A 56653-nucleotide genomic window follows, 5' to 3' on the forward strand; every position below is an offset into this window, starting at 1 on the left:
CGAAGGGGCGCAAAGCGGCCCCAACAGCCGAGAATGAGCCGAATCACCAGGCCCTCAGACAAACAGACTTTTCCTACATATCAAACCCTCGATTCGAGCTATCAATGTCCCCGTTTAGGCCTACGGAAAAGTGATGGTGGGTCGCCAGCTATCGCCGACCCTGCCCTCCCCGGTCATCTGAGCAGTCTCTGTCCGCAACGCGTCCAGGCCTCACGCGTCTTTGTCCCAAGCGGCGTCGAATCAGGAGAACCCCCATGCCCCAAGCCAACGCCAAGCAACGTGTAGCCTGCTATCAGTTCGCCCCCAAAATCGCCGACCCAAGCTTCAACCTTGAGCAATCGCTCAAGGCAATGGCAGAAGCTGCCGAGCGTCAGGCGAAATTGCTGGTGTTGCCGGAGTTGGCCTTGAGCGGTAATGCGTTACGCGACCGGGAAGAAGCCTTCGTCTGCTCGATGTCACGCGACGGCACTCGCCTAAACGCACTGGCAGAGCAGGCTCGAGCGCTTGATCTGATCGTGATAGTAGGATTTTGCGAACGCCTGGAAGCCGGCCATGTGGCCAATACCTCGGTGATGATTCAGCCAAACGGCCAGCGCACCTTCTACCGCAAAGCACACCTGTGGAACCGAGAAACGCTGATCTTTACCCCGGGCGACTGCGCCCCGCCCGTGGTTCAGACGAGCTTAGGACGGCTGGCGATGATGCTCAGTTACGATTTGGAATTCCCCGAGTGGGTTCGCCTGGCTGCGCTCGGCGGCACACAACTGCTGTGCGCGCCGGTCAATTGGCCCGCAGCGCCTCGACCGAAACTGCAGCGCCCAGTTGAAGTGACCCGGGTACAAGCCAATGCAGCGGTCAATCACATGTTCATCCTGGCCTGCGACCGCTGCGGCCATGAGCGCGGCATGGACTGGGTTGCAGGCTCCACCCTGGTCGGTGCCGACGGCTATCTGCTGGCCGGCGGGATCAGCCTGGATCGGCCCCAATTACTGGTGGCCGACATCAAATTGCGCACAGCCTCAGACAAGCGCATTCCGCCCTACAACGACATCCTCGCCGACCGCCGCCCCCAGCTCTACGGCAAGCTCTGCCAAGCCTAGTAGTCGATACGCACATCACCCTTGGGCACACTGCAGCACGACAGGATGTAACCCTCGGCTTCATCTTCCTCGGTGATGCCGCCGTTGTGCTCCATCTCCACGTCGCCACCGAGCTTGAGCACCTTGCAGGTGCCGCAGATGCCCATGCCGCAGGCCTTGGGAATCATCAAGCCAACCTTGGCCGCTGCCGCATGCACGGTTTCGCCGGGGGCTACGCGAATGCTCTTGTCGCTGCCGACGAACTCCACCAGGTTCAGATCCGACAGGTCCAGTTCCGGGGCGTCGGCGGCCTGTTCGGCATGCTCGACCGCGTCGGCCTTGGCTTCTGCTGGCGTCGCGCCGAACGATTCCTCGTGGTAGTTCTTCATGTCGAAACCAACCGCTTCGAGCATGCGCTTGACCGCCGTCATGTACGGCGTCGGCCCGCAGCAGAACACCGTGCGCTCCATGTAGTCGGGGGCGATCAGCTCCATCAGCCGCTGGTTCAGGTAACCGCGATAACCCGCCCACGGCTCGCCCAAGCCATGCTTCTCGCAAATGATGTGCAGGCTGAAATTGGGAATGCGCGAAGCCATCTGCTCCAGCTCGCGATGGTAGATGATGTCTTTCGGTGAGCGGGCGCTGTGCACGAAGACCATGTCGACATTGGCATTGGTGTCATAGAACCAGCGGGCCATCGACATCACCGGGGTGATGCCCACGCCACCGCTCAGGTACAGCACCTTGCCGGCCGGAAAATCAATCGCGTTGAACAGCCCCACCGGCCCGTGCACCGGCAGCTCGGCGCCCTCGTGCATGGTGTCGTGCAGGTAGTTGGAAACATGCCCGCCCGGCACCCGCTTGACCGTGATCGAGAAGCTGTACGGCACCGATGGGGAGCTGGAGATGGTGTACGAACGCATCACCTGCTTGCCTTCGATCTCAAGCTCCAAGGTGACGAACTGACCCGGCTTGAAGAAGAACATGATTGGCTGGTCGGCCATGAAGCAGAAGGTGCGCACATCCCAGGTTTCCTGGATGACCTTGACGCAGCGCACGATGTGGCGGCCGTTGGCCCAGGTCTGGGTAGTGACCGGGTTGAGGAAGGTATCGGACATGGTGTTCTCCAGCGGCCGACTACCGGCCTTTTATGGCTCCGATAATGCTCAAGGCGCAGGCGGCGTACATTCCTGCCAGCGACATCGGCGTGCTTATCGCGACCAGCCCCGACCTACAAGGGTTTACGCGTCGGAATTCGAATCGGCCATGTCGCCCATGGATACGGCTCAAGGCGTATCTGATCGCACACTCCACGGCAAATAGACCTGATGTTTTTTGCAAGCAGCCTTGCGGCACCACAATAACGATTAGCCACCTTTCGCCGGCCCTTATCGGCCTTGAGGATAAAACGATGGACGTCACCGCAACCCTGAGCCTGGGCGATCCACTGGAAGCAGCACGCAAGGCCACCGCCGAGATGCTGCAGACCCGCGAGCGCACCTACTCGCTGCCCCAGCCGTTCTACACCGACGAGCGTCTGTTTCAGATCGACATGCAGGAGATCTTCCACAAGGAGTGGCTGATCGCTGGCATGACTTGCGAGATCCCGACCAAGGGTAACTTCCTCACCCTGCAGATCGGCAAGAACCCGGTCATCGTGATCCGCGGCGCCGAAGGCAAGGTGCATGCCTTCCACAACGTCTGCCGCCATCGCGGCTCACGGCTGTGCACCAGCGACAAGGGCAAGGTGGCCAAGCTGGTCTGCCCGTACCACCAGTGGACCTACGAGCTCGACGGCCGCCTGCTGTTCGCCGGCACCGAGATGGGCGCCGACTTCGACATGAAGCAGTACGGCCTCAAGCCGATCAACGTCAAAACCGCAGGCGGCTACATCTTCATCAGCCTGGCCGAGAACCCTCCGGCCATCGACGAGTTCCTCGAAACCCTCGAGCACTACATGGAACCGTACGACATGGAGAACACCAAGGTGGCGGTGCAAACCACCTTGATGGAAAAGGCCAACTGGAAGCTGGTGCTGGAAAACAACCGCGAGTGCTACCACTGCAACGGCTCGCATCCAGAGTTGCTGAAAACCCTGCTGGAATGGGACGACACCGAAGACCCCCGCGCCGACCAGGCCTTCAAGGACCACGTCGCCGCCTCGGCCGCTGCCTGGGAAGCCGAGAAGATTCCTTATCTGCACAAAAGCCACGGCCTGCGTAACCGCATCGTACGCATGCCGCTGCTCAAGGGCACTGTGTCGATGACCATGGACGGCAAGCAGGCCTGCCAGAAGCTGATGGGCCGGATCAAGAACCCCGACCTCGGCTCGATGCGCATCCTGCACCTGCCGCACTCGTGGAACCACTGCATGGGCGATCACATCATCGTCTTCACCGTGTGGCCGATCAGCGCGCAAGAGACCATGGTCACCACCAAGTGGTTGGTGCACAAGGATGCGGTGGAGGGAGTGGATTACAACCCCGATGACATGCGCAAGGTGTGGGATGCCACCAACGATCAGGATCGGCGCTTGGCGGAGGAGAATCAGCGGGGGATCAACTCTACCGCATATCAGCCGGGGCCTTATTCGAAGACTTACGAATTCGGCGTTGTAAACTTCATTGATTGGTACAGCCAGCGGGTACTGGAGAATCTGGGGGCTGAGCCAGCCACCTATCTCAAAGAGGTGACCGCTCAATAATAATTTTACTGACTGCCTTTACAAACCTCGCGAGGCAGTGAGGGCAGTCAGGCACCGCTACAGAGAAACCGAATCAACCCGATTCATCTAAACGATCTAGGTCAATTCTTGAGCTAGAGCCTCGTCTTATAGTTGCCATATTTTGAGGGTTAAGGTGGATAAGCTCACCTCTCTCCGTACGATTAGGCATGTCATTTGCGAAAAAGACATGCGGTGGGTTAGGATCCACGGGCGTAAAAAGCCTTGTGAGGGACTCTAAGCTCCGCCACAATCCGTTAGTTTGCCCCCCCTGAAGACCAGCCCGCCGGTCGCGACTCGCGCGATAGGCTGCACCCACCTTCTGCCCTAACTTATAGGTCAAATTTGTTCCCAACCACGCCGCGGTTGCAATTGTTAAAGCATTAGCAAAACCGTCCGCACCTTTTTGTCCCTTGCCTTGTTCCACTGCAGTTGCTGCGCCGACCAATCCAAACAAAACTTCCCCAACCGTGAACACCCCATCCGTCGTAGTGCCTTGCTTTGGATCGCGTATCATACTGTAAAAATTGACTCCAGCTGCGAGTGTTGATACGCCCGCTGACGCTGCGGTAGGTGTCCATGATGGGATATCGTCTAGGTTAAAAAATGACATCTTTCTAACTGCTTCCCCGAATTTTCCAGAAGGATCCCTGAAACCGACGGGGTCTCCCTCACAGTAGGCATAAGCATTGATTCCACCTCTACCGAAAGGACTATATCGATCAGGCGAATGAAAACGCATCAACACCGGATTGTAGGCGCGGTAGCCATTACCAAGCAGATACCAACCCAGCTCCCGCTCGTGCAGCTGCCCGGTAAACCCTAGCAAGGGGGATGGGGATTGTGCAGGGCGGTATCCGTAGGGGGTGTAGGCACTCCGCAACTGGCCGCCTGTACCCAGCAGCGAGAGCGGGGTTTGGAGTTGGTCTGTTGCCAGAATGTTCAGTGTCGACATACCACCCTCCTAATCGTGTAGACCCCTGTCCCGACAATGCTCAAACTTCAGTTTCCGCAATTGAAAGGAATGACTCGCTACGGGTTAGTGTATTAACCTGAGCCACGCTATAAGTCGAGTCAACACCAGATGAACTATCAGACTGTGGGATAACAGCTTCAGGAACAGTCTGTTGCGCGGCAGGCCTGCCATCACTTCCAAATGCAGAAAGCGGCAACCCCGTATTCGGGCCCATGGGGGTCATATTTTGTGCAATGCTCAAAGCCCTAGAGGATTGCTCACTCAAATTTCGACTTTGATAGCTGGTGGCTTCTGAAACAGCTACAGTGACGGAGTTGACAGCCGCTAAAGAAACCGGTTGATCGTCAATTCCCAGCCCAGTAACCCCCATCACAAGCGTAGCAAAGCTACTTAACCAAGATGCCCCTGCAGACGAAAACTGAGTGGCGTTAAATTTTGCTGGCAACTCATTAGCTGATACACCGCGGCTTCTGGCTTTGTTGATTTGCAAATTGCTTCTGATCATCCGATACAGTGTCTTCGTATCCTCCACTACGCGCGCCCCTGCAAGCATGCCCACACCTGCAGTTACATCTCTCCACATTATCTGATTAACAATGCTCTCTCCACTACGATCATGAAAATTAATAGGGTCTCCATGGCAATATGCGTAAGCGTTAAATCCACCTGCACCAAACGGACTTAACCGATCCGCAGAATGAAAACGCATCAGCACTGGATTGTAAGTTCGGTGACCGTTGCCAAGCAGATACCACCCTAATTCACGCTCAGGCAGTTGCCCGGTAAACCCCAAAGAAGGAGCGGTATCTTGCGCAGGTCGATAGCCGTATGGGGTGTAAGCATTCCTGGAACGGCCGCTTGCACCAAGCGCCATAAGCGGGCTTAGAAGGCGATCTGTCGCTAGCAGCTGCTGGGTAGCCATTCTGGAATCTCCAGGTTCGGAATCTTGCCAGTAGGCTATCAGTGCAATGTAGTTGGCGAACCTATCAAAAATGCCAGGTCGATGGACCGGGCCGGAGTGGGCGGCGCTATCAAAAAGCGCCCAGTTCAACATTGAAGGCGCTGGTTAAAAAACAGACAAAACCCTCTAGCCCATGAACGGCACTGGCTCCAGCACTAACCCAACACCTTATCCACAGAGCAACCAACAGAGTTTGTAGACAACTGTTGCCACGACCAAACGGTGCTGTGGATAACAGGGATAAGCACCTATTTCCTATTGGTATCCAGCCCGTTAGATAGCGACTGATCAATTAATGAGCAATCACGCGCACACGCTGATAGCCGGGGGCTGTAGGGATCATCGAACAGTTTATCCACAAGGGCGCTAACAGTGTTTGTGGGTAATTTCAGGCGAACGCAGTTGAGCGCAAAAAACTAGGGCGGGTAACTGGGGCTGCTTTGCAGCCCAATCGCAGGCTGCGCCAGCTCCTACAGAACGCTGGGTCAACCACACGAAAGGGGTATGCAGAAACCTGTGGGAGCTGGCGCAGCCTGCGATGGGCCGCGCAGCGGACCCATTGGCCGTAACTGACAGGCCTTATTTGATCATTTTTTGATCAATCCCCTGAAGGCCCCATGCTCAGAGGGTTTGAGCAATGCGCAAACATTTTATCCACAGAGGGGCCAACAGGCTTTGTGCACAACCCTTCAGCGTAAGACCCCCTCCTCCACCAGCAGCTTGAGAATAGCCTCGGCCCCTTCCTGTGGAGAAACATCCTTGAGCACCTTGCCGCCGCCACCACTGGCCTTGGCTGTGGCGGCCTTCATGCGGTCTGCACCGCTCTTGGCCTTGATCACCTTGAGCCGCTTGGGCCGAGGTCTAGCGGGCTGCAGCTCGGCATCGGTTAGCAGCTCATCCTCGACCACAGCCACGTTACGCGCAGCCAGCACACCCCGTCGCGCCGGGCCAAAAGCACTCTGTCGCGGCTTTGGCGCAGCGTTATCCACAGTTGCCAGCAACGGCAGGCGCACTTTCAGACGACGGCGTTGGCCCCGCGGCAAGGCTTGCAGCACCTGCGCGGTGCCATTGTCGATCGACTCTACTTCTGCCAGACCCACGATCAGCGGCCAACCGAGCTTCTCCGCCAACAAGAACGGCAACATCCCCGAGCCTTCGCCGGTTTCCGCCTGGCTGCCGGTGAGCACTAACTGGGCGCCAGCATCACGCAGGTAATCCCCGAGCACGCCCAGCACATCGGCCCCAGCGGGTTGCTCCAGCACATCCAAGTGGTCCAACCCCATGCCCAGATAGGCGCGCAGTGCCTCTTCCCGAGGGTCGCCGGCATGCACGACCTGCAAGTTATCCCCAGCCAGTTGCAACCCCAGCTCCACGGCACGCGCGTCCTGTTCGGCGCGGCGGGTGCGGCCGGAGCTTGGGTGGGCGCCGATGGAGACCAGGCTGATGACTTTCGTACTCATGCTCATGCCCTTATGCCGCGTCGCGCTGGCCGGTGCTGCGGAAGTTGTCCACAGCCTCGATCAGTGCCTGAAGAATCGCCGCGCTGTCGCCAATTACCGACAGGTCAGCCCGTTTGATCATGTCACAGCCGGGGTCCATGTTGATCGCCACCACCTTGTCGCAGGCGCCGATGCCCTGCAGGTGCTGGATCGCGCCAGAGATACCCACAGCCACGTAGACCCGCGCAGTAACCCAGGTACCGGTAGCACCGACCTGGCGGTTACGCGGCATGAAGCCGTCGTCGACCGCCACCCGCGAGGCGCCTTCGGTGGCGCCGAGGGCGGCTGTGGCCCTGTGGAAAAGCGCCCAATCCTTGACGCCGTTGCCGCCAGAGACGATGAACTCGGATTCGGCCATGGCGATCGCAGCAGGGTCGACCGCCACCGGGCCAAGGTCTTCGATACGCGACAGACTCCGCGCAACGCTTGTGGACAACTCGACCGGCAGGGCTTCGTGGCGGGTGTCGTTGACCGGTTCGGCGCATTCGGCGCCAGCCAGGATCAAGCGGGCGATGCCGCGTTGCAGGTCCTGCTGGCCGGAGCCGGCGCGGCCGATGCACTGGCCATCCTTGACCTGCCAAACCCGCGTCGCCGGGCGCTCGCCCAGGGCCGCGCCGAGGCGCCGACCCAATTCGCCGCCACCGGTACGGCTGTCGGGCAGCAGCCAATGGCGCGGGGTGAACTGGTTATCCACAGCGCGCAGGCCTTGCACCAGTTGCTCAGGGGCATAGCCCTGGAACGCTTCACCGTCGATGACCAGCAGACGATCAACCCCGGCTGTGGAAAAGTTGTTTTCCTTGTGTTCGCCAAAGACGATGGCCAGCACCGCCCCCTCGCTGCCCGCCAGGCTGTGGGCTAAGCCCAGCAAGTCGCGGTCGTGGCTGCCGAGGCGACCACCGACCATGTCCGGCACTACGGCGATGTAGAAGGCAGGGTCGGCCACCTGATGCAGCGGCAGCTGCACTTCGGCCGCCGCGCTGCGCCGCCCGCCCACACCTGTGCCCTGCTGGGCACCGCTGCGGTCGAGCCGCTTGAGGCCGCTGGGGCCGATGAACCCTGCGGCAATCGCGTGAGGGTTCTTGCGCAGGATGCCGTTAGGCCCCATCCAGCTGGTCGGTTGCGTCTGCATCGCCGCATGCAGCGGGTGCAGGCGGTTGCGGGCGATCCACTCAGCGCGTGGGTCGCGGCGGATGATGTCGCTCATCAGTGCACCTCCGCAGGTTCACGTTTGGCTACTGGGGGCTTTGCGGCGGGGTCGTCGTCTTCGATCAGCACGTCAGCCACCAATTCGGCGAGATCCTTGATTTGTGGACGCGGCTCGACCACGCCTTCGAGCATTGCCGTGCACTGTGGACAACCCACGGCCACCAGCTCCGCCTCGGTCTCGCGGATATCGTCCATGCGCATGTCTGGGATCCGTTGCTTGCCCGGAATGTCAGTGATCGGCGCGCCGCCGCCACCGCCACAGCAGCGTGAACGGAAGCCCGAGCGTTGCATCTCGCGCACCTCGATGCCGAGCGCCTTGAGCACTGCGCGGGGTGCTTCGTACTCGCCGTTGTAGCGGCCCAGGTAGCACGGGTCGTGATAGGTCACGCTTCCGCCTTTGTGCTGACCGAGATTGAGTTTGTTGGCGGCAATCAACTCGGCGATATAGGTGCTGTGGTGCTGCACCTGGTAGTCACCACCAAGGGCGCCGTACTCGTTTTTCAGCACATGGAAGCTGTGCGGGTCGCAAGTGACGATGCGCTGGAAGCGGTACTTGGCAAGCGTCTGGATATTGCGCTTGGCCAGCAGCTGGAAGGTTGCTTCATCGCCCAGACGACGGGCCACATCGCCACTGTCGCGCTCTTCCAGGCCGAGCACGGCAAAGTCCACACCGGAGGCCTTGAGTACTTTGACGAAGGCGCGCAGGGTGCGTTGATTGCGCATGTCGAAGGCGCCATCGCCAACCCAGAACAGCACGTCGGTACTCTGCACATCCGACAGCAATTGCATGTTCAGGTCGGCGGCCCAGTTCATCCGCCCGCCCGGGTTGAAGCCGCCAGGGTTGTCGGTGGCGATCAGGTTGTCGAGCACCTCGGCGCCTTTGTTCGGGGTCGCGCCCTTCTCCAGGGTCAGGTGACGACGCATGTCGACGATGGCATCGACGTGCTCGATCATCATCGGGCACTCCTCGACGCAGGCACGGCAGGTGGTGCACGACCACAGGGTTTCGGCGTCGACCAGGCCATTGACGATCGGCTGGTGCGGATGGCCGCCATGCTCGCCAATGGGCTTGCCTGGATACGGGCTGCCCGCGAACGTGGCATCGGTGCCGCCGGCCAGGCCAATGACCATGTCCTGGATGAGTTTTTTCGGGTTCAGCGGCTGGCCTGCGGCAAACGCCGGGCACATGGCCTCACACTTACCGCACTGCACGCAAGCGTCGAAACCGAGCAGTTGGTTCCAGGTGAAATCGACTGGTTTTTCGACCCCCAGCGGTGCGTTGGGGTCTTCCAGATCGAGCGGCTTCAGGCCAGTGGAACGGCCACCGCCGAAACGCTCGGCGCGCCGGTGCCAGGCCAGGTGCAGGGCGCCAGCGAAGGCGTGCTTCATCGGCCCGCCCCAGGTCATGCCGAAAAACAGCTCCGACACACCCCACAGCACACCCAGGCCAAGCACGCCGACCATCACCCAGCCGCCGGTGCCGGCAGGCAGGATGCCGGCAACCGGCAAGGTGGCGATGAAGAAGCTGGCGGCGAACACCAGCAGGCTCTTGGGCAAGCGCATCCACGGGCCCTTGGACAGGCGCGCAGGTGGATTGAGACGACGTTTGAAGACGAAGATGGCGCCAGTGAACATGATTACCGTGGCCACCAGCAGCCCGTAGCCGAGGATCTTGCTCTGCAGGCCAAAGCCGTGCACCAGGATCGCCAACGCCGCCGACAGGACAAAGCCGCCGGCCGTGGCCACGTGGGTCTTGGACATGTACTTGTCGCGCTCGACCACGTGGTGCAAATCGACCAGGTAACGGCGCGGCATGGCCAGCAACCCGCCGAGCAGGTTGACCTTGGACGGTCGCCCGCGGCGCCACATGCGCACTCGGCGCACGGCGCCGAGCACCGCCAGCGCAAGGGCAGCGAACAGCAGGATGGGTAGAAGGGTGTTCAACATGGGAGGCTCCCACAACAGCTGAATGCTTGCGCCAATTCTCATGATGGGCGCGGACCCTGTGGGAGCGGGCTTGCCCGCGAATGCGTCAGATCAGACAACACTGTTGTTCATGCTGACGCTTTCGCGGGCAAGCCCGCTCCCACAGGGGGCCAGTCCCGCCCCGACAGGAGCGGTGTTCATGCCGCCAGGATCAGAAATCCTTGCACAGGCGCAAGGCGTCGTAGATCGCCGCATGCACGTTGCGTTGGGCCACGCAGTCGCCGATGCGGTACAGCAAGTAGCCTTCGCCCGGCTGGCTGAGGATCGGCTGCGGCTTGATGGCGAACAGCGCCTCCACGTCGATCTGGCCCTTGTTGCGCGAGTCTTCCTTGAGCGCGTAGTACAGCGCCTCGTCAGGCCGCACGCCGTTCTCGATCACGACCTGGTCGACCACCCGCTCCTCTTTGGCGCCGGTGTACTCGTTCTCCAGCACTGCCACCAGCTTGTCGCCCTCGCGGTAGACCTTGTCCAGCATCAGGTCGCCGGTCATGATCACTTCCTTGGGGTACATGCTGCGGTAGTAGGTCGGGAAGCTGGTGCCGCCGATGGCCACGCCCGGCTTGATGTCGTCGGTGACGATCTCGACCTGAGAACCTTTGTCCGCCAGGAAGTCCGCTGTCGACATACCGGTGAATTCGCAGATGGTGTCGTACACCAGCACGTTCTTGCCCGGCGCAACCTTGCCGTCGAGCACGTCCCAACTGCTGACCACCAGCCCTTCGGCAGCGCCCCAGTGCTCGTTCTGCTCGACGAACGGATGACCGCCCACCGCCAACACGATCACATCCGGACGCAGGTCCTGGATAGCCGCCACGTCTGCTGCCGTGCCCAAGCGCAGGTCGATCTTCAAGCGGGCGAACTCCAGCTGATACCAGCGGGTGATACCGGCGATCTGATCGCGCTGCGGAGCCTTGGCGGCAATGGTGATCTGCCCGCCGATCTGTTCTTTCTTCTCGAACACGGTGACGTCATGTCCACGCTCGGCAGCCACCCTTGCGGCCTCCATACCCGCAGGACCGGCGCCAACCACCACCACCTTGCGTTTAGGCCCGGTGGATTTTTCGATAATGTGCGGCACGCCCATGTATTCACGGGAGGTCGCGGCGTTCTGGATGCACAGCACATCCAGGCCTTGGTACTGCCGGTCGATGCAGTAGTTGGCACCGACGCACTGCTTGATCTGGTCGACCTGCCCCATCTTGATCTTGGCGATCAGGTGCGGGTCGGCGATGTGCGCACGGGTCATGCCGACCATGTCGACATAGCCGCCTTCGAGGATGCGCGTTGCCTGGTTGGGGTCCTTGATATTCTGCGCGTGCAGTACCGGGACCTTGACCACCTCTTTGATGCCAGCCGCAAGGTGCAGGAACGGCTCCGGCGGATAGCTCATGTTGGGGATGACGTTGGCCAGGGTGTTGTGGGTGTCGCAGCCCGAACCGATCACGCCGAAGAAGTCGAGCATGCCGGTGGCGTCGTAATACGCGGCGATCTGCTTCATGTCCTCGTGGCTGAGGCCATCGGGGTGGAACTCGTCACCGCAGATACGCATACCCACGCAGAAGTCGTCACCAACCTCGGCGCGCACCGCCTTGAGCACTTCCAGGCCAAATTTCATCCGGCCTTCGAAGCTGCCGCCCCATTCGTCGGTACGCTTGTTGACCCGTGGGCTCCAGAACTGGTCGATCATGTGCTGGTGCACGGCCGACAGTTCAACGCCATCCAGGCCGCCTTCTTTGGCACGACGCGCAGCTTGCGCGTAGTTGCCGATCACCCGCCAGATCTCTTCCGGTTCGATGGTCTTGCAGGTGGCGCGGTGTACCGGTTCACGGATGCCCGACGGCGACATCAGGGTCGGCCAGTTGAAGCCATCCCAGCGCGAGCGACGGCCCATGTGGGTAATCTGGATCATGATCTTGGCGCCATGCTTGTGCATGGCGTCGGCCAGGTTCTGGAAGTGCGGAATAATGCGGTCGGTCGACAGGTTGACCGATGACCACCATTCTTGTGGGCTGTCGATGGCCACCACCGACGAGCCGCCGCAGATGGCCAGGCCGATGCCGCCCTTGGCCTTCTCTTCGTAGTATTTGACGTAGCGGTCGGTGGTCATGCCACCATCAGTGGCATACACCTCGGCGTGCGCGGTGCTCAGCACACGGTTGCGGATGGTCAGTTTGCCGATCTGGATCGGCTGGAACATTGCTTCGAAGGCCATGACGCTCTCTCCGGCTTACAACGGTCTTGTAACGAACAGGCCATCTTCGTGGCCCTCTTCCGAACCGCCATAGACCTGCTCGGCCACAGTGCGGATCGAGCTGCCGCGGGCAGCGAGAATCTGGTCCATGGCGCCGGCAAACCAGCCAGTGAACATGTAGTCGACCTTGCGCCCGACCTTGCCGTACACGTAGACGAACGCCGAGTGCTTGAGCTTGACGCTGCAGGTGCCCTTGTCCAGGTCGATGTCCTGGATCTCGAACAGGCCCCAGCCGCGTTGCGACAGACGCTTCATGTAGTGCTCGAACACCGCCACACCTTCCAGGCCATGGCATTCGGCTTCCTTTTCACACCAGTGCCAGGCCGACTTGTAGCCCGCCTTGTAGAGGATCTCGGCGTAGGCGTCGGCGCCCAGCACTTCCTCGATGCCCATATGGTTGTTGACGAAGAAATGCCGTGGCACGTACAGCATCGGCAGGGCGTCGCTGGTCCAGACACCGGTCTCGCTGTCGACTTCGATAGGCAATTGCGGGGCGATCTTAGCCATGGAAACTTAACTCCATAAAAAATGTTCGATTCGATCAAAAGCCGCGTTGGCTCTTGCTTTTATAAACAGCCGCTGTGAGTGCTGCTGGGTCGCAGCGATCGGCGCGCGCAGTAGGCCCCAGCAGTGCTCACTCGCCCCAGACGTCCTTGAGGACATTGACCCAGTTCTCGCCCATGATCTTGCGCACCACGCGCTCGGGGTGGCCGCGCTTGAGCAAGGTCTCGGTGAGGTTGGGGAACTCGCCCACAGTGCGAATGCCCAGCGGGTTGATGATCTTGCCGAAGTTGGTCAGGCGACGGGCGTAGCCCTTGTCGTGGGTCAGGTACTCGAAGAAGTCCTGGCCGTGACCCTGGGTGAAGTCGGTGCCAATGCCGATGGCGTCTTCACCGACGATGTTCATGGTGTACTCGATGGCCTCGGCGTAGTCGTCGATGGTCGAATCGATGCCCTTGGCCAGGAACGGCGCGAACATGGTCACGCCAACGAAGCCGCCGTGGTCGGCGATGAACTTCAGTTCTTCATCGGACTTGTTGCGCGGGTGTTCTTTGAGGCCCGAAGGCAGGCAGTGCGAGTAGCAGACGGGCTTTTTCGATTCGAGGATGACCTCTTCAGAGGTCTTGGAACCGACGTGGGACAGGTCGCACATGATGCCGACGCGGTTCATCTCAGCGACGATCTCGCGGCCAAAGCCCGACAGGCCGCCATCGCGTTCGTAGCAACCGGTGCCGACCAGGTTCTGGGTGTTGTAGCACATCTGCACGATGCCCACGCCCAGCTGCTTGAACACGTCGACGTAGGCGATCTGGTCTTCGAAAGCGTGGGCGTTCTGGAAGCCGAAGAGGATGCCGGTCTTGCCCAGCTCCTTGGCCTTGCGGATGTCGGCGGTGGTGCGTACTGGCATCACCAGGTCGCTGTTGTCGCGAATCAGCTTCTGACTGGAGGCGATGTTGTCGACGGTGGCCTTGAACCCTTCCCAAACCGACACCGTGCAGTTGGCTGCGGTCAGGCCGCCTTTGCGCATGTCTTCGAACAGCTCGCGGTTCCACTTGGCGATGATCAGGCCATCGATGACGATGCTGTCGGCGTGTAATTCGGCTGGGCTCATCAGGCTGTCCCCTTTTATTGACTTGGTCTGCGCCGAACGTTGTGTCGGCGCTTTGGGGCCAGCATATGCCTGCACGACCGGGGAGCCGGATGCAAAAACGACAGGGGGTTTGCCGAAAGCGTCAATCCGCGACAAGTGCCCTGCGCCGCACCCTGCGGTGTTGAGAGCGACTCTCGATAAGGGCATTTTCTGAACTTGATGAACATTTCGTCAGAGAGCTATCGTCCGCGGCCGGGCTGAGCGAGAATCAGCCCCGATTGCTCAGCCGGGTGAGGAGAAAACCGATGAAATCAATGGCATGGCTGGTTCTGACGGCCGTTGCGCTGGGCGCCCACGCCGGCGAGGAAGAAAGCACACCTTGCGATAATGTCGACAGCGACCAGCAAGGTTATGCCTGTGCGGCCTATAACAAGCAGACCGCCGAGCGTGAACTGAAAGCGGCGTTCGACGATTTGATCCAGCGCATTCGCGACCAGTATCCAGATGAAGGCGAGAAGGTCGAGGCGTTGTCGGCCCGTTTCCAAGCTGCCGAGACCCTGTGGACGCAAGTGCGTGATGCCGACTGCAAGGTCGAGACCTATGCCGAGAAACAGGGCACCAAGGCATTCCAGGCGGCTTGGGATACCTGTGTGGCGCAGCGTAGCGATGATCGCTCCGAGTATCTGCAGTCTATTGGTCAGCAGTAGGCTGCGCTGACGCTATCGCGGGGCAAGCCCGCTCCCACGTACTACCGACCCTGCGTGGGAGCGGGCTTGCCCCGCGATAGCGTCAGTGCAGACCACGGGTATCTCATGACACCGCACTGAGCTGCCGATCCTCGCGCGGACAGCGGGCAAACCTGGCCCGATAACAACGGGTGAAATACGACGCCGATTCAAACCCACAGGCAATGCTCACCTCCAGCACGCTCATGTCGGTCTGGCGCAACAACTGCCTGGCCTTGTCCAAGCGCAGGCGCAGGTAAAACCCGCTCGGGGTGTCTTCCAGGTGCAGCTTGAACAACCGCTCCAACTGGCGCCGGGTAATCTGCACCGCATCGGCCAGCACCTGGGTATTGAGCGGCTGCTCGGTATTGCGCTCCATCTCGCCAATCACCTTGACCAGCTTCTTGTTGCTGATCCCATAGCGTGAGGCGATCTGCATGCGCTGGTGATCCTGACGCGGGCGAATCCGCCCAAGCACGAACTGCTCGGACACCTGTACCGCTAATTCACTGCCATGGGCCTGGGCGATCAGGTCGAGCATCAGGTCAATCGAGGCGGTGCCGCCGGCACAGGTAATCCGCCGCCTATCTATTTCGAACAGCTCCTGCGTTGCCTGCAAACGCGGATAGCGTTCCTTGAACGCCTCCAACGCCTCCCAATGCAAGGTGGCTCGGTGGCCATCGAGCAAGCCCGCCTCCGCCAGCAGCATGGCCCCGGTATCGATCCCGCCCAGAATCACCCCGTCATGATCGAAGCGGCGCAAGCCTTGTTGCAGCCCAGGCCCAAAATGCGCCAATGGATCGAAGCCCGCCACCACCAGCAGCATCCGCCCCGGCGCCTCTTGCGCCAGCGCCGCATCGGCATTTACCGACATGCCATTGCTGGCCTGCACTGCACCGCCGTCTAAGCTGAGCACGCGCCAGTGGTACAGCGGCCCACGAAAGCGATTGGCCACGCGCAACGGTTCCACGGCGCTGATAAAGCCCATCGCCGAAAAGCCCGGCAGCAACAGAAAGTGGATGGTGTCCGGCATCGAATGCTCCACAGCAAAAGGTGGTCGCTTGGGTGCAAGTGTTGGTCGCCAGGGTGCGAATTTCCACCCTGTACGCCGCGTAGCTTATTCACACGGTCCGCAGAGGCCGCCCACCATAACAATATGCACTGCCGATGGAGAGCCACCATGCACAGCTTGATCCGCCGCAGCCTGTTATCCCTCGCCCTCACCAGCACCTTGGCAAGCCCAGTATTCGCCGCCGAGCCTGCGGCCTGTCAGAAGGTACGCCTGGGCGTGGTCAACTGGACCGACGTCATCGCCACCAGCGCCATGGCCCAGGTGCTGCTCGATGGCCTGGGTTACCAGACCAAGCAGACCAGCGCCTCGCAGCAGATCATCTTTGCCGGTATCCGCGACAAGCGCCTGGACATGTTCCTCGGCTACTGGAACCCGATCATGAACCAGACCATCACCCCATTCGTCGAGGCCAAGCAGGTCAAGGTGCTGGCCGAGCCGAGCCTGAGCGATGCGCGGGCGACCCTGGCGGTGCCCAAGTACCTGGCCGACAAAGGCCTGAAGCGCTTTGCCGACATTCACAAGTTCGACAAAGAGCTGGGCGGCAAGATCTACGGCATCGAGCCAGGCTCGGGGGCCAATACCCAGATCAAGGCGATGATCGCCAAGAATCAGTTCAATCTCGGCAAGTTCCAACTGGTCGAGTCCAGCGAGGCCGGCATGCTCGCTGCCGTCGACCGCGCTGTGCGGCGCAAGGAAGCGGTGGTGTTCTTCGGTTGGGCGCCGCACCCGATGAACGTCAACATCGACCTGGTCTACCTGGGCGACAGCCAGGATGCCCTGGGCCCGGACGAAGGCCGCGCCACGGTGTGGACGGTCACTGCGCCGGACTACGCCGAACGCTGCCCGAACGCCAGCCGGCTGCTGGCCAACCTGACCTTCAGCGCCGAGGACGAGAGCCGCATGATGCAGCCGCTGCTCGACCACAAGGACGCCCTGGAGTCGGCCCGCCAGTGGCTCAAAGACCACCCCGAAGACAAGGCGCGCTGGCTCGAAGGCGTGACCACCTTCGACGGCAAGCCTGCGGCGGACAACCTCAAGCTCACTGCCAACTGACCGTTCGCCATCGCGGGTCAAGCCCGCTCCCACGAGCGAACCCCAGGGTGACGCTCACACAGCGACCGCGTGGGAGCGGGCTTGCCCCGCGATGAGGCCACTACTGACACCCCCATTTACTCGTCGCCCGGCAGCCACGAAATGCCCCGACACGCCTGAAGGAAGCCAACATGAACCACGACATCATCATTACCTGCGCCCTCACCGGCGCCGGCGACACGGTAGCCAAAAGCCACCTGGTCCCGGTCACGCCCAAACAGATCGCCGAAGCTGCCGTCGAAGCCGCCAAGGCTGGCGCCACCGTGGTCCACTGCCACGTCCGCGACCCGCAAACCGGCCGCTTCAGCCGTGATGTCAACCTGTACCGCGAAGTCATGGAGCGCATCCGCGAAGCCGACATCGACATCATCGTCAACCTCACCGCCGGCATGGGCGGCGACCTGGAAATCGACCCCGGCGAACGCCCCATGGAATTCGGCCCAGGCACCGACCTGATCGGCCCACTGGAGCGCCTGGCCCACGTCGAAGCGCTACTGCCGGAAATCTGCACCCTCGACTGCGGCACGCTCAACTTCGGCGATGGCAATGCCATTTATGTCTCCACCCCCGCGCAACTGCGCGCCGGCGCCAAGCGCATCACCGAACTGGGGGTCAAAGCCGAGCTGGAAATCTTCGACACCGGCCATCTGTGGTTCGCCAAGCAGATGATCAAGGAAGGCCTGCTCGACGACCCGCTGTTCCAGCTGTGCCTGGGCATCCCCTGGGGCGCGCCGGCCGACACCACCACCATGAAGGCCATGGTCGACAACTTGCCACAAGGCGCGACCTGGGCCGGTTTCGGCATCGGCCGCATGCAGATGCCGATGGCCGCCCAGGCGGTGCTGCTCGGCGGTAACGTGCGGGTCGGGCTGGAAGACAACCTGTACTTGGACAAGGGCGTACTGGCCAGCAACGGCCAGCTGGTCGAGCGCGCGGTGGAGATCGTCAGCCGACTCGGTGCCCGCGTCCTGACCCCGGCAGAAGGTCGGGAAAAAATGAACCTCAAGCGCCGTTGATGCCATTGGCAGCAGGCCTGCCCTTGCGACAGACAGCGCGCAGATGGCACCGGCTGCGCCGGTGTTCGCGGGCAAGCCCGCTCCCACAGGATTAGCGTCAAGCCAATTTTCTCTGTTTACCCTGAGGACTCGACATGCCTTTCATCACCGAGATCAAAACCTTCGCTGCGCTGGGCAGTGGCGTCATCGGCAGTGGCTGGGTTGCCCGGGCGCTTGCCCACGGCCTGGACGTGATCGCCTGGGACCCGGCGCCCGGCGCCGAAGCGGCCCTGCGCCAGCGCATCGCCAATGCTTGGCCGGCACTGGAGAAACAAGGCCTGGCCCCCGGCGCAGCGCAGCAGCGCCTACGTTTTGTGCCCACCATCGAGGAATGCGTGCGCGATGCTGATTTCATCCAGGAAAGCGCCCCAGAGCGGTTGGAGCTGAAACTGGAACTGCATGCCAAGATCAGCGCCGCAGCCAAGCCCAATGCGATCATTGGTTCGAGCACTTCGGGACTGCTGCCGAGCGAATTCTACGAGTCCGCGACTCACCCCGAGCGCTGCGTGGTTGGCCATCCGTTCAACCCGGTGTACCTGTTGCCGCTGGTCGAAATCGTTGGCGGCCGCAACACCGCACCCCAAGCCATCGAGGCGGCGAAAACCATCTACACCGCGCTGGGCATGCGCCCGCTGCATGTGCGCAAGGAAGTCCCTGGTTTTATCGCCGACCGCCTGCTCGAAGCGCTCTGGCGCGAGGCCTTGCACCTGGTTAACGATGGCGTGGCGAGCACCGGTGAAATCGACGACGCGATCCGCTTCGGCGCGGGCCTGCGCTGGTCGTTCATGGGCACCTTCCTGACCTACACCCTGGCAGGCGGCGACGCCGGGATGCGTCATTTCATGGCCCAGTTCGGCCCTGCCCTGCAGCTGCCTTGGACCTACCTCCCAGCGCCACAGCTGACCGACCAACTGATCGACGATGTGGTCGATGGCACCGCCGAGCAACAAGGCGAACGCAGCATCGCTGCACTTGAGCGCTATCGTGATGACTGCCTGCTGGCGGTGCTCGATGCGGTCAGGACCACCAAGGCCCGGCACGGCATGGCCTTCGGCGAGTGAGGAGATAACGATGCCGGCACTGATCACCTATCGCACCCCAGTGTTGCAGGACTGGGTCGACTACAACGGCCACCTGCGCGACGCCTATTACCTGCTGATCTTCAGCTACGCCACCGATGCGCTGATGGAGCGCATCGGCCTGGACGCCGACAGCCGTGGTCAGAGCGGGCACTCGCTGTTCACCCTGGAGGCGCATATCAACTACCTGCATGAGGTGAAGCTCGCCAGCGAGGTGTGGGTACAGACGCAGGTTATCGGGTTCGATCGCAAGCGCCTGCACCTGTATCACAGCCTGCACCGGGCCGGCTTCGACGAGGCCCTGGCGGCCAGCGAGCAGATGCTGCTGCATGTGGACCTGGCAGGGCCGAAGTCGGCGCCGTTCGCTGAGCTCAGCCTGGCACGGTTGCAAGCGCTAGTAGACGAACAGCAGGACCTGCCCGCTGCACAATTCGCCGGCCGGGTGATAAAACTCCCAAGCTAAAACATTCACCTGCCCCAAAAAATAACCCCGCAAAGCCGTGAGCTAGCGGGGCCAAGAGCGAGCAACATCCACCGTGACGTGCGAGGGTGACCAAACCCTGCGTTGCCGTGAATGACCCCAGTGTGCTGACTTCCCAGGCAATTGATTTAGCCGGGAACGACCTGTTCTTAGCCAAAGCAGTCATTGCGACATTCTGTCCTTGCCGGTACGCGGGGTTGGTCACAGAATCGACTGACAATCACAGCAGCACTCTCTTAGCGATAAAAGGGACAACAGCCATGATGCATGCGGATTTGATTGATCAGGACGACCTGTTGGGCCACCTGCGCGCGCGGGGCTTCGACATTCCGGCCGGGGCCAGTGCCGAACAGGCCTGCGAAGCGGTGGTGCGCGGGCTGACCGAGCCTAATGCGCGAGCGCTCAAGGGCATGGTCGAGCAGATGTATACCGGTAGCGCGACGATTCTGCCGGCGGTACGCCAAGCAATCGAGCAGCAGCTGCTGCCAGCGCTGGCGCAGTACAGCAAGCGCGCTTGAGGATTTGCGAGGGCTGCGCCCTCGTTCGCGGGCAAGCCCGCTCCCACAGGGTGTGCGCAGATCTGAAGCCTGCGCAATTTCTGTAGGAGCGGCGGTTGGTGTTATTGACTACAAACCCTGAAACCGCCTCCGGCTCCTGTGGGAGCGGGCGTGCCCGCGAAAGGCACGACGCGCAGTCAGAGCCTCACACTGGCAAACGTCGACTCGTTACGCGCCTGGCTAAGTGCCGCCAACGGCCCGCTGTGCGGCGACAGCGCCATGGCCTGTGGGATCGGCATCATCGCCACCTGCTGGGCGGTGTTGGAGCCAACACGCTCATCGCGCGGCGGAATGCCGAAGTACTCGCGGTAGCACTTGGAGAAGTGCGGCGTGGAGACGAAGCCACACACCGAGGCCACTTCGATGATCGACATCGGAGTCTGCTTGAGCAGCTGACGGGCGCGGATCAGTCGCAGCTTGAGGTAGTAGCGCGATGGCGAGCAGTGCAGATATTTCTGGAACAACCGCTCGAGCTGCCGGCGCGATACCGCCACATACACCGCGAGCTCGTCGAGATCGATCGGCTCCTCAAGGTTAGCCTCCATCAGCGCCACGATCTCCTGCAACTTCGGCTGATTGGTGCCGAGCATGTGCTTGAGCGGTACGCGCTGGTGATCTTGCTCGTTGCGGATGCGCTCGTAGACGAACATCTCGGAGATGGCTGCCGACAGTTCGCGACCATGATCGCGGCTGATCAGGTGCAGCATCATGTCCAGCGGCGCAGTGCCGCCAGAGCTGGTGAAGCGGTTGCGGTCGAGGGTGAACAGGCGGGTGCTCATGTTGACCCGCGGGAAGGCTTCCTGCATCGATGCCAGGCATTCCCAGTGCACGCTGCAATCAAAGCCATCGAGCAGACCGGCACAGGCCAGCGCCCAACTGCCGGTACACACCGCACCCAAGCGGCGCGACTGGCGGGCCTGGGCTTGCAGCCAGGTGACATGCTCGCGGGTGACGGTGCGCTGGATACCCACGCCGCCGCAGACGATCACAGTATCGATCGGCGGCGCGCTGTGCATCGCTGCATCCGGGGTGATCTGCAGACCGTCACTGGCCCAGACCTGGCCACCATCGACCGTCAGGGTGTGCCAGCGATACAGCTCGCGACCGGAGAGTTGGTTGGCCATGCGCAGCGGCTCGACAGCCGATGCCAAGGAGATCAGAGTGAAGTTGTCCAGCAGGAGAAATCCGATGGACTGGGGAGCTGTGCGGTTCTGGGTTTGGGTCCCGGAGGTGTACGACGTCATCGCGATTTCTCCTCACACAAATGCAGGGTGTGCCTCAGGCGGGCACTGTTCTTGTAATGGCCCCAGTTCGTTTGCGGGGGCTTTGCCAATTCCAACGCAAATGGCATGCCTGAAATTGAACGCGCATCCAACAAAATCCAAAAACGACCTTCAAGGCCTGTGGATCCAGAGTTTTCCTACAGCGCTGTAAGATGCTCAAACTTGCGTTGTAGGGCTTTTCCTTCGTAACAGTGAGCATTTCGGTAGCAGTGCCTGGGTACATATCAGTGAGCGACATGTGGCCCTGTCACCGCATCAGTATCAGCCTGCTGCACAGTTAAGTTGAAAATGCTGATGACCGGCGCACCAAATTGAGGCGGGTTGATTTCAGCGTGTAACCCAATCGCGGGCAAGCCCACTCCTACAGGGGTTACACCGAACCCTGCAGGAGCGGGCTTGCCCGCGAATCGCAAGCGCGACATGGTCGTAGATCAACACTCGATCGCACTGACGGCGAGGCCGCCGCGCGAGGTTTCCTTGTACTTGTCGTGCATGTCGGCGCCGGTATCGCGCATGGTGCGGATGACCTGGTCGAGCGAAATGAAGTGCTCGCCGTCTCCGCGCAGGGCCATCTGCACGGCGTTGATCGCCTTGACTGCGGCAATCGCGTTGCGCTCGATACACGGCACCTGAACCAACCCGCCAACCGGGTCGCAGGTCAGCCCCAGGTTGTGCTCCAAGGCGATTTCAGCGGCGTTCTCCAATTGCCCCGGCGTGGCGCCGAGCACCTGGGCCAAGCCTGCGGCAGCCATCGCGCAGGCCGAACCGACCTCCCCCTGACAGCCCACTTCAGCACCGGATATCGAAGCGTTCTTCTTGCACAAGATGCCCACCGCTGCGGCGCCGAGGAAGAAGTCCACCACGTTGCTGTCATCGACCACGTCGGAGAAGCGCATGTAGTAGTGCAGCACCGCCGGGATAATCCCCGCCGCACCGTTGGTGGGCGCGGTGACCATGCGCCCGCCTGCGGCGTTTTCTTCGTTGACCGCCAGGGCGAACAGGTTGACCCACTCCATCGCGCTCATGGTCGAGCCGATCACGTTGGGTTTGCCGATCTCTTGCAGGCTGCGGTGCAGCTTGGCCGCACGCCGGCGCACATTGAGCCCGCCGGGCAGCAGGCCCTCGTGCTTGAGGCCGTTGGTCACGCACTCCTGCATGGCCTCCCAGAGCGTGAGCAGGCCGGCGCGGATCTCGGCTTCGCTGCGCCACACCCGCTCGTTGGCCATCATCAATTGCGACACGCTGAGGTCGTTTTGCTTGCACAGGCGCAGCAGCTCGGCGGCGCTGTTGAAATCGTAGGGCAGCACCGTCTGGTCGGCATCCAGCACGCCGCTGGCGGCTTGCGCGGCATCGACCACGAAGCCGCCGCCGACCGAGTAGTAGGTGTCCTGGTGCAGCTCGCCGTGCTCCCCCTCGGCGATCAAGGTCATGGCGTTGGGGTGATACGGCAGGTTCTGCTCAAGCAGTTGCATGTCGCGGGCCCAGATGAACTCGATGGGCAGGCGATTATCCAGCTTGAGGATATTGGTTTCGCGCAGGTCGGCGATGCGCGGGACGATCTGGCTCGGGTCGATGGCATCCGGCCATTCGCCCATCAGGCCCATGATGGTGGCGTTGTCGGTGCCATGACCGACCCCGGTGGCGGACAACGAGCCATACAGGCGCACCTCGATACGTCGCACCTGCTCCAGCTCGCCACGCTCACGCAGGCCCTGGACGAACAGCGCGCCGGCGCGCATGGGGCCGACGGTGTGTGAGCTGGAAGGCCCGACACCGATCTTGAACAGGTCGAACACGCTGATGGCCATTGTCGAATCACCTCTTGATGGGCTTGTCTGACCGCGCCATGTGGGCGGCCCCGCAGCTGCTAGTCTGAAACCGGCGAGCTGCCGCTAATGCACGCATCATCGGGCTTTTACCTTCCCCTTCGCCGTCTGCAACCGACGTACTTTTGTCCGACCGCGCCGCACTGATCCGGGCCTGTTTGCGCCGCTTTCGGGCGATCGAATGACGTAAAAACGCGGCCGTAGGGGTGGAAAAATCCATATGCGACATCGCCCGTACTGGAAGCGACCCATCCTGTACTGGTTACGACCCTACCAGTAGGCGATTGCCCAACGCTGGAGGATTATCGAAAGCGACTCGTATTGCACGGCCTCGCATCCTGCCCTCTGCAGGCCTGGTTGACCGGACCCTGAGAAAGCCCGGCAACCCTCGCGAACCCGAAGAAAAAACTACAGGAGTCCATCCATGAAAGGTTCACCCTCGCTGTTGCTGGTCGCGTTGCTTGCCGCACCGTTGCTGGCTCAGGCCGCCGAACCCGAACAGTGTCAGACGGTACGTTTCTCGGATGTCGGCTGGACCGACATCACCGTGACCACCGCCGTGACCAGCGTCGTGCTCGAAGCCCTGGGCTACAAGACCCACACCACCATGATCTCGGTACCGGTGACCTACAAGTCGCTGGCGGCCGGCAAGGATTTGGACGTGTTCCTCGGCAACTGGATGCCAACCATGGAGAACGACATCAAGCAGTACCGCGACGCCGGCACCGTCGAGACCGTGCGGGCCAATCTGGAAAACGCCAAGTACACCCTGGCAGTACCGCAGGCGCTGTACGACAAGGGTCTGAAGGATTTCGCCGACATTGCCAAGTTCAAGACAGAGCTCGGCGGCAAGATCTACGGCATCGAGCCCGGCAACGACGGCAACCGCACCATCCAGAGCATGATCGACAAGGACGCCTTCGGCCTGAAAAGCGCCGGTTTCAAGATCGTCCAGTCCAGTGAGGCGGGCATGCTCTCGCAGGTGGATCGCGCGCAGAAACGCGGCGAGGCGGTGGTGTTCCTCGGTTGGGAACCGCACCCGATGAACAAGCGCTTCAAGATGCAGTACCTGACCGGTGGCGACGAGTTCTTCGGCCCCGACTTCGGCAAGGCGACGGTCCTGACCAATACCCGCAAGGGCTATGCACAGGAGTGCAGCAACGTTGGCCAGTTGCTGAAGAACCTGTCGTTTACCCTCGACATGGAAAGCGAGCTGATGGGCAAGGTCCTGGACGACAAGCAAAAGCCCGACGCGGCCGCCAAGGCGTGGCTTAAAAACAACCCGCAAGTGCTCGACACCTGGCTGGCCGGGGTGACGACCGTGGACGGCAAACCGGGCTTGGAGGCGGCCAAGGCAAAGCTTGCGCAGTAACGCAGTAGCAGTAGGCACTACCTCGCAGCGGCACCGTGGCCGCTGCGGACTGATTCCAATCTATGCAGGTGGAAGCTCGCTATCATGCTCATTGATCAGAAAATACCCCTGGGACAGTACATCGCGTCGTTCGTCGAATGGCTGACCCAGAACGGCGCCGAGTATTTCGACGCCATCGCCCAAGGCCTGGAATTCATGATCCATGGGGTCACCAGTGCCCTGACCTGGTTCAACCCCCTCGTCCTTATTGCCCTGTTCGCTGCCCTGGCTCACCTGATCCAGCGCAAATGGGCGCTCACCGCCTTCGTCGCCCTGTCGTTCCTGCTGATCCTCAACCTGGGGTACTGGCAAGAAACCATGGAGACCCTTGCCCAAGTGACCTTCGCCACCGTGGTGTGCGTGGCCATCGGCGTGCCACTGGGCATCCTTGCCGCGCACAAGCCGATGTTCTACACCGCCATGCGCCCGGTGCTCGACCTGATGCAGACAGTGCCGACCTTCGTCTACCTGATCCCGACCCTGACCCTGTTTGGCCTGGGGGTAGTGCCGGGGCTGATCTCGACCGTGGTGTTCGCCATTGCCGCGCCAATCCGCCTGACCTACCTGGGCATTTGCGACGTGCCGCAAGAGCTGCTCGATGCCGGCAAGGCCTTTGGCTGCTCGCGTCGCCAGTTGCTGACGCGCATCGAACTGCCACATGCGATGCCGAGCATCGCCGCGGGCGTGACCCAATGCATCATGCTGTCGCTGTCGATGGTGGTGATCGCCGCCCTGGTAGGCGCCGATGGCCTGGGCAAACCTGTAGTCAACGCACTGAACACCGCCGATATCTCCCTCGGCTTCGAAGCGGGCCTGGCGATCGTGCTGCTGGCGATCATGCTCGACCGTATCTGCAAGCAACCGGAAGTCACGGTAAGGGGTGAGGCATGAGCATCATTCGATTCGAAGACGTCGACGTCATCTTCTCCAACAAGCCGCGCGAGGCCCTGGCGCTGCTCGACAAAGGCCTGAGCCGCGAGCAGATCCTCAAGCAGACTGGCCTGGTGGTCGGGGTGGAAAAGGCCAACCTGGACATCAACAAAGGCGAGATCTGCGTGCTGATGGGCTTGTCTGGCTCCGGCAAATCGAGCCTGCTGCGCTGCATCAACGGCCTCAACACCGTCAGCCGCGGCAAGCTGTTCGTCGAGCACGAAGGCAACCACATCGACATCGCCCACTGCACCCCGGCCGAGCTGAAGATGATGCGCACCAAGCGCATTGCCATGGTGTTCCAGAAGTTCGCCCTGATGCCTTGGCTGACGGTGCGCGAGAACATCAGCTTTGGCCTGGAGATGCAGGGCCGGCCGGAAAAAGAGCGGCGCAAGCTGGTTGATGAAAAGCTTGAGCTGGTGGGCCTGACCCAGTGGCGCAACAAGAAGCCCGACGAGCTGTCCGGCGGCATGCAGCAGCGCGTGGGCCTGGCCCGGGCACTGGCGATGGATGCCGATATCCTGCTGATGGACGAACCGTTCTCGGCACTCGACCCTTTGATCCGCCAGGGTTTGCAGGACGAACTGCTGGAGCTGCAGCGCAAGCTGAGCAAGACCATCGTGTTCGTCAGCCACGACCTGGACGAGGCGCTCAAGCTCGGCAGCCGCATCGCCATCATGAAAGATGGGCGGATCATCCAGTACAGCAAGCCTGAGGAGATCGTGCTCAACCCTGCCGACGAGTATGTGCGCACCTTTGTCGCCCATACCAACCCACTCAACGTACTGTGCGGGCGCAGCCTGATGCGCACGCTGGACAAGTGCAAGCGGATCAATGGTTCGGTGTGCCTGGATCCGGGTGGTGATTCGTGGCTGGACCTGGGTGAAGGCAATTCACTCAAGCGTGCGCGCCAGGGCCAGAATGGCCTGGATATGCAGAACTGGGCGCCAGGGCAGGCCGTTGAGGGGCTGGATCGCAAACCGACCCTGGTGCATGCGGATATCGGCATGCGCGAAGCGCTGCAGATTCGCTATCAGACGGGGAACAAGCTGGTGTTGCAGGAGAACGACAAGGTGGTCGGGATTCTGGGCGATACCGAGCTTTACCACGCGCTGCTGGGCAAGAATCACGGCTGATGCCCGTGGAAACGGGCGCGTGGGAGCTTCGTGGGAGCGGGCTTGCCCCGCGCGATAGCGATGGTGAATGTTCCACTGCAATCGCGGGGCAAGCCCGCTCCCACGCGCCAGCTCCCACGAAGCAGCTGCGACGCACCCCACGTAGCAGTCGCACTGCATAGCGCTTTTGCGAGCGCTATGCAGGTCAGTCTTAGCGAACGACGATCCCGCGCGCAGCCATGTAGGCCTTGGCCTCAGGCACGGTGTACTCGCCGAAGTGGAAGATACTCGCCGCCAACACCGCGCTGGCATGCCCTTCCAGAATCCCGTCAGCCAAGTGCTGCAGATTACCCACACCTCCCGAAGCGATCACCGGAATCCCCAGCGCGTCGCTGATGGCGCGGGTCACGCCCAGATCGAAGCCATTTTTCATGCCGTCCTGATCCATGCTGGTCAGCAGGATCTCACCGGCACCCAGGCCTTCCATCTTCTTCGCCCATTCCACCGCATCCAATCCGGTCGGCTTGCGCCCACCATGGGTGAAGATCTCCCAGCGCGGCGCTTCGCCCGACGCAGACACCTTCTTGGCATCGATGGCAACCACGATGCACTGCGAACCAAAGCGCTGCGCAGCCTCGCCGACGAACTCCGGATTGAACACCGCAGCGGTGTTGATCGAGACCTTGTCGGCACCGGCATTGAGCAGGTTGCGGATGTCTTGCACGGTACGTACGCCACCGCCGACGGTCAGCGGGATGAACACCTGGCTGGCCATGCGCTCGACGGTATGCAGGGTGGTGTCACGGCCATCGACGCTGGCGGTGATGTCGAGGAAGGTGATCTCGTCGGCCCCCTGTTCATCGTACCGACGCGCGATCTCAACCGGATCCCCGGCATCGCGGATGTTCTCGAACTTGACGCCCTTGACCACCCGGCCGTTGTCCACGTCCAGGCAAGGGATGATGCGCTTGGCCAGTGCCATGTCGTGTCCTCAGCCTTGGTATGTGTCGCAGAAGGCCTGGGCCTCGGCGACGTCCAGAGTACCTTCGTAGATCGCCCGGCCGGTGATGGCGCCGATGATGCCTGGAGCCTTGGCGTCGAGCAGGGCCTTGATATCACCCAGGTTGTGGATGCCGCCGGAGGCGATCACCGGGATCTGGGTGGCTTCGGCCAGGGCCTTGGTGAACGGCACGTTGCAGCCCTGCATCATGCCGTCCTTGGCGATGTCGGTGTAGACGATCGCCGAGACGCCATCGGCCTCGAAACGCTTGGCCAGGTCGATGACCTGCACCGAGCTGACTTCGGCCCAACCATCGGTGGCGACGAAGCCGTCTTTGGCATCCAGACCAACGATGACCTTGCCTGGGAAGGCCTTGCACGCCTCGGCGACGAACTCAGGCTGCTTGACCGCCTTGGTGCCGATGATCACGTAGCTGACGCCGGCCTTGACGTAGTGCTCGATGGTTTCCAGCGAGCGAATGCCGCCGCCGATCTGGATCGGCAGGTGCGGGTAGCGCTTGGCGATGGCAGTCACCACTTCGCCATTGACTGGCTGGCCTTCGAAGGCACCATTGAGGTCGACCAGGTGCAGGCGACGGCAGCCACCCTCAACCCATTTGGCGGCCATGCTCACCGGGTCATCGGAGAACACCGTGGAGTCTTCCATGCGGCCTTGGCGCAGGCGTACGCAGGCACCATCCTTGAGATCGATAGCGGGGATAATCAGCATCTTGGGAACCTGTCTAATCGGTGGATTTCAGGGCTTCTCTAACGCCCACAGGTCGCTTTCGATGCTCTCGAACCGCTCCTTGAGGTGCAGCTGAACATCGGCAATCGCCCTGTTGTAGTAGTGGGGTGCAATTTCCTTGCTGAACAGGTCAAGGACCTCGGCCACCTCGAACGACCCCAGCTCAAGCTCGAAGCGGTCTTCCAGGAAGCGCTTGAGCGTGTCGAGCGCTTCGCGCTCCTGCTCGGGGGCCAGGGTAATGATCGGGGCCTTGGTCCGCGACTTGCTCATTTACCAGCGCCCATCCCAGGCGACGAAGTTCTGCAGCAGTTGCAAGCCATGGGTATGGCTCTTCTCCGGATGGAACTGCACGGCAAACCGCGAGCCCTCGGCCAGCGCTGCGGCAAAGTCGACGCCATAGTGGCCGCGACCGACCACTTGGCCGGGCTTGCCAGCATGGATGTAGTAGCTGTGGACGAAGTAGAAGCGGGCACGATCGGGGATGTCATGCCACAGCGGATGCTCGACCGCATGGCTGACTTCGTTCCACCCCATGTGCGGCACCTTCAGGTGCTCGCCATCTTCTTGCAGGTCTTTGCCGAAGAAACGCACCTGGCCAGGGAACAGGCCGATGCAATCGACGCCGTCGTTCTCTTCACTGTGTTCGAGCAGCGCTTGCATGCCGACACAGATACCGAGGAACGGCCGGTCCTGGCTGACTTCGCGCACCAGGCTGTCAAAGCCCAGGCGGCGGATCTCGGCCATGCAGTCGCGAATCGCGCCGACACCTGGGAACACCACCCGGTCGGCCTCGCGGATCACCGCAGCGTCACTGGTGACCAGCACCTTGCCGGCGCCAACGTGCTCAAGCGCCTTGGCCACCGAGTGCAGGTTGCCCATGCCATAGTCGATTACGGCTACCGTCTGCATTTACAGGCATCCCTTGGTCGACGGCATCTGCCCGGCCATGCGCTCGTCCTGGGTCACGGCCATGCGCAGCGCGCGGCCGAAGGCCTTGAACACGGTCTCGATCTGGTGGTGGGTGTTGTGCCCACGCAGGTTGTCGATGTGCAGGGTCACCAGGGCGTGGTTGACGAAGCCTTGGAAGAATTCCTGGAACAGGTCGACATCGAAACCGCCAACTGAGGCGCGGGTGTACGGCACATGCATCTGCAGGCCTGGGCGGCCGGAGAAGTCGATGACCACGCGCGACAACGCTTCGTCCAGCGGCACGTAGGCATGGCCGTAGCGATAGATGCCTTTCTTGTCACCGATGGCCTGGGCGAATGCCTGGCCGAGGGTGATGCCGACGTCTTCGACAGTGTGGTGATCATCGATGTGCAGGTCGCCCTTGCACTCGATGTCCAGATCGATCAGCCCATGCCGGGCGATCTGGTCGAGCATGTGTTCAAGGAAAGGCACACCGATATCGAATCGGGCCTTGCCACTGCCATCGAGGTTGATCGAGGCCTTCACCTGGGTTTCCAGGGTATTGCGCTCGACGGAAGCCTTACGTTCGACCATCACCAGCTCCGCAAAATCATTGGGCGAAAAGGCTGCCATTATAGGCCTAGAACGCGCCCGCTTGAAACGCGGATGACATATGGCTGTGCAAAGCAGCGCGGGGCAAGCCCGCTGCCACGCCGTCACTACAGATCTGAAGCGCAACGTGGCAGCGTGCTTGCCCCGCGATAGAGCTGCTGCTGTCTACATCAATGGAACAGTACAGCGGTCTTCTGCAAGGTCACCCAGATGCCCCAGGCCAGCGGAATAACCACCACGGCCCACGCCACCAGCACCAACGGCAGGCTGCCCGGCGCCGCATGCCATTCCAGCGAACGCGCGCCATCGGCGCCTTTGTCATGGCTCAGCGCCCGCTCAGCGGCGAGTTCTGCATCAGTCATGAAGTACTTGTCCGCCACCGGCCGCACCAGTGCATTGCAGATAAAGCCCAGCACCAGCAGGCCAGCGAGGATGTACAAGGTCATGTCGTAGGCCGCAGCCCGCTCCACACCCGCCGCCAGCTGCGATTCACGCAGATAGGTGATCAGCACCGGCCCAAGCACGCCCGCCGCCGCCCAGGCAGTCAGCAGACGACCATGGATCGCACCGACCATTTGCGTACCGAACAGGTCCGCCAGGTACGCCGGCACCGTGGCGAAGCCGCCGCCATACATCGACAGGATGATGCAGAACGCAGCGACGAACAGCGCCACGTTGCCCAGGTGGCCCATGTTCGGCACCAGGCTGTAGAGGCCCACGCCCAGGGCGAAGAAGGCGAAGTAGGTGTTCTTGCGGCCAATGTAGTCGGAGAACGACGCCCAGAAGAACCGCCCACCAATGTTGAACAGGCTCAGCAGGCCGGTGAAGCCTGCGGCGATCGCGGCAATCTGCGCCAGTTGCGCGGCGTTCAGCTCACTGAAGCTCAGCTCGTTGCCCAGCAGCTTGCCGGCGAACACCTCCTGCAACAGTGGCGAAGCCATGCCGAGGATGCCGATACCCGCCGAAACGTTCAGGCACAGCACCAGCCAGACCAGGGCGAACTGCGGCGTTTTCCAGGCCACGCTGACATGCACATGGCGGTCAGTGACCATCGCATTGGCCTTTTTCGCAGGTGGCGTCCAACCCTCAGGCTTCCAGCCGGTCGGCGGCACGCGATAGGCCAGGGCACCAGCGGTCATGAACACCAAGTAGATCACCGCCATGGCGACGAAGCTCTGCCACACGCCGACTTCCTGCGCGCTGCCGAAATGGCCCATCAGCGCAGTGGCCAGGGGAGCACCGACCATCGCCCCGCCGCCAAAGCCCATGATCGCCATGCCGGTCGCCATGCCGCGCTTGTCCGGGAACCACTTGATCAGCGTCGACACTGGCGAAATGTACCCAAGGCCCAGGCCGATCCCGCCGATCACCCCCGAACCCAGCCACATCAGCCACAGCTGATGGGTCTTCACCCCAATCGCCGAAATCAGCAGGCCGCCACACCAGCACAGCGCCGACACCAGGCCAGCCTTGCGCGGGCCGGCATGTTCCAGCCAACCGCCCAGCACGGCGGCGGAGCAACCGAGGAACACGAAGAACAGCGTGTAGATCCAGCTCAGCATCGAGATCGGCCAGTCGCACTCGGCGCTGAACAGCCGGGCGACGAAGCCCATGTCAGCCGAGCAGGCAACTGGCGCGGTGATGCCGATGGCCTGCGAAAGTGGCAGCCAGAACACCGAGAAGCCGTAGGCCATGCCGATGCACAGGTGGATCGCCAGGGCGGCCGGCGGTACCAGCCAGCGGTTGAAGCCCGGGCGGGCGATGATGCGCTCCTTCGACAGGAAGCTGGGCGCACGCACCAACTCCCCTGCCGTGATACTGCTGTTCATGGGTTGTTCCTCTTGTAGGTGGGCTGTGCTTTGCGGATGTGACGTGCGGCTCTTATCCAAGTGCACCAAGGCATGGCCCGGCCGTTAACGTGGCGGCATCCGCGACAAAAGGTCGCGTTATGCTCCGAAAGCGGCGCAAGATTACCAGCTGAATCGCTCAATGAAAGCAAACTGATATCGTTATTTTTTCAACAGCTGAGCCCATTCGAGGAACTGTCCGGGTGGCGGCGGTCGAAATCCCGCGCGTTATCCACCCGCGCTGACCCTATCGCGGGACCAGCCCGCGCCTGCACGATCCTGTGTAATCTGCTCAATTAGTAGGAAATGCCCTGTATCTCTAGTCGAATACTCAGGGCAGCTAGTCGCGGCGCTATACTCTGGCGCTTGAATTTTCAAAAATCGGACTACAAGGACTCGCCCATGAAAGCGTTCGGCAAAATCCTGGGGCTGGGACTTCTCGGGTTGCTGCTGATCATCGTGGCACTGGGCTTCGCCCTGACCCACCTCTTCGATCCCAACGACTATAAAGACGAGATTCGCCAACTGGCGCGCGACAAGGCCCACGTCGAGCTGACCCTCAATGGCGATATCGGCTGGAGCCTGTTCCCCTGGCTCGGTCTGGAATTGCATGAGGCCAGCATCGCCACCCTGAACAAGCCTAAAGAGCCGTTCGCCGACCTGCAGATGCTCGGTCTGTCGGTGCGCGTGCTGCCGTTGCTGCGCCGCGAAGTGCAGATGAGCGATGTCCGGGTCGAAGGCCTGAACCTGAACCTGGTCCGCGATGAGAACGGCCACGGCAACTGGCAAGACATCGGCAAGCCACTGCCGGCGCAAGATGCCAGCGCCAGCACGCCCAACGCCCCCGCTGCAACGCCCGCGGGCGAGTCCGCAGCAGCCGACAACGCCAGCGAACGTTCGGTCAAGCTGGATATCGACAGCTTGACGGTGAACAACGCCCGCGTGCAATACACCGATGCCAAGACTGGCCAGAGCGTCAGCGCCGAGAGCATCCAGCTGAGCACCGGCCCGGTGCATGAAGGGGCGAACATTGCCCTGAAGGCCAGCGCCTTCCTCAGCGCCGCGCAGCCGAACATCAAAGCCCGCACCGAGCTGACCGGCGAACTGCGCTTTGACCGTAAGCTCAAGCGCTACAACCTCGAAGACATGCGCCTGTCCGGCGAAACCTCGGGCGAACCGCTGGCTGGCAAGACCTTGACCTTCAACGCCCAAGGCCAACTGCTGGTCGACATGGCGGCCAATGTCGCCTCGTGGAATGGCCTGAAGGTCTCCGCCAACCAGCTGCGCGCGCTTGGCGAGCTGAATGTGCGTGAGCTGGACAAGACGCCACAGGTCAGCGGCGGGCTGTCGATTGCCCAATTCGACCTGCGCACCTTCCTCGACGGCATCGGCCAGCCGCTGCCCGCCACTGCCGATCCAGCCGCTTTCGGCAAGCTGGAGCTGGTCAGCCGCCTGGCGGGTAGCCCTAACAGCCTGGCGCTGGAAGACCTGGCGGTGAAACTGGACGACAGCACCTTCAGCGGCCGCGTGGCAATCGAAGACTTCGCCAAGCAAGCCCTGCGCCTGCAGCTAAAAGGCGACAAGTTCGACGCCGATCGCTACTTCCCGGCCAAGAGCGAACAAGCCAAGGGCGCCACCGCTGCGCGCCAGGCCGAAGTCAAGCAGCAGGAAACCACCGCCGTGGCCGGCGCTGGCAGTTCACCCCTGCCTAACGCCCCGACCCAGGTGGCCTGGAGCAACGACAAGCTGCTGCCGGTCGATCGCCTGCGCGCCCTCGATCTGCAAGCCGAGCTCAGCTTCGGCGCGCTGACCCTGGACAAGCTGCCCATCACTGACGCCCAGCTCAAGGCCAAAGGCCAGGGCGGCCTGGTGACCCTGGAAACCCTGCGTGGCGGGCTGTACAACGGCAGCTTCGAAGCCAAGGGCACCCTCGATGTACGCCCGGCGGTGCCGCAAATCGGCGTCAACACCAAGATCAACCGGGTGCCGGTCGAGCACTTCATCAAGTCCGAAAGCCCTGACCAGACGCCGCCAGTCAAAGGCCTGCTGACCCTCAACAGCGACCTGACCGCCACCGGCAACAGCCAGAAGGCCCTGGTCGATACGCTCAACGGCAACGCCAGCTTCACCATCAATGATGGTGTACTGGTCAACGCCAACCTGGAGCAGCAGCTGTGCCAGGCCATCGCCACCCTCAACCGCAAGTCGCTCAGCGGTGAGCCGCGCGGCAAGGACACGCCGTTCGAGGAACTGCGAGGCAGCCTGGTGCTGCGCAATGGCGTGGCCAGCAACCCTGACCTCAAGGCACGCATCCCCGGCCTGACCGTCAACGGCCAGGGCGACCTGGACCTGCGCGTGCTGGGCATGGACTACCGGATCGGCGTAGTGGTCGAAGGCGATCAGCGTGCCATGCCCGACCCGGCTTGCCAGGTCAACGAGCGCTATGTCGGCGTCGAAGTGCCGCTGCGCTGCCGTGGCCCGCTGGAGCTTGGCGCCAAGGCCTGCCGCCTGGATCAGGACGGCCTGGGCAAGGTTGCCGCCAAACTCGCCGGCAACCGCCTGAAAGACAAGATCGATGAAAAGCTCGACGAGAAACTCGGAGACAAAGTGAGCCCGGAATTGAAAGACGCACTCAAGGGGCTGTTCAAGCGATGAGCCCCCAGCAGTTCTCCAGCGCAGTGCTGGAGTGGTACGACCAGCACGGCCGCCACGACCTGCCCTGGCAACAGGGCATCAACCCCTACCGGGTGTGGGTGTCGGAAATCATGCTGCAGCAGACCCAGGTCAGCACCGTGCTCAACTACTTCGACCGCTTCATGCAGGCCCTGCCGACCGTGCAGGCCCTGGCTGAGGCACCGGAAGACGAAGTGCTGCACCTGTGGACCGGGCTTGGCTACTACACCCGCGCGCGCAACCTGCAAAAGGCCGCGCAGATCGTGGTCAACCAGCATGGCGGCGAATTCCCGCGTAGTGTCGAGCAGCTGACCGAGCTGCCTGGCATTGGTCGCTCAACGGCCGGCGCCATTGCCAGCATCAGCATGGGCATCCGCGCGCCGATCCTCGACGGCAACGTCAAGCGCGTACTGGCCCGCTACAGCGCCCAGGGCGGCTACCCGGGGGAGCCGAAGGTGGCCAACGCGCTGTGGGCCACTGCCGAGCGCTACACCCCACACGCCCGCGCCAACCACTACACCCAGGCGATGATGGACCTGGGCGCAACCCTGTGTACGCGCAGCAAGCCCAGCTGCCTGATCTGCCCGCTCCAGCGCGGCTGCGAGGCGCACTTGCTCGGCCAGGAGACTCACTACCCCGAGCCCAAGCCGCGCAAGACCTTGCCACAGCGGCGCACGCTGATGCCGATCCTGGCCAACCAAGAAGGCGCCATCCTGCTCTACCGGCGCCCTTCCAGCGGCCTGTGGGGCGGCTTGTGGAGCCTGCCCGAGCTAGACAGCCTGGAGCAGCTCGATGACCTGGCCTACCAGCACGGCCTGCGCCTGACCGGCAGCCAGGCCCTCGATGGCCTGACCCATACCTTCAGCCACTTCCAGCTGGCCATCGAGCCTTGGCTGGTCCGTGTCGATCCGCTCGGCGCGCACGTGGCCGAGCCTGACTGGCTCTGGTATAACCTCGCCACCCCGCCGCGCCTGGGCCTCGCCGCCCCGGTCAAGAAGCTGCTCAAACGCGCGGCCGACCAATTGATTGCAGGAGAGCCCCGATGACCCGCACCGTGAACTGCCGCAAATACCACGAACAGCTGCCTGGCCTTGAGCGCCCGCCGTACCCAGGGGCCAAAGGCCAGGACATCTTCGACAACATCTCGAAGAAGGCCTGGGATGAGTGGCAGAAACACCAGACCCTGCTGATCAACGAGAAGCGCCTGAACATGATGAATGCCGAGGACCGCAAATTCCTCCAGCAGGAGATGGACAAATACTTCTCCGGCGAGGATTACGCCAAGGCTGACGGCTACGTGCCACCGGCCGAATGACCCAGCAAAATCGTAAGCGACGGAATTAATTTAAAAAATTTTCAAAAAGTCGTTGACGCAAACCTGAAAAAGCCTTTTAATGCGCCCCGTTGCCCAGATAGCTCAGTCGGTAGAGCAGAGGATTGAAAATCCTCGTGTCGGCGGTTCGACTCCGTCTCTGGGCACCAAAACACTAAAACCCTGAATCGAAAGATTCAGGGTTTTTTTATTGCCCGAGTTTTATCCAGCCCCCACCAACCACCCTGTGGGAGCGGGCTTTCCCGCGAATGGCTGCACAGCAGCCGCCACCCCAATCCCCTCCCCTTCTTGACCCCAATCAACTAGCCGCTCGCGAAAACGCCTTAGCATGCCAGGTGGACACTCGAATCGACCCGCAAGGACTTCCATGAGCGACGAATCCACCCCGCTTCTTTCCGCCGCGCCAAGCGTCGAGGCCACGCCCAGCGTCACCCCACCCCCGCGCACGCGCCGCCCTCGCCAGCGCAAGCCAGCGGCCAAGGCCACAGGCGAAAGCTCGATCATCACGGTCAGCCAGCAGCCTGCCGCGTTGCAGGTGGCCACTGCGCGCAAGGGCAGCAACGAGGACAGCACCTCGGCTCGCTTGCCCGCCAACTACCCGTATGTCACCCGTCTGCGCCGCAACGACTACGAGAAGGCCAAGCACGCCCTGCAGATCGAGCTGCTCAAGGTGCAAAGCTGGGTGAAGGACACCGGCCAGCGCGTAGTCGTGCTGTTCGAGGGGCGTGATGCGGCTGGCAAGGGCGGCACCATCAAGCGCTTCATGGAGCACTTGAACCCGCGTGGCGCGCGCATCGTGGCGCTGGAGAAGCCTTCCGAGCAGGAAAAGGGCCAGTGGTACTTCCAGCGTTACATCCAGCACCTGCCCACGTCGGGAGAAATGGTCTTCTTCGACCGCTCTTGGTACAACCGCGCCGGGGTCGAGCGGGTGATGGATTTCTGCACGCCGGTGCAATACCTGGAATTCATGCGCCAGGCGCCAGACTTGGAGCGGATGCTGTGCAACAGCGGGATCTTGCTGTTCAAGTACTGGTTCTCGGTCAATCGCGAGGAGCAGCTACGGCGCTTCATCTCGCGGCGCGACGATCCGCTCAAGCACTGGAAGCTGTCGCCGATCGACATCAAGTCGCTGGATAAATGGGACGACTACACCGCCGCCAAGGAGGCGATGTTCTTCCACACCGATACCGGCGATGCGCCATGGACGGTGATCAAGTCCGATGACAAGAAGCGCGCCCGAATCAACTGCATCCGGCACTTCCTGCATTCGCTGGATTACCCAGGCAAGGACCTGAGCGTGGCGCATGCGCCGGATCCGTTGCTGGTGGGACGTGCATCACGGGGCTTTGAAGAGGATGAAGCGCCAGCTGCATGACCCCCTGTAGGCCCAGGATTGCCCCCGCGATAAGCCCGCAAAAGCCAACTTCACTCAGAAGTTGGCAATGGCGCTGCAGTACTCCGCCTTGGTGGCCTGCACCGGTTGATCCACCCCCAACTGCTGCAGCTTCACCCCACAGCCGCTGTAACCGCGCAAGACTACCTCATAGTCGGCGCCCTTCTGCGGGACGAAGTAGAACATCCCGAGGCAGTTGGTCACGCTGTTGTAGCTGGTGCGCCCACCGTCGAGAAAGTGCAGGGTAAATGGCTTGCCTGCCGGCACCAGCACTTCGCTGACCACATCGCCCTGCGCCACTGCGGCGCCAGTGGGCATGCCCAGAGATTCGCCATTGCGGTCGGCGAAGCCTTTCTGCGGCACTGCGATCACCCCGGCTCCAGGGCTGTACCAGTCCACGCAATCCTTGCCGGGTACTGCGCGCACCATGCCATTGGCGATCACTCGCAAGCGCGCAGTGTCACCCGCGGTCGGCGAGCCATAGGGGGTGTTGAACGACTTGACCGCGGCGATATTGCCGCAACCAGAAAGCGCCACAGCCAACAGGCCGAACGAAATTGCTGTTTTCATCCGTGAAATCCTCAAGGGGCAACTGCCAAATGTCCGACAGCCTGCCTGAGACCGTCGCATGTCGCTTGGGTTTCACCGGCAAGTGCGATTCAATACGCACATTTTCCGCCTTCCAAGGACACCTGCTCACCATGGCCTCCAACAGCAAACAACAGAAACGCGCCAAGCGCGCCGCCTCCAAGGCCAAGCAAAACCGCATGGTGCGTGGCGGCCAAGCGGTCAAGGCCAGCGCTGGCGATAGCGCCAGCATCGAGCAGGTGTTCAACAAGGCCATGGAGTCGGACAGCTACAAGGAGCTGTTCGAGAAGATGAAGGTGGCCCAGGAGAGCGGCCTGGTCGCGATGATCTCGGTGTTCCTGGTCGACCCGCTGCTGGCGCTGGTGCTCAAGGGCCACAAGGAAGAGCACGCCACCGACTACATCGTGCTGGTGTTCACCGCCTATCGCACCTGGCTGGACGGCGCCGACGAAGACACCACCATGGCCTGGCTGGAGAGCGACGAGTTCCAGCAAGCCTACATCGCCGCATCCGAGGTGGTGGCCAAGCAGCAGCAACAGCAAAAACAGTTTGGCTGAAGCGCTTTAACGGCCTCCTCGCGGTGTAAGCCCGCTGCCACAGGTAGCATGCAATCCTGTAGGAGCGGGCTTGCCCGCGAACAGGCCCGCACAGCCCAACAAAAAGGCCGCACCCTTCACAGGGCGCGGCCTTTTGCGTTCAAGCAGCCTGGATCAGTTATCCAGCGCCACCCGACCCGCCGCTTCATCAGCCTTGCGCTTGCGATGCACCAGCAGACCCGCTGCCACCACACCAATGCTCAGCAACGCGGTAGCGACGATCTCGGCGCGATGATCCGGACGGATCGCCATAACCACCAGCACGGCAATGATGAAGGCAATGGTCGCCCAGGTCAGGCCGGGGAACAGCCACATCTTGAAGTCGATCTTCTCACCACGCGCTTCGCGCTGGCTGCGCATGCGCAGTTGCGATACGGCAATCACCAGGTACACCAGCAAAGCGATAGCACCGGAACTGGCCAGCAAGAACTCGAACACCTGCGCCGGTGCGACGAAGTTGGCGAACACGCAAAGGAAGGCCGCAGCAGTAGACAGCAACACTGCCCAGTGCGGAGTACCGGCCTTGGTCGTGCGCTGGGCCACAGCCGGGGCGTCGCCACGCTTGCTCAGCGAGAACAGCATGCGCGAGGAGGTGTACAGCGCCGAGTTCAGGCAGCTGGTAACGGCGATCAGCACGACGATATCGACGATCAGCTTGGCATTCGGCACGCCGATCATGCTCAGCACGGTCTGGTACGAACCGGTCTCGGCCAGGGCTGGATCGTTCCACGGCACCAGGGCCACGACCAGGAAGATCGACACCAGGTAGAACAGGCAGATACGCCAGATCACCGAGTTGGTGGCGCGGCTGATCTGCTTGCCTGGATCTTTCGATTCGGCAGCCGCGATGGTAACGATCTCGGTACCCATGAACGAGAACATGGTGGTCAGCATGGCTGCCAGCACGGCGCCCAGTCCATTGGGCATGAAGCCTTGGGTGTCGAACAGGTGGCTGACACCGCTGACCTGGCTGCTGGGCACCATGCCGAACATGGCGGCGCAACCAACGACGATGAAGCCGATGATCGCCAGTACTTTGAGCAAGGCGAACCAGAACTCGAACTCGCCGTAGTTCTTCACGCTGCACAGGTTGGTCAGGGTCAGCGCCAGGGTGATCAGCAGCGAGAACGCCCACAGATCGACCGCAGGGAACCAGGCATGCAGGATGGCTGCGGCGGCGTTGGCTTCCAGCGGGATCACCAAGACCCAGAACCACCAGTACAGCCAGCCGATGGTGAAACCCGCCCAACGCCCGATGGAGCGGTCGGCATAGGTGGAGAACGAACCGGTGTCAGGCGAGGCAATCGCCATTTCGCCGAGCATGCGCATCACCAGCACCACCAGGGTACCGGCGGCGGCGTAGGCCAGCAGTACGGCAGGGCCGGCAGCGGCAATGGCGTGGCCGGAGCCGACGAACAGACCGGCGCCGATCACGCCAGCAATGGACAGCATGGTCACATGCCGTTGCTTGAGCCCCTGAGCGAGGTCGTTGGAATTGTTACCGCTCATAAAACTACCTTTGTAAGGAGGTGGACTACACGAATGACGGCCAGCGCGCCTGGGGTGAAAGAAGGCGTTGCTGCATTCAGTGATTTCCAGATGGCAATAACCGGGCCAGGCGAGAATGGCTTTCGTCTGAATTCTTTCAGCAGGCAGATATGGCGCGGCTTGCAGGGCATTCGGCCAGGCCTTGACCGAAAGGCCGCCAAACCCCCATGCCAAGTCCGGATTACAGAAATACCCACTTACAAACGCACCAAAGGTGCTCCTCGGTAACACCTGCGCACGAAAACCAGGCACAAAAGTGCAACCCTTCGGCGCAACCCTCAAGTAGTCGTCGAATCCTTCGCGGGCAAGCCCGCTGCCAAGGGTTTGGCGCACTCCTTGAGGTTTATGGGGTATTTGTAAGAGCGGGCTAGCCGCTAAGAGGCCAAAAACGGCTTCCCAGGCTTAGCCAAAGCTGGCACCATCGCGCCTTTTTTCATCAAGGCTCTGGTGCTGGGCGCAAAGGTCTGCGGACATCCTCGCGACGTTGCGCTGCAGCGATGCGACAAACTGTCCCGCCAGCGACCCGAGCCCCCTGCGACCCGGTTGGATGTCACTGAGCCGCTATGCTAGCGTGGCGCTCGCCAGGAAGGCCGCCAACAGCTGGGAACGCACCCGAACACATGAGGACCGCACATGGCCGAGGCCACGCCCGCGCTAGAAATCCGCAACCTGCACAAACGCTACGGCGAGCAGGAAATTCTCAAGGGCATTTCGCTGACCGCCCGTGACGGTGACGTGATCTCCATCCTGGGGTCGTCCGGCTCCGGCAAGTCCACCCTGCTGCGCTGCATCAACCTGCTGGAGAACCCGCACCAGGGGCAGATCCTCGTCGCCGGCGAAGAGCTCAAGCTCAAGGCAGCCAAAAATGGCGACCTGATCCCCTCCGACAACCGCCAGATCAATCGCCTGCGTAGCGAAATCGGCTTTGTCTTCCAGAATTTCAACCTGTGGCCGCACATGTCGATCCTCGACAACATCATCGAGGCGCCGCGCCGGGTGCTGGGCCAGAGCAAGGCCGAGGCGATCGAACACGCCGAAGCGCTGCTGAACAAGGTTGGCATCTATGACAAGCGTCACAGCTACCCCGCCCAGCTTTCCGGTGGCCAGCAACAGCGTGCCGCCATTGCCCGTACCTTGGCCATGAAGCCCAAGGTCATCCTGTTCGACGAGCCGACCTCGGCGCTCGATCCGGAAATGGTCCAGGAAGTGCTTAACGTTATCCGCGCATTGGCCGACGAAGGCCGTACCATGCTGCTGGTGACGCACGAGATGAACTTTGCCCGCCAGGTGTCCAGTGAAGTGGTCTTCCTGCACCAGGGCCTGGTAGAAGAGCAAGGAACGCCGCAGCAGGTCTTTGAAAACCCGAACTCGGCGCGTTGCAAGCAATTCATGTCCAGCCACCGCTAACGGAGCAATACATGCAGACCTACAAGAAATTCCTCCTGGCCGCCGCCGCCACCCTGGTCTTCTCGGCCAACGCCATGGCCGCGGAAAAACTGCGCATGGGTATCGAAGCGGCTTACCCGCCGTTCAACAACAAGGATGCCAGCGGTAACGTCGTGGGCTTTGACAAAGACATCGGCGACGCCCTGTGCGCGAAGATGAAAGTCGAGTGCTCGGTGGTCACCTCCGACTGGGACGGCATCATCCCCGCCCTGAACGCCAAGAAGTTCGACTTCCTGGTGTCATCGCTGTCGATCACCGATGAGCGCAAGCAAGCGGTCGACTTCACCGACCCCTACTACTCGAACAAGCTGCAGTTCATCGCGCCGAAGAACGTCGACTTCAAAACCGACAAGGCCTCGCTCAAGGGCAAGATCATCGGTACCCAGCGTGCAACCCTGGCCGGCACCTGGCTGGAAGACAACTACGGCGATGATATTCAGATCAAGCTGTACGACACCCAGGAAAACGCCTACCTGGACCTGCTGTCCGGCCGTATCGACGGCATCCTCGCCGACAAGTACGTGCAGTACGAGTGGCTCAAGAGCAAGGACGGCCAGAACTACGAGTTCAAGGGCGAGCCTGTAGAAGAGTCCGACAAGATCGGCATCGCCGTGCGCAAGGGTGACGACAAGCTGCGTAACGACCTCAACGCCGCCCTGAAAGAAATCAAAGCCGACGGTACGTACAAGAAGATCAACGACAAGTACTTCCCGTTCAGCATCGAATGATTCGCCCCGACCGGCACGCCCTTGCGGCGTGTCGGTCCCTAGAACGCATCTACCCATGAATATCGACCTGCACGGATTTGGTCCGGCCTTGTTGGCTGGCACCTTCATGACCGTAAAACTGGCGCTTTGCGCCCTGCTGCTGGGGCTGGTCCTGGGCCTGCTCGGCGCACTGGCCAAGACTTCTTCGATCAAGCCGTTGCAATGGCTTGGCGGCTTCTACTCGACCCTGGTTCGCGGCGTACCTGAGCTGCTGTGGGTCCTGCTGATCTATTTCGGTACTGTTGGCCTGGTCAACAGCCTGGGCGAAGCCCTGAATATTCCCGGCCTTGAGCTCAGTGCCTTCGCTGCGGGCGTAATCGCCCTGGGCCTGTGCTTTGGCGCCTACGCCACGGAAGTGTTCCGTGGCGCGATCCTGGCGATTCCCAAGGGCCACCGTGAAGCGGGCTTGGCCCTGGGCCTGTCCAAGGGCCGCATCCTCTCGCGGATCATCCTCCCGCAAATGTGGCGCATTGCCCTGCCGGGCCTGGGCAACCTGTTCATGATCCTGATGAAAGACACCGCGCTGGTGTCGGTGATCGGCCTGGAAGAAATCATGCGTCACTCGCAGATCGCGGTGACCGTGAGCAAGGAGCCGTTCACCTTCTACATGGTTGCGGCCTGCATCTACCTGAGCCTGACCGTGATCGCCATGACCGGCATGTACTTCCTGGAAAAACGCGCCGCTCGCGGCTTCGTGAGGGCCGAACAATGAACTGGGAAGTCATCATCAAATGGCTGCCACGCCTCGCCCAGGGCGCAACCCTGACCCTGGAGCTGGTGGCTATCGCGGTCATCGCCGGATTGATCCTGGCGATCCCGCTGGGTGTCGCCCGCGCTTCGCGGCACTGGTACGTACGCGCCTTGCCCTACGGCTACATCTTCTTCTTCCGCGGCACCCCGCTGCTGGTGCAGCTGTTTTTGGTCTACTACGGCCTGGCCCAGTTCGATGCGGTGCGCAGCAGCGCGCTGTGGCCCTACCTGCGCGATCCCTTCTGGTGCACCGTGCTGACCATGACCCTGCACACTGCCGCCTACATCGCCGAGATCCTGCGTGGTGCGTTGCAGGCGATCCCCAAGGGTGAGATCGAAGCGGCCCGCGCGCTGGGCATGTCGCGGGCCAAGACGCTGTTCTACATCATGCTGCCACGCGCCTCGCGCATAGGCCTGCCGGCGTACAGCAACGAAGTGATCCTGATGCTCAAGGCCAGCGCCCTGGCCAGTACCGTCACCCTGCTGGAACTGACCGGCATGGCACGGACCATCATCGCCCGCACCTACTTGCCGGTGGAGATCTTCTTTGCTGCCGGGTTGTTCTACCTGCTGATCTCGTTCTTGCTGGTGCAGGGGTTCAAGCTGCTGGAACGCTGGTTGCGCGTGGACGCCTGCCAAGGGCGCTGAGTCAGTAACGGCCTCATCGCTCCTACTGACTCCGTAGGAGCGGGCTTGCCCCGCGATGAGGCCATCACTGACACCCTTTGACTTCCAACGCCCAACGCCCATGAAAACCACGCCGTTGCTCCACAGCGCTCAACTCCTCGAACGCTTCCAGGCCCTCGACCCATTCATCGTCGAGCACCAACACCTGTGGAAATCAAGGCCGTTCACCTCATTACAGCTACCCTGGGAAGCCCAACACCCACAGCTCTCGACCTGGTTGCGCCAACGCTCGCTAGAAGACGCCGACGCCCAACTCGACCCCAGCCAACTGCCCGCCCCTTTCCCCGAGCTGGCCACCCAAGCCCAGCACCTGAGCGAGCTCGGCGAGCTACCTGACGCAGGCCTTCCCCCTGCCGGCCACCGCCTCGACGTGGGCGTGCCCGGCCGCAAATGGCAACAGATCGAAGCCTTCAGCCGCCGCCTGAGTTTTCGCCAGCACACCCAGCACTGGCTGGATTGGTGCTCAGGCAAAGGCCACCTCGGACGCCGCCTGTTGCAGCCCGGCCAACAACTGACCTGCCTTGAATACGATGCCGCGCTGGTCGCAGCCGGCCAGGCCTTGAGCGATCGCCATCAGCTCCCAGCCATCCACCAGCATCAGGATGTCATGGCCGCAGACAGCGCCCGTCACCTGGATGGCAGCAAAAGCGTGGTCGCCCTGCATGCCTGTGGCGATCTACATGTCCGCCTGCTGCGCCTAGCCGCCGAGCAGGGCTGCCAGCACGTCGCCGTGGCCCCCTGCTGCTATAACCGCATCCAGGCCGAGCACTACCAGCCGATGTCCACAGCCGCCAGTGCCTCGACCTTGCAGCTGGACCTGGATGACCTCGGCCTGCCTTTGAGCGAAACAGTCACCGCTGGCGCCCGCGTACGCCGCCAGCGAGATACCTCAATGGCACGGCGACTGGGTTTTGACCTGCTGCAACGCGAGCAACGCCAAAGCGACGACTACCTGCCAACCCCGTCCCTGCCCGTCAGCTGGCTGGAAAAGCCCTTTGCCCAGTACTGCCGAGACCTGGCCGAACTCAAGCAACTGACGCTCAGCGGCGAACCCAACTGGGCTGCATTGGAGGCTGCCGGCTGGCAACGCTTGGCGCAAGTGCGCAACCTGGAGCAAGTGCGCAACTTGTTCAGACGGCCCTTGGAGCTGTGGCTGGTGCTCGATCGTGCGCTGTTCCTGCAAGAACAGGGTTACAACGTGCAGGTTGGCTTGTTCTGCGAGTACCCACTTACCCCTCGCAACCTGATGCTAATGGCCGAGCTAAAAGGTGGAAAAACCTGTGGATAAGTCTGTGCACAAGCTTTTGATGAACACTGCATAATTTCGGATCCAAGGTGCTATTTAAAGCCTTGCGCGCCACCTCTCGAATCTTCAAACCCAGCAAAAACAGGCCTTTGCGCAAAGACCAGCGGTGACGACCAACGGCATGCCTTCAGCGCAACGCTGGCATGCCCCTTGTGCATAAGCGTTTTGCGGCATAGCGCGAAATGGGAGCTGGCAACGTGCCCACCGAACAAATCCACTGGGTTACAATTGCCATCACTGCGCACCTGCACTCAGAAATAACCAGACCTACGAACGGACTTCGAAATCGTGATCCAAGCCAAACCCCTCGCCCTGCTGAGCTTCGCCCTGGCCCTCGGCGGCTGCGCCAACAACGCCCCCACGCCAAAAACCACTGACCTGGGCTGGAACACCCCCGGCATGCAGCTGGGCGGCGACCATGGCCTACCGCTGCGCACCGAGACGCCTTGCCGCAAGCGCGGGTGCGACAACGACAAGCTGTTTTTCAACCCCGCCACGCCCGAGCCAAGCGTCAATACCATCCACCGCGGCTGGTAGGAAATTTCTCCTTTCGGCGCGGTAACTTAGGTCTTTATGCAAAGATCGCACGGAAGGTATTTACAGCGGCCAACCGATCGCTATAATGACGCCCCTGTGCCGGTATAGCTCAGATGGTAGAGCAACTGACTTGTAATCAGTAGGTCCCGGGTTCGATTCCTGGTGCCGGCACCATTCAAGGTTCCATAGAAAGCTTTCAAAATCTCTGGAACCCCCAAAAAACCCGCCTTCTGGCGGGTTTTTTCGTTTTGGCGTTCCGTCGGATTCCGAGGGTAGCCAGCGCTAGTCAGGGTCTCAGGGCAATCGTTGAGCTCGCCCCCATGAGCTCATGCCGCCACTGGAAGCTTTGACGAAGCGCGGCCTCATCCACGTGGCGCTCAAGGGTCATGAACTACCTGCATGCTGCGGCTGATCACTGCGCCCCCCCTTCTCACGACCTCGATGGCGGGTAACTCACCGACCGGGACTACCCTTATCACGGCTACCAGAGCTACTGGCACACATCGAAGGCTACAAAGGTCGCCCACCCACGCGCCTTACAGAGATGCTGTCGCCACATCTGACGAGACTGGTGTCGAACTGGCAGATCTACCGCCCAGTATCTGAGACGTGACTTAGAATGCTGGCTTCCACCTCTCAGTAAGATATCGTTTTATAGCACTTTATATTATCTAAGATGCCACAATTAGTTACCTTAATATGGCTAACCCTTTCTTAGGGTGCGTTTAGTGCTACCTTATCCTCTGTCGGATATCGCTTGGTGCCACCTTATGAAAGGCTTTTTCCCCGTTCAAAGTACCTCTGTGCTCTACCGTATAGGCCTTCTGATGAAGGAGGCGCGTCTGCGCATGGGGATACGTCAGGCTGACCTTGCCGAGCTGGCTGGAATTTCTCTCCGAGCTGTTCGTCACCTCGAGGGGGGCAAGGCTGAAGGTGTTTCGTTACGCGATTTCATGCTCGCGCTGTTTACCGTTGGGATCTCTGACCGGGTTTTCCAAGCGCTGATCGACGACCCTGCGCTTGATCTCAACTCTTTAGAAACCAACATGACCAAGCGGGTAAAGCTGCCGCGCAGCAAAGCGGAGGACTTCTAATGTCACGCGCTTACATCTACATGGAGTGTCCGGAAACGGGTGAAACCGTGACGTTGGGTAGGCTGACCCTTGCTGGTGGCGCGGGAACCTTCGTCTATGCGCCGGAGATCGTGGAGGCCAAGCGTTGGGTGCCTGATCCGATACGATATCCGCTCTCCGCTCGACCCATTCAGGTACATAAGAATGGCGGCGTTCCCGGGTTCATTGATGATGCGATGCCAGATGGCTGGGGAGAACGACTGCTGCGCCGCACCCGAACGGGAGAACTCACTCCGATCCAGCTTCTGCTGTTATCTCCTAACGAAGATCGCGCTGGAAATATCATGGCTGGCGAAGTTCGCACACCGAGGCCGGGTATAGGCGATAGGCCTATGAAAATGCTTGAAGCCAAAGGGCTCGATCACTTCATAGATGTTTGCGCTGCGATTTATGACGGCCAGCTGAGCGCTGAGCAGCTGGAGGCATTAAGAATACGGGATCAGCGCTCAGCTGTTGGTGGTGCCAGGCCCAAGCGCACGTACCGTTTTGATCACAAGCTGATTCTCGCTAAGCCACGCGACAAATTTGATCACTACGACCTGCCGAAATTTGAGTATGCCTGCATGACTTTTGCGGCTACCAAGGGGATGAATGTCGCCCGGACTACACTCCACCAAAGTGAAAAAGGCAACACGCTGCTAGTGGAGCGATTTGACCGAAAATGGTCAGAGCATGATGCAAGGTTTCGGCGCATCCCGATGATGAGCGGCTTAACTCTTCTCGATGCCGAATGGCATGCACATCGAAATAACGGGTGGATCTATGCGGCACTCGCCGATGAGCTGTACCGCAGAGGCGCGCCAGATTCTGATAGGCAGGCGCTCTACAGGCGAATGGCCTACAACGCTCTGGTAGGGAACAGCGACGATCATCCTCGCAACCATGCTGTGATCTGGCAGGAAGGAGCTTGGCGCCTCTCTCCTATGTATGACGTTCTTCCCGTACTGGGAGAGGGGCCTGCACAGGGACTGTCGATGGATGTGGGTATCAACGGTACCCTTCTAAGTCGAGCTAACCTGCTTAGCCAGCATAAGCATTTTGCACTGACGGAAGATGAGGCGGCAGGCATCTTGGACGAGGTCGCTTCTTGGGAGTCGGAGCTGATGGAGCACTATGCAAAGCATTTGGCTGGGGCTGAGCTGGATGCGGCGGTGGATGCCACTAGCAGCGAGAGACTGCTGGCTTAGGGGCAAAGCCGGGGGAGCAGTGTCAACCCTTATCAGCACAGCAGACTGCCATGCCTCGAGGGCAACAGATGACCGCAAATCATCGACCCCCTGAACATCAATCCTTTGTCACCCCTGCGCGCTGTGCCTTCTAATGCAGAACAGGTTTCATACAGACCAAGCACAGGGACCCCGTCATGATTCTGGGAAGCACGCTCGAACAGTGGTATGCCCGTTTTCCGTTGATCCGCGATCTGGTCGCGCTGCAACAGACCACCTGGTTCAACCCCGGCGTAGTACCGACCCCACAAGCCCTGGTTGATGTAGGCTTGACAGCGGCAGATGTGGCCGATGCCAGCGCGAGGCTGACGCGGTTCGCATCCTACTTACAACGCGTCTTCCCAGAAACGCAAAGCAGCGGCGGCATTATCGAATCCGACATCATGCCGCTGACCCAGCTGCAGCCATTGCTCGGCGAGCGATACGGCCAAACCTTGACCGGTGCGCTATGGCTCAAGCGCGACAGTCATCTGCCCATTTCAGGCTCGATCAAGGCGCGCGGCGGCATCTATGAGGTGCTCAAGCATGCCGAAGACCTGGCCCTGGCCGCCAAGCTGATCACGCTCGATGATGACTACGCGCTGCTCGACAGCGAGCGGGCGCGGGCGTTGTTTGGCCAGTACAAGATTGCCGTCGGCTCGACCGGCAACCTGGGAATGTCGATCGGCATCATGGGCGCCGCGTTGGGGTTCCAGGTGACCGTGCACATGTCGGCAGATGCCAGGCAGTGGAAGAAGGACACGCTGCGCGCGCACGGGGTGACAGTGGTCGAGTACGCCAGCGACTACAGCGTGGCGGTTGCCCAGGGGCGCCAGCAAGCCGAGGCCGACCCTGGCTGCCACTTTGTCGACGATGAAAACTCGGTCAACCTGTTCCTCGGCTACTCGGTGGCCGCCGAGCGCCTGAAACTGCAATTGGCGGCGGCGAACATTCGCGTCGATGCACAACACCCGCTGTTCGTTTATCTGCCTTGCGGCGTTGGTGGCGCACCAGGGGGCGTGGCCTTTGGCTTGAAGCTGGCGTTTGGCGATGCGGTGCATTGCATCTTCGCAGAGCCGACCCATTCGCCCTGCATGCTACTGGGCGTATACACCGGGCTGCATGACCAGGTGAGTGTGCAGGACTTCGGCATCGACAATGTAACTGCCGCTGATGGCCTGGCGGTGGGCCGCGCTTCGGGGTTCGTCGGCAAGGCCATGCAGCGTTTGCTCGATGGTTTCTACACGGTCAGCGACGAGGAAATGTACAGTTTGCTGGCGCTGATGGAGCGCAGCGAGGGTCTGCGTCTTGAGCCTTCGGCACTGGCCGGTGTGCCCGGTATTGCCAGAGTCCTTGCTGAGCAGCAGGGTTACCTGGCACGCCTGGGCCTGGATCGCCAAGCCATGGCCAACGCCACCCACCTGGTGTGGGCAACCGGGGGCAACAGGGTGCCCGACGATGAAATGCAGGCGTATCTGGCCAAGGGCCGGGAACTGCTGGCCCAACCGCAAGCTTGAGGGAAACCGTGCTCAACCTTCCGCCGCGTATCAGCTCCCGGCTTAACAGCAGCCAGTTCGCCAACCTGCATACGTTTCTGGTGGCGGCTCGGCACCTGAGCTTCGCTCGGGCAGCGCAGGAGCTGTGCATCACCGCCAGTGCCGTGAGTCATAGGATGAGTCGGCTGGAGGAGGCGCTGGAGATGAAACTGTTCCAGCGGCTGACCCGCCAGGTCGCCCTGACCGATGAAGGCGAGAGGATCTTCGCGATACTTCAGCAGGCGATGGGCGACTTGTCCGAGGCGCTTGAGCCCCCGTCCCAAGCCGACGTCACTGGATCGATCGCGCTGTACGTGAGGCCGTCCATCGCCCAGTGTTGGCTGGTGCCGAAGCTGGCTGATTTCATCGAACGTTACCCTTCTATCGCGTTGGATCTGCGCGTGGGCAATGACAATGTCGACTTTCGCACGCGCAAGATCGACCTGGCCCTGTACTACGCCAATGGTGAGTTTCCTGGGTTGACCAGCCACAAGCTGATGCACGAACACCTGGCGCCGGTGTGCAGCCCTGAATACGCACAACGCCATGGTTTGATGGAAAACCCGCAAAATCTACAGCACTGCACCACCCTGCACGACTCCCTCGCCTGGGATCATGCCGCCTACGATGCGGAGTGGACGCTATGGGCCGCGCAACACGACCTACTGGCAGCGCTACCCAAACGCAGCCTGACCTTCGATCGTTCCGATCTGGCCGTGACAGCCGCCATCAACCACGCCGGCATCGCCATCGGCCGGCAGCAGTTGGTGCAAAAGCATGTGGATAGCGGCGAGCTGGTGCTGCCTCTGGGTGGGTTCTGCCGCTCAGGCCACTACGATTACTACCTGGTGCATCCGGTGCTCGATAGCGTACCTAAGCGGTTAGCGGTATTTATGGATTGGCTGCGGGAGTGCGCAAAACCCTGACTGCACAAGCGACAATCGGTCTTGTTTCAGTCTAAATTTGGTCTAGGATAGGCGTACTGAACACGAGGTGCTCCCATGAGAGTCGAAACTATTAGCTATCTCAAGCGCCATGCCGCCGATTTGGATCTGGAAGAACCCATGGTCGTTACCCAAAACGGTATTCCCGCTTATGTCGTTGAGTCCTACGCTGAGCGCAAGCGGCGGGATGAAGCTATCGCTTTAGTCAAGCTCCTGGCCATGGGGTCACGTGAATACGCCCAGGGAAAACACAGCGACGCGCAAGAGGTGAAAGCGCAGTTGTTGAAGAAATTTGCCAAGGAGTAACGGCTACCGCATGGGCACGATCAATCTGCGCTTCACCGACTGCGCTTCGCAAAGCCTGGAAGATCAGGTTCACTACCTGGCGATCTATCACGGAACAGATATCGCACTGGGAAAGATTGCCAGCCTGATCGACACCATCGAAGAAAAACTCGTTGCGACGCCTGCGGGCTACCCGGTTAGCCCCCAAGCCAGCGATCTGGGCGTAATTCAGTATCGTGAACTAAATGTCGATGGCTACCGGGTCTTCTACGAGATCTATGATGTCGACAACGCCATAGCTGTTGAGCTTGTGCTTAGACAGAAGCAGAGCGTTGAACAGGCCCTCATCAGATACTGCCTGATTTATCCCTTTGCCTGAGCGCAACCGATACTCAAGACACGATTGGCCTCTTCGCGGCAAGCGTGCTTGGGAAGAGGCCACGTGCCCTCAGAACGACGTACTCACCGTCACCGCCAGATTACGCGGATCGCCATAGATCGCCCCCGCATAGAACCCGTAGCGGGTGTAGTAGTGTTTGTCGAACAGGTTGTTGGCATTGAGGCTCACCGCCGTGTCATCGGTCAGCTGGTATTTGGCCATGGCGTTCCAGATTGCGTAGCCCGACCAGTTGACGTCGGTCGCGCCCGAACTCACACCATTGACCGGCTGCCCAGCCGGGCTTGAGATCGCGCGGATGTTGCTTTGCGCAGTGACACCTGCGCCGACGGTGAGGCGCTCAAGCGGGCCGGACAAGCGATAGCTAGTCGAGGCCTTGAACAGGTGCGCGGGGTCGCTGCGCCCGTCACTGTCGATGCGCCGGAAATGCAGGTAGGTGTAGCCGGCATAGACGTTCCAGTTCGGCGTCAGCGCGCCAGCGAGCTCCAGGTCGATACCGTCGGTTTCCTGGCCAGTGCCGGTGGTGTAGGCATCACCGCCGGTGGGCGTGGACTGGCCGTCGTCGAGCACCGCTTTGTTCTGTTGCTTGGTGCGAAAGTAAGCCGCAGAGGCGTTCAGGCGGCCGTCGAGCCAGGCCGCCTTGATGCCGGTCTCATAGCTCTGCCCGCGGATCGGCTCGACCTTGCTACCACTGACGGTCTCTTCGCTCTGTGGGTTGAAGATGTCGGTGTAGCTGGCGTACAGCGAGTAGTTGTCGTTGAGGTCATACACCACGCCCAGGTAAGGGGTGACGATGCCATTGTTCTGCTGGTTGCTGCGCACGCCACTGACGTTGCGGGTGGTGGCCGAATAGTCAGTGCTGCGCACCCCGGCAATCACCGACAACGGATCGCTGATGCTCAAGCGGGTGGCGGCGTACAGGCCTTGCAGGCGGGTGGTGGTCTTGCTGTGGCGGCCGGTCCTGGAGGCGAGCATGGCGTAATCGCTGTCCACGCCATTGTGCCAATCGCTCAGCGGCAAGCCGTTATTGGCGCGGAACTGACAGCCTAAGGCCGGGGCACTGACGCGATCATCGCTGAGCATGGTGCAGGTGTACTGCGGCGACCAGGCGACGGTGCGGCTGTCGTTGTAGCCGACCATCGCCTGATGGGTGCGGCCCAACAGCTGGAACGGGCCAGACAGATCGATCTGCGCCGACTGCTGGGTGGTGTCGCTGGAGCTGTGCAGGCCATTGAGCACAGCGCCGCTACCGTCCTGCTCCCAATAGCCGCCATAGCTGCCCCGGCCCGCCGAATTGACCTTGGCCAGGCCGCGGTGGTTGAGCGCCTCGGTTTCACTCTGGGCGACTTTCAGGTCCAGGCTCCAGTCGTTGTCGAAGCTGTGCGCCAGCGAGCCGAAGGTGGTGCGGGTGATGTATTCGCCAAAGCTCCAGCTGGGGACCACGTTGGTGCTGCGCGGCAGGTCGGTCTTGCTGCCGTCGCGGTACCAGATGGGGATGTTGGCACCCCAGCCGCCGCCGACCACTTTGTTGTACTCGTACTGATAACCGGCGCCGAGGGTGGTGGCGTCATCCAGGTCGAACTCGAAGTTGGCCAAGGCGGCGCGGGAGCGCTCGGACTGGTTGTCGCGGAACGAGTTGGCATCCTGCTGGGTCATCACAAAGCGCGACCGCAAGCGGCCATCTTCGGACAGCGGCAGGTTCAAATCGGCGCCCAGGCGGCGTTTGTCCCAGCTGCCGTAGGTGGCATAAGCACTGCCGCCGAAGGTTCTGCTCGGCGCTTTGCGGATCAAGTTGACCGTCGCGGAAGGATCACCGGTACCACCCAGCAAGCCATTGGCGCCACGGACGATATCGATGCGCTCGTACAGGTCCATGTTCAGCGCATTGCCGCCGCCGCTGAAGTCAGAGCCACCGAGAAACTGCAGGCCATCCACCTTCCAGTTGGAAATCGAGTAACCGCGTGCGCGGAAATCGGTACGCCCGCCCACTTCCATCTTGCTCGCAGTCACCCCAGGTGTGGTGTCGAGCGCCTGCTCGATGGTGTGGATATCGCGGTCATCCATCTGTTGCCGAGTAATGCTGGTGACTGACTGCGGGGTCTGGCGCGGGGTAAGCTTCAGGCCCGTTGAGCTGCGCGTGCTTTCGACGGTATAGCCAAGCTGACCCGCTTGATCGGCCGGCAGCAGGGCGCTGTCTTCGATCTGCGTGGCATCCAGTTCCAAGGGCTGGTTGTCGGCGGCCAGGGTCTGGGCGCTGAAGGCCGCAGCGATGCACAGGGCAAGCGGAGTAAGGCGGCTAGTACCGCGTACTGAAGGTGACATGGCGTGGCTGATGCTCTGAGTCATTGGGAAAGCTTCGTATTCGCAGATGATTTTTTGATACGATTCTAGGCCTGCGCCCTCTGCGCACCATGGCCGGCATGTACGGGCATGTAATCGAACGTAACGAGCACTGCTGGCGCTCCCCGAACAGGTACTTGGCCCATGAGCACCACCCTGCTGGTTGTCGACGATGACGACGAAATCCGCGAACTTCTCTGCGACTACTTAAGTGATGCCGGCTATGCGGTACTGGCCGCCGCCGATGGCGAGCAGATGCGCCAACAGTTGGCGCGGCACAAGGTCGATCTGGTGGTACTGGACGTGATGCTGCCTGGCGAAGACGGTCTGAGCCTGTGCCGCCAGTTGCAGGCCCAGCCGGGCCTGGCAGTGATCATGCTGTCGGCCAAGGGCAGTACCTTCGATCGCATCATCGGCCTGGAAGTGGGCGCCGATGATTACCTGGCCAAACCTTTCGAGCCACGCGAACTGATCGCCCGGATCAAGGCCGTGCTGCGCCGCCCGCAGCGCCTAGAACAGGCCGTCGAAGCACTCGCCCAGGACGAGCAAAGCTTTGCTGGCTATCGCCTGGACCACATCAAGCGCCTGCTGACTTGCCCCGATGGCCAGGCGCTGTCCCTGCCGCGCTCCGATTACCGGGTGCTGCGCGAACTGCTCGATGCCAACAACCGGGTGGTCTCGCGCGATCTGCTGACGCGCAGTGCATTTGGCCGCGACCACCTGCCTGACGACCGCTCGGTGGACATGTGCATCAGCCGCCTGCGCCAGCAGCTGCGGCGCAGCCCGGATGGCGCGGTACAGATTCTCACCATTCGCAACGAAGGCTATCTGCTCACTGGCGCCCAGCGCTGACATGCGCCTGCCGAGCCCACTGCGCCGCCTGTGGCCGAAGACCCTGTTCGGCCAGCTGCTGCTGATCATGGTCAGCGGCACCCTGGTGATCCAGCTGATGTCCAGCAGCATCTGGTTCGACGTGCGCTTCGCCCAGGTCATGGAAGCGCCGGTACGCCTGATCGCGGCCCGCAGTGCGCCACTGATCGCCCAGGCCGACTGCCATGCTGGCAGCCTGCAGTTGCCCAATCACTACCAGGTACGCTGCGCCGAGTCCGAGCCTGTCGCGCAGACAGACGAGCGCCGCGGCCGACACCGGGTCGAGTTGCTGCTGGATCAAGCCCTGGCGTACGAATTGGGCCGCGACGCACATGCGCGCCTGCTCAAGGTGCAGCTGACCGATGAGCTCGGCCAGCCGATCGTCTGGCGCAGCCTGTTCGGCCTGCGCACAGCCCAAGCGCATATCCAGTTCGCCATGCCCCTGGCCGACGGTCACTGGCTGACCATCGACGGCGAGGAGCTGCAGGGCTGGAGTGGCGAGTCGGCCTGGGTGCTGATCAGCGACTACTTGCTGAGGGTGTACGCCTTGCGCATCGTCGCGGTACTGCTGGTATGCCTGATTGCCGTGCGCCTGTGCCTGCGCCCGCTACGCCGCCTGGCCGATGCCGCGCGGGGCTTGGGCAGCAATCTGGAACAGGCGCCGTTGCCGCTGGACGGCCCAGAAGAGGTACGCCAAGCAGCCCAGGCCTTCAACGCCATGCAGCAGCGCTTGATTGCCATGGTCAACGACAAAGCCTACTTCCTCGCAGCGGTGTCGCACGACCTGCGTACGCCGCTGACGCGCATGCGCCTGCGCCTGGAACGGCTTGAGCCGGGCGAACATAAAGAGCGACTGCGCCAGAACATCGTGCAGATGGACGAGATGATCGGCCAGGTCCTGGATTACCTGCGTGCCGGCGAGCAGCAGAACCTGCAGCAGGTGGACATGGACCGGTTGCTGGCTCGCCTGTGCGCAGACCTCGCCAGCGCTGAAGAGCCGCTGCCGGTGCAGGGTCAGGTCGGCACGATAGAAGTGGATGCAATACTGATTCAGCGGTGTCTGCAAAATCTCCTGGTCAATGCGCTGCGCTATGCCAGAACGGTTTCTATCACGCTGGAGTCAGTCCCCCATGGCATCCACATCCATATCGAGGACCGCGGCCCAGGCATTGCTGCCCAGCAGTTGAGCACCATTACCGAGCCATTCGTCCGTGGTGAGAATTCACGTAACCAAGTCACGGGAGGATATGGACTTGGCTTGAGCATCGCCCAGCGCATTGCGCTAAGTCATGCAGGCAAACTGGTGCTAAGCAACCTGGCAGAGGGCGGGTTGCGAGTGACTGTGTTTTTGCCGAGGGTTCAGCCTAAGCACGGCACAGCCCTGTGATACGGAGCATCCGGCACGAAGCTGTCGGCGCATATCGCTAAATTTCCGGGTTTTCCTACAGCCAGCACTCCAAGCAGCTCCTTACCGTATTACGCACCATTCACAGTGCAGGATACGCTCGATGAAAGCTGCTTTCGCCCTCCATGCCATTGGTCTTGCCATCTTGGCGACTTCCACCCAGGTCCTGGCCGATGACACCTACCTCGCTTTGCGACTGCAAAACGCTAGCCAGAAACTGCATGATGCCGAACTGACCAGCCCGCGTGTTGACCATCGCATCAAAAGCCCAAGCAATGATCGTGACTTAAATGGCGCTATCGCACTGGGCCGCGGCTTCGACGATGGCTGGCGTGCGGAGGTTGAGTACACCCTGCGCAAAAACAGCCAGTTTGACTCTCACTGGTCGCCCTTTGATGCCAACGTCAATCGCATGGAGGTCAACTCCCAACGCCTGATGCTCAACGGGTTCAAGGATTTTGCCCTGACCGACAAATTATCGTGGTACCTGATGGCGGGCGCGGGCGTGGCGCATGTCCAGTCTGAGGGCTACCAGGGCAACCCTTCGCGCCAGTTCGCCAAGAATGGCCAGAACAACTTTGCCTGGAGTTTGGGCCTGGGCATGGACTACGCCCTGACCGACAAAATCACCCTGGGCAGCGGTTACCGCTACGTAGACATGGGCAAGATCGAGACGGGCCGCAACACCTTCGCCAATCGGATCAACGCACGTGACGAGCAGCTCAAGGGCAAACTGACCGAACAGAGCTTGTTCGTCGAAGTTCGTCTATCGCTCTGAGCCCATTCACTGATTACCCGCTGATAGTTACAACGCCGCTTCGGTGAAAACCCGAGCGGCTTTTGCACGTTGCGCGATTGTCCTGACACACATCACTCCCGCCAGGTGAATGACGCAACAGTTGC

Annotated in this window: 52 protein-coding genes, 2 tRNA genes and 1 pseudogene; 34 read left to right on the forward strand and 21 right to left on the reverse strand. The window is 61.4% G+C overall.

Annotated elements, in window-relative coordinates:
- Positions 1 to 254: 254 nt before the first annotated feature.
- A complete protein-coding gene (locus tag ACF8K2_RS06150; protein ID WP_392463910.1) occupies positions 255 to 1100 on the forward strand; it encodes a nitrilase-related carbon-nitrogen hydrolase in 846 nt (281 codons plus the stop codon).
- On the opposite strand, the gene gbcB is transcribed toward ACF8K2_RS06150, so the two are convergent.
- Positions 1097 to 2197: a glycine-betaine demethylase subunit GbcB gene (gene gbcB / locus ACF8K2_RS06155; RefSeq protein WP_186552766.1), complete on the reverse strand. Its 1101-nt coding sequence runs from the start codon at positions 2195 to 2197 to the stop codon at positions 1097 to 1099. The genes ACF8K2_RS06150 and gbcB overlap by 4 nt on opposite strands.
- Positions 2198 to 2490: 293 nt before the next feature.
- Between gbcB and gbcA the strand changes: the two genes are divergently transcribed.
- The gene (gbcA, locus tag ACF8K2_RS06160) at positions 2491 to 3783 is read left to right on the forward strand and encodes a glycine-betaine demethylase subunit GbcA (protein ID WP_392463912.1); all 1293 of its coding nucleotides are present in this window, start codon (positions 2491 to 2493) and stop codon (positions 3781 to 3783) included.
- A gap of 73 nt (positions 3784 to 3856) precedes the next feature.
- Here the strand turns inward: gbcA and ACF8K2_RS06165 are convergent, their stop codons facing one another.
- The 8 genes from ACF8K2_RS06165 to ACF8K2_RS06200 all read right to left on the reverse strand — a co-directional run bounded on the left by ACF8K2_RS06165 (position 3857) and on the right by ACF8K2_RS06200 (position 14292).
- The gene (locus ACF8K2_RS06165; RefSeq protein WP_392463914.1) at positions 3857 to 4756 is read right to left on the reverse strand and encodes an RHS repeat-associated core domain-containing protein; all 900 of its coding nucleotides are present in this window, start codon (positions 4754 to 4756) and stop codon (positions 3857 to 3859) included.
- 40 nt (positions 4757 to 4796) lie between these two features.
- Entirely contained in the window at positions 4797 to 5699 is a 903-nt protein-coding gene (locus tag ACF8K2_RS06170) for an RHS repeat-associated core domain-containing protein (RefSeq protein WP_392463916.1), read from the reverse strand.
- A gap of 728 nt (positions 5700 to 6427) precedes the next feature.
- Positions 6428 to 7198 (reverse strand): electron transfer flavoprotein subunit beta, encoded by a 771-nt coding sequence (locus ACF8K2_RS06175; RefSeq protein ID WP_392463917.1) that lies wholly within the window; start codon positions 7196 to 7198, stop codon positions 6428 to 6430.
- A 10-nt stretch (positions 7199 to 7208) separates the two neighbouring features.
- Positions 7209 to 8441, reverse strand: coding sequence for an electron transfer flavoprotein subunit alpha/FixB family protein (locus ACF8K2_RS06180; RefSeq protein WP_392463918.1), 1233 nt, complete (start codon positions 8439 to 8441; stop codon positions 7209 to 7211).
- A complete protein-coding gene (gene dgcB, locus ACF8K2_RS06185; protein WP_392463920.1) occupies positions 8441 to 10390 on the reverse strand; it encodes a dimethylglycine demethylation protein DgcB in 1950 nt (649 codons plus the stop codon). Before dgcB ends, ACF8K2_RS06180 begins: the two co-directional genes overlap by 1 nt.
- 190 nt (positions 10391 to 10580) lie before the next feature.
- Positions 10581 to 12641 carry a dimethylglycine demethylation protein DgcA gene (gene dgcA / locus ACF8K2_RS06190; RefSeq protein WP_186552774.1) on the reverse strand — a complete coding sequence of 687 codons (2061 nt, stop codon included), beginning with the start codon at positions 12639 to 12641 and terminating at the stop codon, positions 10581 to 10583.
- A 15-nt stretch (positions 12642 to 12656) separates the two neighbouring features.
- On the reverse strand, positions 12657 to 13187 hold the full coding sequence (locus tag ACF8K2_RS06195; RefSeq protein ID WP_264235280.1) for a DUF5943 domain-containing protein: 531 nt from the start codon (positions 13185 to 13187) through the stop codon (positions 12657 to 12659).
- Positions 13188 to 13314: 127 nt separating this feature from the next.
- Positions 13315 to 14292, reverse strand: coding sequence for a dipeptidase (locus tag ACF8K2_RS06200; protein WP_264235279.1), 978 nt, complete (start codon positions 14290 to 14292; stop codon positions 13315 to 13317).
- 284 nt (positions 14293 to 14576) lie between these two features.
- On the opposite strand from ACF8K2_RS06200, the gene ACF8K2_RS06205 reads away from it, so the two are divergent.
- Complete coding sequence (locus tag ACF8K2_RS06205) at positions 14577 to 14978, forward strand: lysozyme inhibitor LprI family protein (RefSeq protein ID WP_392463921.1); 402 nt, start codon at positions 14577 to 14579, stop codon at positions 14976 to 14978.
- Between the two features lie 103 nt (positions 14979 to 15081).
- Here the strand turns inward: ACF8K2_RS06205 and ACF8K2_RS06210 are convergent, their stop codons facing one another.
- A complete protein-coding gene (locus ACF8K2_RS06210; protein ID WP_392463922.1) occupies positions 15082 to 16029 on the reverse strand; it encodes a GlxA family transcriptional regulator in 948 nt (315 codons plus the stop codon).
- 147 nt (positions 16030 to 16176) lie between these two features.
- Here ACF8K2_RS06210 and choX point away from each other — a divergent pair, with 147 nt between their 5' ends.
- From choX to ACF8K2_RS06235, 5 genes are all read left to right on the forward strand, one after another.
- Entirely contained in the window at positions 16177 to 17121 is a 945-nt protein-coding gene (choX, locus tag ACF8K2_RS06215; protein ID WP_392463923.1) for a choline ABC transporter substrate-binding protein, read from the forward strand.
- A gap of 170 nt (positions 17122 to 17291) precedes the next feature.
- A complete protein-coding gene (locus tag ACF8K2_RS06220; protein WP_392463924.1) occupies positions 17292 to 18176 on the forward strand; it encodes a 3-keto-5-aminohexanoate cleavage protein in 885 nt (294 codons plus the stop codon).
- 134 nt (positions 18177 to 18310) lie between these two features.
- Positions 18311 to 19276 (forward strand): L-carnitine dehydrogenase, encoded by a 966-nt coding sequence (locus ACF8K2_RS06225; RefSeq protein ID WP_392463925.1) that lies wholly within the window; start codon positions 18311 to 18313, stop codon positions 19274 to 19276.
- A 10-nt stretch (positions 19277 to 19286) separates the two neighbouring features.
- Positions 19287 to 19757, forward strand: coding sequence for a thioesterase family protein (locus tag ACF8K2_RS06230; protein WP_392463927.1), 471 nt, complete (start codon positions 19287 to 19289; stop codon positions 19755 to 19757).
- Between the two features lie 278 nt (positions 19758 to 20035).
- Positions 20036 to 20293, forward strand: coding sequence for a hypothetical protein (locus ACF8K2_RS06235; protein WP_186552783.1), 258 nt, complete (start codon positions 20036 to 20038; stop codon positions 20291 to 20293).
- Between the two features lie 176 nt (positions 20294 to 20469).
- Here the strand turns inward: ACF8K2_RS06235 and ACF8K2_RS06240 are convergent, their stop codons facing one another.
- Both ACF8K2_RS06240 and ACF8K2_RS06245 read right to left on the reverse strand, forming a co-directional pair.
- Positions 20470 to 21576 (reverse strand): GlxA family transcriptional regulator, encoded by a 1107-nt coding sequence (locus ACF8K2_RS06240; RefSeq protein WP_186552788.1) that lies wholly within the window; start codon positions 21574 to 21576, stop codon positions 20470 to 20472.
- Between the two features lie 470 nt (positions 21577 to 22046).
- Positions 22047 to 23423: an L-serine ammonia-lyase gene (locus ACF8K2_RS06245; RefSeq protein WP_392463929.1), complete on the reverse strand. Its 1377-nt coding sequence runs from the start codon at positions 23421 to 23423 to the stop codon at positions 22047 to 22049.
- 442 nt (positions 23424 to 23865) lie between these two features.
- On the opposite strand from ACF8K2_RS06245, the gene ACF8K2_RS06250 reads away from it, so the two are divergent.
- The 3 genes from ACF8K2_RS06250 (at position 23866) to choV (ending at position 26918) form a co-directional block, all read left to right on the forward strand.
- A complete protein-coding gene (locus tag ACF8K2_RS06250; RefSeq protein WP_264235269.1) occupies positions 23866 to 24813 on the forward strand; it encodes a choline ABC transporter substrate-binding protein in 948 nt (315 codons plus the stop codon).
- Between the two features lie 81 nt (positions 24814 to 24894).
- A complete protein-coding gene (gene choW / locus ACF8K2_RS06255; protein ID WP_186553218.1) occupies positions 24895 to 25743 on the forward strand; it encodes a choline ABC transporter permease subunit in 849 nt (282 codons plus the stop codon).
- Positions 25740 to 26918, forward strand: coding sequence for a choline ABC transporter ATP-binding protein (gene choV / locus ACF8K2_RS06260; protein ID WP_186552791.1), 1179 nt, complete (start codon positions 25740 to 25742; stop codon positions 26916 to 26918). Before choW ends, choV begins: the two co-directional genes overlap by 4 nt.
- 190 nt (positions 26919 to 27108) lie before the next feature.
- On the opposite strand, the gene hisF is transcribed toward choV, so the two are convergent.
- The 6 genes from hisF to ACF8K2_RS06290 form a co-directional block, all read right to left on the reverse strand.
- Positions 27109 to 27879 (reverse strand): imidazole glycerol phosphate synthase subunit HisF, encoded by a 771-nt coding sequence (hisF, locus tag ACF8K2_RS06265; protein ID WP_264235267.1) that lies wholly within the window; start codon positions 27877 to 27879, stop codon positions 27109 to 27111.
- A 9-nt stretch (positions 27880 to 27888) separates the two neighbouring features.
- Positions 27889 to 28626 carry a 1-(5-phosphoribosyl)-5-[(5-phosphoribosylamino)methylideneamino]imidazole-4-carboxamide isomerase gene (hisA, locus tag ACF8K2_RS06270; protein WP_264235266.1) on the reverse strand — a complete coding sequence of 246 codons (738 nt, stop codon included), beginning with the start codon at positions 28624 to 28626 and terminating at the stop codon, positions 27889 to 27891.
- Between the two features lie 27 nt (positions 28627 to 28653).
- The gene (locus ACF8K2_RS06275) at positions 28654 to 28914 is read right to left on the reverse strand and encodes a DUF2164 domain-containing protein (protein WP_186552794.1); all 261 of its coding nucleotides are present in this window, start codon (positions 28912 to 28914) and stop codon (positions 28654 to 28656) included.
- A complete protein-coding gene (hisH, locus tag ACF8K2_RS06280) occupies positions 28915 to 29553 on the reverse strand; it encodes an imidazole glycerol phosphate synthase subunit HisH (protein ID WP_186552795.1) in 639 nt (212 codons plus the stop codon).
- On the reverse strand, positions 29554 to 30147 hold the full coding sequence (gene hisB, locus ACF8K2_RS06285) for an imidazoleglycerol-phosphate dehydratase HisB (protein ID WP_186552796.1): 594 nt from the start codon (positions 30145 to 30147) through the stop codon (positions 29554 to 29556). It lies immediately after the preceding gene.
- Positions 30148 to 30335: 188 nt separating this feature from the next.
- Positions 30336 to 31994 carry an OFA family MFS transporter gene (locus tag ACF8K2_RS06290; RefSeq protein WP_264235265.1) on the reverse strand — a complete coding sequence of 553 codons (1659 nt, stop codon included), beginning with the start codon at positions 31992 to 31994 and terminating at the stop codon, positions 30336 to 30338.
- A gap of 420 nt (positions 31995 to 32414) precedes the next feature.
- Between ACF8K2_RS06290 and ACF8K2_RS06295 the strand changes: the two genes are divergently transcribed.
- From ACF8K2_RS06295 to ppk2, 5 genes are all read left to right on the forward strand, one after another.
- The gene (locus tag ACF8K2_RS06295; RefSeq protein WP_392463935.1) at positions 32415 to 34667 is read left to right on the forward strand and encodes an AsmA family protein; all 2253 of its coding nucleotides are present in this window, start codon (positions 32415 to 32417) and stop codon (positions 34665 to 34667) included.
- Complete coding sequence (gene mutY, locus ACF8K2_RS06300; RefSeq protein WP_392463937.1) at positions 34664 to 35731, forward strand: A/G-specific adenine glycosylase; 1068 nt, start codon at positions 34664 to 34666, stop codon at positions 35729 to 35731. Before ACF8K2_RS06295 ends, mutY begins: the two co-directional genes overlap by 4 nt.
- Positions 35728 to 36000, forward strand: a complete 273-nt coding sequence (locus ACF8K2_RS06305; RefSeq protein WP_186552800.1) for an oxidative damage protection protein — start codon at positions 35728 to 35730, stop codon at positions 35998 to 36000. The genes mutY and ACF8K2_RS06305 overlap by 4 nt, the downstream gene beginning before the upstream one ends.
- A 91-nt stretch (positions 36001 to 36091) precedes the next feature.
- Positions 36092 to 36167 (forward strand) — tRNA-Phe (locus ACF8K2_RS06310).
- Between the two features lie 218 nt (positions 36168 to 36385).
- Positions 36386 to 37393, forward strand: a complete 1008-nt coding sequence (ppk2, locus tag ACF8K2_RS06315; protein ID WP_225915631.1) for a polyphosphate kinase 2 — start codon at positions 36386 to 36388, stop codon at positions 37391 to 37393.
- Positions 37394 to 37447: 54 nt separating this feature from the next.
- Here ppk2 and ACF8K2_RS06320 read toward each other — a convergent pair whose 3' ends face one another.
- Complete coding sequence (locus tag ACF8K2_RS06320; RefSeq protein ID WP_392463942.1) at positions 37448 to 37981, reverse strand: hypothetical protein; 534 nt, start codon at positions 37979 to 37981, stop codon at positions 37448 to 37450.
- Between the two features lie 131 nt (positions 37982 to 38112).
- Between ACF8K2_RS06320 and ACF8K2_RS06325 the strand changes: the two genes are divergently transcribed.
- Positions 38113 to 38556, forward strand: coding sequence for a hypothetical protein (locus ACF8K2_RS06325; protein ID WP_186553220.1), 444 nt, complete (start codon positions 38113 to 38115; stop codon positions 38554 to 38556).
- A gap of 153 nt (positions 38557 to 38709) precedes the next feature.
- On the opposite strand, the gene gabP is transcribed toward ACF8K2_RS06325, so the two are convergent.
- Positions 38710 to 40104, reverse strand: coding sequence for a GABA permease (gabP, locus tag ACF8K2_RS06330; protein ID WP_186552802.1), 1395 nt, complete (start codon positions 40102 to 40104; stop codon positions 38710 to 38712).
- Between the two features lie 672 nt (positions 40105 to 40776).
- Here gabP and ACF8K2_RS06335 point away from each other — a divergent pair.
- From ACF8K2_RS06335 to ACF8K2_RS06400, 14 genes and pseudogenes are all read left to right on the forward strand, one after another.
- Complete coding sequence (locus tag ACF8K2_RS06335) at positions 40777 to 41550, forward strand: ABC transporter ATP-binding protein (RefSeq protein ID WP_186552803.1); 774 nt, start codon at positions 40777 to 40779, stop codon at positions 41548 to 41550.
- An 11-nt stretch (positions 41551 to 41561) separates the two neighbouring features.
- Positions 41562 to 42317, forward strand: a complete 756-nt coding sequence (locus ACF8K2_RS06340; protein WP_368972652.1) for an ABC transporter substrate-binding protein — start codon at positions 41562 to 41564, stop codon at positions 42315 to 42317.
- Between the two features lie 55 nt (positions 42318 to 42372).
- Positions 42373 to 43068 (forward strand): ABC transporter permease, encoded by a 696-nt coding sequence (locus ACF8K2_RS06345; RefSeq protein WP_264235259.1) that lies wholly within the window; start codon positions 42373 to 42375, stop codon positions 43066 to 43068.
- Positions 43065 to 43754: an ABC transporter permease gene (locus ACF8K2_RS06350; RefSeq protein ID WP_186552806.1), complete on the forward strand. Its 690-nt coding sequence runs from the start codon at positions 43065 to 43067 to the stop codon at positions 43752 to 43754. The genes ACF8K2_RS06345 and ACF8K2_RS06350 overlap by 4 nt, the downstream gene beginning before the upstream one ends.
- A 100-nt stretch (positions 43755 to 43854) precedes the next feature.
- Entirely contained in the window at positions 43855 to 45081 is a 1227-nt protein-coding gene (locus tag ACF8K2_RS06355; RefSeq protein WP_392463946.1) for a methyltransferase, read from the forward strand.
- 306 nt (positions 45082 to 45387) lie between these two features.
- A complete protein-coding gene (locus ACF8K2_RS06360; RefSeq protein ID WP_264235256.1) occupies positions 45388 to 45636 on the forward strand; it encodes a hypothetical protein in 249 nt (82 codons plus the stop codon).
- Between the two features lie 98 nt (positions 45637 to 45734).
- A tRNA-Thr gene (locus ACF8K2_RS06365) sits at positions 45735 to 45810 on the forward strand.
- A 116-nt stretch (positions 45811 to 45926) separates the two neighbouring features.
- A pseudogene (locus ACF8K2_RS06370) lies at positions 45927 to 46198 on the forward strand (integrase); the annotation flags it as partial.
- A gap of 208 nt (positions 46199 to 46406) precedes the next feature.
- The gene (locus tag ACF8K2_RS06375; protein WP_392463948.1) at positions 46407 to 46730 is read left to right on the forward strand and encodes a helix-turn-helix domain-containing protein; all 324 of its coding nucleotides are present in this window, start codon (positions 46407 to 46409) and stop codon (positions 46728 to 46730) included.
- Positions 46730 to 47956, forward strand: a complete 1227-nt coding sequence (locus ACF8K2_RS06380) for a type II toxin-antitoxin system HipA family toxin (protein ID WP_392463950.1) — start codon at positions 46730 to 46732, stop codon at positions 47954 to 47956. Before ACF8K2_RS06375 ends, ACF8K2_RS06380 begins: the two co-directional genes overlap by 1 nt.
- A 176-nt stretch (positions 47957 to 48132) precedes the next feature.
- Positions 48133 to 49491: a D-serine ammonia-lyase gene (gene dsdA, locus ACF8K2_RS06385; protein WP_392463952.1), complete on the forward strand. Its 1359-nt coding sequence runs from the start codon at positions 48133 to 48135 to the stop codon at positions 49489 to 49491.
- Positions 49492 to 49499: 8 nt separating this feature from the next.
- Positions 49500 to 50435, forward strand: coding sequence for a DNA-binding transcriptional regulator DsdC (gene dsdC, locus ACF8K2_RS06390; RefSeq protein ID WP_392463953.1), 936 nt, complete (start codon positions 49500 to 49502; stop codon positions 50433 to 50435).
- Positions 50436 to 50510: 75 nt separating this feature from the next.
- Positions 50511 to 50759 (forward strand): type II toxin-antitoxin system Phd/YefM family antitoxin, encoded by a 249-nt coding sequence (locus tag ACF8K2_RS06395; protein WP_392463954.1) that lies wholly within the window; start codon positions 50511 to 50513, stop codon positions 50757 to 50759.
- A gap of 10 nt (positions 50760 to 50769) precedes the next feature.
- Complete coding sequence (locus ACF8K2_RS06400; protein WP_186552812.1) at positions 50770 to 51117, forward strand: type II toxin-antitoxin system RelE/ParE family toxin; 348 nt, start codon at positions 50770 to 50772, stop codon at positions 51115 to 51117.
- Positions 51118 to 51186: 69 nt separating this feature from the next.
- On the opposite strand, the gene ACF8K2_RS06405 is transcribed toward ACF8K2_RS06400, so the two are convergent.
- The gene (locus tag ACF8K2_RS06405) at positions 51187 to 53481 is read right to left on the reverse strand and encodes a TonB-dependent siderophore receptor (protein WP_392463957.1); all 2295 of its coding nucleotides are present in this window, start codon (positions 53479 to 53481) and stop codon (positions 51187 to 51189) included.
- Positions 53482 to 53619: 138 nt separating this feature from the next.
- On the opposite strand from ACF8K2_RS06405, the gene ACF8K2_RS06410 reads away from it, so the two are divergent.
- From ACF8K2_RS06410 to ACF8K2_RS06420, 3 genes are all read left to right on the forward strand, one after another.
- The gene (locus ACF8K2_RS06410; RefSeq protein WP_186552814.1) at positions 53620 to 54327 is read left to right on the forward strand and encodes a response regulator; all 708 of its coding nucleotides are present in this window, start codon (positions 53620 to 53622) and stop codon (positions 54325 to 54327) included.
- A 1-nt stretch (position 54328) separates the two neighbouring features.
- Positions 54329 to 55732: an ATP-binding protein gene (locus ACF8K2_RS06415; RefSeq protein WP_392463959.1), complete on the forward strand. Its 1404-nt coding sequence runs from the start codon at positions 54329 to 54331 to the stop codon at positions 55730 to 55732.
- A 121-nt stretch (positions 55733 to 55853) separates the two neighbouring features.
- Positions 55854 to 56528: an outer membrane protein gene (locus ACF8K2_RS06420; RefSeq protein ID WP_264235249.1), complete on the forward strand. Its 675-nt coding sequence runs from the start codon at positions 55854 to 55856 to the stop codon at positions 56526 to 56528.
- The last annotated feature ends 125 nt before the right edge of the window (positions 56529 to 56653 follow it).

The sequence above is a fragment of the Pseudomonas sp. xss_2 genome (genome assembly GCF_043104195.1).
GTDB lineage: Bacteria > Pseudomonadota > Gammaproteobacteria > Pseudomonadales > Pseudomonadaceae > Aquipseudomonas > Aquipseudomonas urmiensis.

Coding starts and splice junctions, on each gene's coding strand:
- ACF8K2_RS06150 (WP_392463910.1), top strand. CDS start 255: ATGCCCCAAGCCAACGCCAAGCAACGTGTAGCCTGCTATCAGTTCGCC.
- gbcB (WP_186552766.1), bottom strand. CDS start 2,197: ATGTCCGATACCTTCCTCAACCCGGTCACTACCCAGACCTGGGCCAAC.
- gbcA (WP_392463912.1), top strand. CDS start 2,491: ATGGACGTCACCGCAACCCTGAGCCTGGGCGATCCACTGGAAGCAGCA.
- ACF8K2_RS06165 (WP_392463914.1), bottom strand. CDS start 4,756: ATGTCGACACTGAACATTCTGGCAACAGACCAACTCCAAACCCCGCTC.
- ACF8K2_RS06170 (WP_392463916.1), bottom strand. CDS start 5,699: ATGGCTACCCAGCAGCTGCTAGCGACAGATCGCCTTCTAAGCCCGCTT.
- ACF8K2_RS06175 (WP_392463917.1), bottom strand. CDS start 7,198: ATGAGTACGAAAGTCATCAGCCTGGTCTCCATCGGCGCCCACCCAAGC.
- ACF8K2_RS06180 (WP_392463918.1), bottom strand. CDS start 8,441: ATGAGCGACATCATCCGCCGCGACCCACGCGCTGAGTGGATCGCCCGC.
- dgcB (WP_392463920.1), bottom strand. CDS start 10,390: ATGTTGAACACCCTTCTACCCATCCTGCTGTTCGCTGCCCTTGCGCTG.
- dgcA (WP_186552774.1), bottom strand. CDS start 12,641: ATGGCCTTCGAAGCAATGTTCCAGCCGATCCAGATCGGCAAACTGACC.
- ACF8K2_RS06195 (WP_264235280.1), bottom strand. CDS start 13,187: ATGGCTAAGATCGCCCCGCAATTGCCTATCGAAGTCGACAGCGAGACC.
- ACF8K2_RS06200 (WP_264235279.1), bottom strand. CDS start 14,292: ATGAGCCCAGCCGAATTACACGCCGACAGCATCGTCATCGATGGCCTG.
- ACF8K2_RS06205 (WP_392463921.1), top strand. CDS start 14,577: ATGAAATCAATGGCATGGCTGGTTCTGACGGCCGTTGCGCTGGGCGCC.
- ACF8K2_RS06210 (WP_392463922.1), bottom strand. CDS start 16,029: ATGCCGGACACCATCCACTTTCTGTTGCTGCCGGGCTTTTCGGCGATG.
- choX (WP_392463923.1), top strand. CDS start 16,177: ATGCACAGCTTGATCCGCCGCAGCCTGTTATCCCTCGCCCTCACCAGC.
- ACF8K2_RS06220 (WP_392463924.1), top strand. CDS start 17,292: ATGAACCACGACATCATCATTACCTGCGCCCTCACCGGCGCCGGCGAC.
- ACF8K2_RS06225 (WP_392463925.1), top strand. CDS start 18,311: ATGCCTTTCATCACCGAGATCAAAACCTTCGCTGCGCTGGGCAGTGGC.
- ACF8K2_RS06230 (WP_392463927.1), top strand. CDS start 19,287: ATGCCGGCACTGATCACCTATCGCACCCCAGTGTTGCAGGACTGGGTC.
- ACF8K2_RS06235 (WP_186552783.1), top strand. CDS start 20,036: ATGATGCATGCGGATTTGATTGATCAGGACGACCTGTTGGGCCACCTG.
- ACF8K2_RS06240 (WP_186552788.1), bottom strand. CDS start 21,576: ATGACGTCGTACACCTCCGGGACCCAAACCCAGAACCGCACAGCTCCC.
- ACF8K2_RS06245 (WP_392463929.1), bottom strand. CDS start 23,423: ATGGCCATCAGCGTGTTCGACCTGTTCAAGATCGGTGTCGGGCCTTCC.
- ACF8K2_RS06250 (WP_264235269.1), top strand. CDS start 23,866: ATGAAAGGTTCACCCTCGCTGTTGCTGGTCGCGTTGCTTGCCGCACCG.
- choV (WP_186552791.1), top strand. CDS start 25,740: ATGAGCATCATTCGATTCGAAGACGTCGACGTCATCTTCTCCAACAAG.
- hisF (WP_264235267.1), bottom strand. CDS start 27,879: ATGGCACTGGCCAAGCGCATCATCCCTTGCCTGGACGTGGACAACGGC.
- hisA (WP_264235266.1), bottom strand. CDS start 28,626: ATGCTGATTATCCCCGCTATCGATCTCAAGGATGGTGCCTGCGTACGC.
- ACF8K2_RS06275 (WP_186552794.1), bottom strand. CDS start 28,914: ATGAGCAAGTCGCGGACCAAGGCCCCGATCATTACCCTGGCCCCCGAG.
- hisH (WP_186552795.1), bottom strand. CDS start 29,553: ATGCAGACGGTAGCCGTAATCGACTATGGCATGGGCAACCTGCACTCG.
- hisB (WP_186552796.1), bottom strand. CDS start 30,147: ATGGTCGAACGTAAGGCTTCCGTCGAGCGCAATACCCTGGAAACCCAG.
- ACF8K2_RS06290 (WP_264235265.1), bottom strand. CDS start 31,994: ATGAACAGCAGTATCACGGCAGGGGAGTTGGTGCGTGCGCCCAGCTTC.
- ACF8K2_RS06295 (WP_392463935.1), top strand. CDS start 32,415: ATGAAAGCGTTCGGCAAAATCCTGGGGCTGGGACTTCTCGGGTTGCTG.
- mutY (WP_392463937.1), top strand. CDS start 34,664: ATGAGCCCCCAGCAGTTCTCCAGCGCAGTGCTGGAGTGGTACGACCAG.
- ACF8K2_RS06305 (WP_186552800.1), top strand. CDS start 35,728: ATGACCCGCACCGTGAACTGCCGCAAATACCACGAACAGCTGCCTGGC.
- ppk2 (WP_225915631.1), top strand. CDS start 36,386: ATGAGCGACGAATCCACCCCGCTTCTTTCCGCCGCGCCAAGCGTCGAG.
- ACF8K2_RS06320 (WP_392463942.1), bottom strand. CDS start 37,981: ATGAAAACAGCAATTTCGTTCGGCCTGTTGGCTGTGGCGCTTTCTGGT.
- ACF8K2_RS06325 (WP_186553220.1), top strand. CDS start 38,113: ATGGCCTCCAACAGCAAACAACAGAAACGCGCCAAGCGCGCCGCCTCC.
- gabP (WP_186552802.1), bottom strand. CDS start 40,104: ATGAGCGGTAACAATTCCAACGACCTCGCTCAGGGGCTCAAGCAACGG.
- ACF8K2_RS06335 (WP_186552803.1), top strand. CDS start 40,777: ATGGCCGAGGCCACGCCCGCGCTAGAAATCCGCAACCTGCACAAACGC.
- ACF8K2_RS06340 (WP_368972652.1), top strand. CDS start 41,562: ATGCAGACCTACAAGAAATTCCTCCTGGCCGCCGCCGCCACCCTGGTC.
- ACF8K2_RS06345 (WP_264235259.1), top strand. CDS start 42,373: ATGAATATCGACCTGCACGGATTTGGTCCGGCCTTGTTGGCTGGCACC.
- ACF8K2_RS06350 (WP_186552806.1), top strand. CDS start 43,065: ATGAACTGGGAAGTCATCATCAAATGGCTGCCACGCCTCGCCCAGGGC.
- ACF8K2_RS06355 (WP_392463946.1), top strand. CDS start 43,855: ATGAAAACCACGCCGTTGCTCCACAGCGCTCAACTCCTCGAACGCTTC.
- ACF8K2_RS06375 (WP_392463948.1), top strand. CDS start 46,407: ATGAAAGGCTTTTTCCCCGTTCAAAGTACCTCTGTGCTCTACCGTATA.
- ACF8K2_RS06380 (WP_392463950.1), top strand. CDS start 46,730: ATGTCACGCGCTTACATCTACATGGAGTGTCCGGAAACGGGTGAAACC.
- dsdA (WP_392463952.1), top strand. CDS start 48,133: ATGATTCTGGGAAGCACGCTCGAACAGTGGTATGCCCGTTTTCCGTTG.
- ACF8K2_RS06395 (WP_392463954.1), top strand. CDS start 50,511: ATGAGAGTCGAAACTATTAGCTATCTCAAGCGCCATGCCGCCGATTTG.
- ACF8K2_RS06400 (WP_186552812.1), top strand. CDS start 50,770: ATGGGCACGATCAATCTGCGCTTCACCGACTGCGCTTCGCAAAGCCTG.
- ACF8K2_RS06405 (WP_392463957.1), bottom strand. CDS start 53,481: ATGACTCAGAGCATCAGCCACGCCATGTCACCTTCAGTACGCGGTACT.
- ACF8K2_RS06410 (WP_186552814.1), top strand. CDS start 53,620: ATGAGCACCACCCTGCTGGTTGTCGACGATGACGACGAAATCCGCGAA.
- ACF8K2_RS06415 (WP_392463959.1), top strand. CDS start 54,329: ATGCGCCTGCCGAGCCCACTGCGCCGCCTGTGGCCGAAGACCCTGTTC.
- ACF8K2_RS06420 (WP_264235249.1), top strand. CDS start 55,854: ATGAAAGCTGCTTTCGCCCTCCATGCCATTGGTCTTGCCATCTTGGCG.